Source organism: Streptococcus mitis (assembly GCF_005144795.1).
GTDB classification, from domain to species: Bacteria; Bacillota; Bacilli; order Lactobacillales; family Streptococcaceae; genus Streptococcus; species Streptococcus mitis_BB.
The window spans coordinates 1-57,671 of record NZ_SWFJ01000009.1; the positions used below are offsets into that span (position 1 = coordinate 1).

Genomic DNA, 57,671 nt, shown 5'->3' on the forward strand with positions numbered 1-57,671 from the left:
GTTTGAGTTCTCACTCATTTCTGTCACTGACAGATTTATTGTTTTTTCATTGTTCAGTACTACAACCTTAGTTGTAGTGCCCTGCACATTGGTTCGTCTTGTTCAGTTTTCAAAGGTCTTTGTCACTTGCTTCTCTCAAGTGACAACTATATTAGTATATCACAGCTGCTTTTTCTTGTCAACACTTTTTTGAAACTTTTTTAAAACTTTTTTTCAATCAGTATTTCATCCGCAACATACCATAGTCCGTACGGGATTCGAACCCGTGTTACCGCCGTGAAAAGGCGGTGTCTTAACCCCTTGACCAACGGACCAGAGTTATTTTCAACTCTTACTATTATACCCATTTTTCTAACTTTGTCAACTACTTTTTTTATCTTTTTCAAATTAATTAAAAAGAGCCAGAATTGTACTGGCCCTTCTATTGCTCTTTAAACTTAGAAGCACGTTCTTCTCCCCACCAATAGGGTATTAATTCTGCGACTTTCACTGTCTTTCTTGTATCATAGTCCATCATGAATTCTGCATCTTTATTTTCAGCATTAAGCTCTAAAAGGAATTCTCTGCAAGCGCCACAAGGCATACCCGAACTTCCACCATAAGGTGGTTTGTCTCGAAAGGCTAATACTTTCTTAACCTTAGTTTGTCCCGAGAATTGATACATATTGAAGAGGGCAGCCCGTTCTGCACAGAGATGGAACACACCACAGGTTCCCTCCATACAGAATCCTGTAAATATTTGTCCATCTTCTGCTGCTACTGCGGCAACGACATGATTAGCATAAACAAAATCAGATACTTCATGTGGATTATACAATTTCTGTGCTTCTTCGTACATCTTTTCCCAGATGTCCATTATTACATCCTTCTTATTTAGAGATTTCTTTTAACATATTTTCGATATGCTGAATTGATTTTTTACGTCCAAGCAAGAAAATTGTATCTGGTAATTCTGGTCCATGCATTTCACCTGAAACTGCGATACGAATAGGCATGAAAAGATTTTTCCCTTTAATACCTGTTTCTTTTTGAACAGCTTTGATTTGCGGGAAAATATTTTCTGTCACAAATTCATCATCTGTCATCGCTTCAAGTTTTGCTTTGAAGGCTTCAAGAACTGTTGGGACTGTTTCACCCGCCATGACTTCGCGCTCTGCTTCTGTCAATTCTGGGAAATCTGAGAAGAAAAGATCTGTCAATGGAATAATTTCATCTACTGATTTCATTTGTGGTTTATAGAGCTCAACTAGTTTTTCAGCTTTGTCAGTCAAACGTCCTGCTTCCTCTAAGAATGGTTTTGCCATTTCAAAGATAGTTTCTAGATCTGCATTCTTGATATAGTCATTGCTCATCCAGTCTAGTTTTTTCTGGTCAAAGGCTGCTGGAGACTTGCTGAGGCGGTTTTCATCGAAAAGTTTAATGAGTTCTTCACGAGAGAAGATTTCATCTTCGCCACCTGGGTTCCAACCAAGAAGAGCAATAAAGTTAAAGACTGCTTCTGAAAGGTAACCTTTCTTTCGGTAATCTTCGATAAATTGAAGTGTATTAGTATCACGTTTAGATAACTTCTTACCAGTCTCAGAGTTGATAATCAAGGTCATGTGACCAAACTCTGGAGCTTCCCAACCAAGGGCTTCATAGACCATAAGCTGTTTTGGTGTATTAGCAATGTGGTCATCTCCACGGATAACATGAGAGATTTGCATATCGTGGTCATCGATAACAACGGCAAAGTTGTAAGTTGGGTAACCATCTTTCTTTTGGATAACCCAGTCACCACCGATATTGCCACCTTCAAATTCGATATCGCCTTTAACCATATCATGCCACTTATAGATACCTGACTCATTGACAGCCAAGCGCACAGTTGGGATAATGCCTGCTGCTTCACGTTCTGAGATGTAAGCCGCTTTTTCCTCTTGACTCATACCAAGGTATTCGTTGATATATCGAGGCGTTTCACCAGCTGCTTCTTGGCGTTCGCGTTCAGTTGCTAATTCTTCTTCTGTAACGTAAGATTTGTAGGCCTTTCCTTCAGCTAATAATTGGTCGATGTATTTTTGATACAAGTCCAAACGCTCAGATTGGCGGTAATTTTCATGTGTTTCTGGGCTTTCATCCCAATCCATACCTAACCAACGAAGGTTTTCAAGCTGTGAACGTTCCCCATCCTCGACATGACGTTTACGGTCAGTATCTTCGATACGAATGATAAATGTTCCACCATGATGGCGTGCATACAAATAGTTAAACAATGCTGTACGGGCATTCCCGATGTGTAGTAGTCCTGTTGGACTTGGTGCGTAACGTACGCGGATATCTTTTGACATAGTTTCTCCTATAAAGTCTCTAGGCATCTGCCTTTTTGCTCTCTATATTATATCACAAGTCTTGGCTGAGTCCAATTTCTATGAATAAAGAGAGTAAAAAGAGTGGGCAAACCACTCTTTTCTTCTATTATTATAGACGTGCGTTAAGTTCTTTGCTTAATTCTTCAAATCCTGGTTTTCCAAGAAGGGCGAACATATTACGTTTGTAAGCTTCAACACCTGGTTGGTCAAATGGGTTGATAGCATTCAAGTAACCTGAAAGGGCGATAGCCAATTCGAAGAAGTAGATAGTGTAACCAAGAGTGAAGGCATCTTGCTCTGGAAGGGTCACGTACATGTTTGGTACGTCACCATCTGTGTGGGCAAGAAGAACACCATCAGTCGCTTTTTTATTTACAAAGTCAACGTCTTTTCCTTGAAGGTAACCAAGTCCATCAAGGTCTTCTTCTAAGCTAGGGATAATCACGTTTTTACGAGGTTTATCAACACGGACAACTGTTTCAAACATGATACGAGTTCCTTCTTGGATAAATTGACCAAGTGAGTGCAAGTCAGTTGAGAAGTTGGCTGAAGTTGGGTAGATACCTTTTTGGTCTTTCCCTTCTGATTCACCAGCCAATTGTTTCCACCATTCTGAGAAGTATTGAAGTGATGGCTCATAGTTTACCAAGATCTCAGTTGCATAGCCTTTACGGTAAAGAATGTTACGAACTGCTGCGTATTGGTAAGCTTCGTTTTCAGAGATTTTGTCTGAAGTGTAGTCTTTGCGAGCTGCATTCGCGCCTTCCATAAGGGCTTTGATGTCAGCTCCTGATGCTGCGATTGGAAGCAAACCAACAGCTGTTAATACAGAGAAGCGTCCACCGATGTCATCTGGAACAACAAATGTTTCCCAACCGTTAGCATCTGCTTCAACCTTAACAGCACCTTTTTGTCGGTCAGTTGTTGCATAGATACGTTTGTTGGCTTCTTCTTGACCGTATTTCTTAACCAAAAGTTCTTTGAAGACACGGAAAGCGATAGCTGGTTCAGTTGTTGTACCTGATTTAGAAATCACGTTTACTGAGAAGTCTTTGTCTGCAACATACTCCACCAAGTCAGCAAGGTAAGTAGATGAGATTGAGTTTCCTGCGTAAAGGATTTGTGGAGCTTTGCGTTCTTCTTTTGTTTGCAAGTTTGCAAAGTGGTGATTCAAGAAGTCGATTGCTGCTTTAGCACCAAGGTAAGATCCACCGATACCAATAACAACTAAAACATCACTGTCTGACTTGATTTGCTCAGCAGCTTTCAAGATGCGGTCAAATTCTTCGCGGTCATAGTTTTCAGGAAGATCCAACCATCCTAGGAAGTCGCTACCAGCACCAGTTCCTTTACGAATCATTTCGTCAGCAGCTGTAACTTGTGCTTGCATGTATTCCACTTCATGTGGTGCAACAAATTTGTCTAAAACTTTTGAATAATCAAATTTAATATGTGACATGTTATTCCTCCAATATTTCTTCTTTTCTATCATAACGCTTGCCTTCGTTTTTTTCAAGTTTTTTTGTCGAATTTCTCCAATTTTTATCAGAATTCAAACGTTTGCGTAAAAATCCCATATTCAAAAAATTGAAAAAATAAAAGAAAGAACGACTAGATACACCAGTCGTTACAGTTCATTCAATAAATACTCAAATAATTCTAAATTGCCATCTTCTTCATTAACCAGAAACTCTGGATGCCACTGCAAACCGATAATGTGGTGCTCATCTATAGACTCAATCGCTTCGATGGTTTGGTCTCTTGGATCAATAGCAGTTACACGGAAATTAGGTGCCAAATCTTTAATACTTTGACGATGGACCGAGTTAACCTGACTTTCTTTTCCAAACAGCTTGGCCACCACGCTTCCTTCTACTGTCTCAATAGAGTGAGATGTTCCGAAAGGTAGTCCTTGCCAGTGACCTTCAATTTCTTGATTGAGGGTTCCGCCAAAGGCAACATTGACAAGTTGGACACCGCGACAGATTGCCATAATTGGTTTATTCTGACGGAGCGCTTCTTTCAAGAGAGCCAGTTCAAACTCATCACGTACTAGGTTGTAATCATCACTCTCGATGGTCTTTTTCTCTCCATAAAACTGAGGATGGACATTTTGACCGCCTGTCAAGATAAGTTTATCTATCATTTCTACATAATCGCGTACAACTGACTCATCACCAACAGGAATAACTAAAGGGAGACCACCGACTTGACGAATACTCTCTGCGAATCTACAAGATACAGATGAATGAATGTTTTTGCCCTCTGCATCTACGGGACATAGATTTGCAGCAACTCCTACAACCGTTCTAGTCATGATGTCTCTCCTTTCGAATGTTAATACTCTTCGAAAATCTCTTCAAACCACGTCAGCGTCGCCTTATCGTATATATGTTACTGACTTCGTCAGTTCTATCTACAACCTCAAAGCAGTGCTTTGAGCAACCTACGGCTAGCTTCCTAGTTTGCTCTTTGATTTTCATTGAGTATAACGATAGTCCTATCTTATCACTCAAAACGTCTTTCGTCTAATATGTTTTTTTTAAGGTCGTGATAAATATTTTTTATGGATAAGAAAAAACTGCCCGCATAGGACAACTTTTTTCTTACTCAAAGACAAATTGATTGTAATAGAGTTCTGAGTAGAATCCACCTAGTTTTAAGAGTTCATGGTGATTACCACGTTCAATGACTTCTCCATCTTTGAGGACAATAATCTGGTCTGCATTGAGGATGGTCTTCAAACGATGGGCAATGACAAAACTGGTTCTGCCTGCTACAACCGCCTCCATGGCATGCTGAATCTTGCTTTCTGTCACCGTATCTACGTTTGAAGTTGCTTCATCGAGAATGAGAACTTCTGGATCTGTCATCAGGGTTCGAGCGATAGAAATCAATTGTTTCTGCCCTGTCGAGAAGATGCTCTGGTCATCATCTATAAGAGTATCGTATTTGTTAGGTAAGCTTTCGATATAGTCGTGAATGTGGGTTGCCTTGGCTGCTACCTCAACCATTTCTTGACTAGCATCTGGTACACCGAAACGGATATTGTCTCGAATCGTTCCGCTAAATAGGACCGAATCTTGCAAAACAATTCCCACCTTGCTTCTAAGACTATCTAAATCATAGTCACGAATGTCTTTGCCGTCAAAATAAATACCACCAGCATCAACATCATAAAAGCGATTGATAAGATTCATAATAGTCGTTTTCCCTGAACCTGTCGGACCAACAACCGCGGTCATCCGGCCTTTCGGAGCGGAAATGCTGACATCTTTCAAAATAGGTTTATCAGGCAAGTATGAAAAATCAATATGACTAATTTCAACACCTTCTTGTAACTTAGTGAAGATTGGAGCCTTTTCAGGTCGGATTTCTTCCTCTGCGTCAAACATTTCCTGAATCCGTTCAGCCCCCGTAAAGGCCAACTGAAGACTTCCCCAACTAGCCGCAACTTGGATAATAGGCTGATAGTACTGCTGTGAAAATTGGGCAAACATAACAATCAGACCTAGGGCTGTACTTGTTTCAATAGACTTATCATTCAAAAGTACAGCTGAACCAGCAAAGATAACGATGGCTGTGTTGACCAGACTCATCCCATTCATGACAGGGAAAAGAATTCCTGAGAACATTCTTCCTTTAAAGGTTGCCTTGCGCACGCGCTCATTTTGTTCAAGAAATCCTGCCATCATATCCTCTTGAATTCCTTGCACAATCACGGCTTTTTGGCCTGAGATACTCTCATCCATATAGGCGTTGAGCTTCCCTACCTCTTTCTGCTGGAGGTTGGTGTATTTGCGTGCCATTTTTACGATGAAAATCAACATAAGGAAGGCCACTGGTGTGCTGGCAATGGTGATGAGGGCCAGCGTCACATTTCTCGAAAACATGACAAGAATCAGACCAATGTATAAAACAATATTGCTCATGACCTGAACCAGACTTTCATTAAAGGCTTGGAGGATATTATCCAAATCACTGGTAAAACGAGACAGGATATCGCCATCTTGTCGACGGTCAAAAAAAGAAACCGTCAATCGGGCAAGCTTCCCAAAGAGGCCTTTTCGCATTTCGTTGGTCGACTCTGCAATCACGCGCGTCATGAGACACATGTATATCACACTGGAGATAAACAGAACCAAAACTAGCAGACCAAGATTGACCATGATTCCTGATAGACTTTGCCAGACAAGTTCTGGATTGCCATCTTGATAAGCTTGAACTAAATTAGCTAACTGCGTCACCGCTTGTCCAGAAAAGACCGGAAAGAGGGCTTGGGCAAGAGTTGATAGAACCAGCATCAAGATAACAACCACAAATGAGAACTTGTAGACCTTAAAATAATTCCAAAAAAATTGAACTGTCTTCATTTTACTCCTCCTTTCCCTTCTGTGTTTCGTAGATTTCACGGTAAACGGCATTGTTGGCAACCAAGTCTGCATGCGTACCTTGACCAATCAATCGTCCTTGATCTAGAACCAAAATTTTATCTGCATGGACAACCGAGCTAATCTTTTGCGCGATGATAATGGTTGTTGTTCCCTTCAAGTCCTTATTCAAGGCTTCTTGGACCAAGCGCTCTGACTTGGCATCCAAGGCTGAGGTCGAATCGTCAAAAATCAGAATACGCGGATTGCTGACAATCCCACGAGCAATCGACATCCTTTGCTTTTGCCCACCAGAGAAATTGGTCCCCCGTTCTTCAACTGGACTTTCAAAGCTTTTCTCCATACGATGAATGAATTCGCTAGCCTGAGCAATGTTGGCTGCACGCTCCATTTCAAATAGAGTAGCATCTCCCTTACCCTGTCTCAAGTTATCTGCAATCGTTCCACTAAAGAGAATGGCACGTTGGAGAACGATAGAGACAGCTTTACGCAGGGTTCCTTCACTCACTTCACGAATATCCTTACCTCCAATTTTGATAGCCCCTTCCTGTGGGTCAAAGAGACGTGGAATCAATTGAGCCAAGGTTGACTTTCCTGCACCAGTCGCTCCAACGACACCAACCATTTGACCAGGTTCAATAGTAAAGCTCACATCTTTCAGCATCGGTTCCTTGTCCATTGGATAGGTAAAGGTCACATTTTCAAAGCTAAGACTTCCGACCAACTCTTCATCCGGGACATCCTTAAAGGTCATGGCCGGCTCTGCGTCCAGAATTTCTCGAATACGACGCATGGAAATCATAGCACGACTGACAGAATTTCCTAAAAATCCAACCATAACAATAGTAAAGATAATCTGGCTTAGGTAATTAACAAAGGAAGCAATGGAGCCAACAACTGACGGATCCGACTGAACCATCCCCGCAACCAGCCAAATAGAGAGAAAAACCGCCCCATAACCAACTAGCATCATAAAAGGTTCTACTACTGAAAAGGCATAGCCGATGTAAAGATTTTGACCGAGAAGATCGTCTGAGACTTCCGTAAACTTCGCAAACTGCTCTTTTTCTTGGACAAAGGACTTGACCACGCGAACGCCACGCAGATTTTCCTTGGCAATGGCATTGATGCGCTCAAGAAGGGTTTGAAACTTGGCAAAACGAGGCCCCATCATTCCCATCATGACAGCAGTCAAACCAAAAATCAAGACTACCATGAGAACAATCACCCACCACAGAGAAGGTAAGGTTTGAACCGCCAGGATAAACGAACCGATGAACAAGAGTGGAAGTCTAAAAAGAATTTGGAAGGTCATCATGACGACGTTCTGAATCTGGTTGATATCATTTGTCATACGAACGACTAGATTTCCCGCATTAAATTGTTCAATATTGGCATAAGAAAAGGTTTGGATTTTACGGAATGCATCCTCTCGAAGGTCGGATGAAACTCCTTGGGCAATATAGGCTGCAAGGATAACATTGAGCCCACCAGCAACCAGACCGACCACGGCCATGCCAATCAACCAAGCTCCGATACTATAAATAGCTTCATATTTCCCAGCAAGGAGGGCGTCTAACACTTCCTGCAGGTAACGCGGTTGCAGAAGTGAACTAGCAACCATCAAGCCTGTCATCAGAAGCGAAGCTAAGGCCTGCCACTTGTAGGTTTTGATTTTCTGAATCAGCATACTTTCTCCTTAAAAAATAGACAAAAGGGAGCGACAATACGTCAGCTCCTTCTCATTCTGTTTGTGTGATGTTATTCTAGCAAAAAAGTGGGAACTTGTCAAAGAAGTCTCCTTGATACAAATTAGTGCGCTTTCATCTACAGTAATGCATGATAAAGGTTTTTTGATAAAGGTTTTTATGGTAAAATAGTAAAAAGAAGGTTATAAAGGAGGGGAATATGGAAAAACAAACCATCGCCGTCTTGGGGCCTGGTTCTTGGGGAACTGCCCTTTCACAAGTCTTAAATGACAATGGACACGAGGTACGTATTTGGGGAAATCTTCCCGAGCAAATCAATGAAATTAATACCTATCATACTAATAAGCACTACTTTAAAGATGTCGTTCTAGACGAAAATATCATTGCCTACACCGACTTAGCAGAGGCATTAAAAGATGTGGATGCGATTTTGTTTGTTGTCCCAACAAAAGTGACACGACTTGTTGCTCAGCAAGTTGCACAAACCTTGGACCATAAGGCGATCATCATGCACGCATCAAAGGGATTAGAGCCTGATAGCCATAAACGATTATCAACCATCCTTGAAGAAGAAATTCCTGAACATCTCCGCAGTGATATTGTCGTTGTTTCAGGTCCTAGTCATGCAGAAGAGACCATTGTGCGTGACCTAACTTTAATCACTGCTGCTTCAAAAGATTTACAAACAGCTCAATACGTTCAGGAGCTTTTTAGCAATCACTACTTCCGACTTTATACCAACACGGATGTTATCGGGGTCGAAACCGCTGGTGCTCTCAAAAATATTATTGCTGTCGGTGCCGGAGCTTTACATGGTTTGGGATTTGGTGACAATGCCAAGGCAGCCATCATCGCTCGAGGCTTGGCAGAAATTACCCGCCTAGGGGTAGCACTCGGGGCCAATCCATTGACCTATAGTGGCTTATCTGGTGTGGGAGATTTGATCGTAACTGGAACCTCTATCCACTCTCGTAACTGGAGAGCCGGAGATGCTCTTGGTCGTGGAGAATCCCTAGCTGATATCGAAGCCAACATGGGCATGGTGATTGAAGGAATTTCAACGACTCGAGCAGCCTATGAACTAGCACAAGAACTTGGAGTCTATATGCCAATTACACAGGCCATTTACCAAGTTATCTACCACGGAACCAATATCAAAGATGCCATTTATGACATCATGAACAATGAATTTAAAGCAGAAAATGAGTGGTCTTAACCCTCTAAAGAAAGGATTCTTATGACATCAAAAGTTAGAAAGGCAGTCATCCCTGCCGCTGGACTCGGGACTCGATTTTTACCAGCAACCAAAGCACTTGCTAAAGAAATGTTGCCAATTGTAGACAAACCAACTATCCAATTTATCGTAGAAGAAGCTCTTAAATCAGGTATTGAAGATATTCTGGTTGTTACTGGTAAATCAAAACGTTCTATTGAAGACCACTTTGACTCAAACTTTGAGCTTGAGTACAACCTCAAAGAAAAATGCAAACATGACTTGCTAAAATTGGTAGACGAAACAACTGGCATTCGCCTTCACTTTATCCGTCAAAGCCATCCTCGTGGTCTTGGAGATGCTGTCTTACAAGCCAAAGCTTTTGTAGGGAATGAGCCCTTTGTTGTCATGCTGGGTGACGACCTAATGGATATCACAGATGACAACGCTGTACCTTTGACAAAACAATTGATGAATGATTACGAGTCGACTCACGCATCAACAATTGCTGTTATGCCTGTCCCTCATGAAGAAGTTTCAGCATATGGAGTTATAGCTCCTCAGGGTGAAGGGATTAATGGTCTCTACAGTGTCGAAACTTTCGTTGAAAAACCAGCTCCAGAAGATGCTCCAAGTGATTTGGCAATCATCGGACGCTATCTGCTCACACCAGAAATTTTTGAAATCCTCGAAAATCAAGCTCCCGGTGCTGGAAATGAGATCCAGCTTACCGACGCTATTGATACGCTTAATAAAACACAACGTGTTTTCGCCCGCGAATTTACAGGAGCTCGTTACGACGTTGGCGATAAGTTTGGCTTTATGAAAACATCTATTGACTATGCCCTCAAGCACCCACAAGTCAAAGATGACTTGAAAGATTACCTCATCCAACTGGGAAAAGAATTGGCTGAGGGGGAATAGAATTAGTTTCCAGTTAATAAATTAAGTCTCCAGCAAGTTGACTCTGGAGACTTAATTATTTTACAAATTTACATACAATTTAAAGATTTATGAGATATGTCTCTAAATCTACCAACTCAACTTCGGTCCTTAATGATGGATTACAGATTTTCAATCAAAAATCGATTTGAAGTTTTAATGATATTTGCTATTTTGGGGACGTCTAAATCATCTGTATACAGAAAATGTTTTTCCTTCTCCTTATTTTTAGCTAGAAACTCACTTCTTGCTTGTATTGATAAGTTGCCCACTCTTTCAATTTCTTTTCGAGAGTCATCCCTATCTTTCAAGGTTTTTTCTTCGGCCATTAAGACACAATATTTTAGACCAATTTGTTTTTCTTTTAAGAAAGAAGCAATTTTCTTCAGTTGGTATTCAAAAATGACATACTCTATTACGACAGAGATGCCTCGAGTTATAAAATTATTGGTCAAGCTGATGATATTGTCCCAAAACAAATCCATGTAATAGCCCTCATCTTCCCAGGGAGCCACTATGCCACCTTTAATCATTAAGTAAATCAAATCCCCCTCTATAACTGCACTTTTATCAAAAGAATAAGCTAACTCTTTACTAACAGTACTTTTCCCAACGCCTGGGGGGCCTGAAATAATGTAAACACAATTTTCCAACTTTATACCTCTTTTATTCTAATAATTCTTCAATCAATTTCTAATATTATAACATTTTCTATTTTTAAAATATATAATAAGACTGATACAACACTATATTCTAGAAACTTACGATACAAAAGAAATAAAAAAGCACACCATTCTCAATTTTCTGCAAAAAAACTTATTTACAAATGACTTCTTCGCGATAGAATGGGCGCTCACTTTCTCAAATCATCTACATACAAAGCCTTATTTTAACTTGCTGTATTGTTTCGAATGGTTCCAAATCACATTAAAAGCTACTCATTTTTAAGTAGCTTTTTTCTTATTCAAGTTTACATATTAGTCGTCACAACCCCATTCCCTTGTAGAAAAGCAGAACTGCGAGTCCTACGAATAACACTACTGCTACCAGTCTCTGACTAGCGCTATACATCCGTTTCTCTCCTCTAACTGGAAAGATAACTGCTAGAAATGCTCCACCGACTGCACCTCCGATATGACCTGCTAGACTGATTCCTGGAATCAGAACACTTCCAATAATATTAACCACAAAAAGTGTCAGATAAGATTGACCCAACTGCTGAATATAAGAATTGCGGGTTGCATAGCGAAGAACAATAATTGCAGCAAATAGCCCATAGAGAGAAGTAGAAGCTCCTGCTGCTAAGGATTTGGGACTAAATACAAAAACAAAAAGATTGCCCATCATTCCAGATAAAAGATAGAGAAAGAAAAACTGCTTGGATCCGAAAATTTCCTCTACTTGCCTACCAAGATAATAGAGAGAAAGTATATTGACAATGAAATGCTCCCACCCAATATGAACAAAAATGGCAGAGAAGAGACGCCAAACTTGCTCGGGAAAGAGACGAATGGCAGGGCCATACATGGCTCCAAATCGAAATAGGGTATCTGCCCTGTCAAAGTTTCCGCCTGCAGTGACCAGCATTAGTAGAAACACCAAGGCCGTTACCAAAAGGAAGAAACTCGTCACAGGGTAACGTCTATCAAAGATTTCCTTCATCAATCAGAACCTCCTGAACAGGAATATCATGGTTTTCAGGGATAAAGTCCTGAACTTGATAATGATAAACCGTACTCAAAGTATGACCAGAAAAATGTTCCAGATAGCGGTCATAATAACCTCCGCCGTAGCCAATCCGATAGCCTTCCGTCGTAAAAGCCAAGCCAGGAACATGAATCAAATCAATCTGAGAGGCATCCACAACTTCCAAATTTCCCTGTGGTTCCAGTAAGCCAAAGGAAGTTTTGACCAGTTGTTGCGGATTATAGACTACAAAATCCATGCGCCCCTTGGGATAAGTTTTGGGTATCAGAACCTTCTTGCCGTCCTTCAGCGCCTGCTCAATCAGTTCCTGCGTTTGAAACTCATGAGGAAAAGAGAGGTAGGTTGCGATGACCTTGGCTTCTTGGTAAAAGGGGTGTTGTAAAAGTTGCTCGGTTAAAGCTTGGTCTATAAACTGTTTTTGCTGTCGAGGTAAAGCCTTCATTTCATGCAAGACTTGCTTGCGTAATTCCGATTTCATAGACAATCCCTCTACTCTGCTGCCTTCTTTTTCAGGAAACTAGAAACCGCATCCACACCAATGGCTAAGGCTTCTTCCTTAGGATTCATCTGAGGGTGATGAAGGGCGTAGGGACTATCAATACCTAGCCAGAACATAACGCCATCAACTTTTGAAAGGAGATAACCAAAGTCTTCACCTGTCATAGCAGGTTCGATATCAATCAACTCGATTCCGTCTTTCTCTTCAAAAAAGTCCATTAGTTCACGCGCCAAGGCTGGATGGTTCTCAACAGGCAGGTACCCCCCTTGTTTGAGTTCCACTTCGACTTCCATATCAAAGGCAGCTGCAACTCCTTCTGCAACTGTTTTGACCCTTTTTTGCACCAAGAGACTCATGTCCTGTGTCAAGGCCCGAATAGTTCCATGCAAAAAGGCTGTATCTGTGATAACATTGTTGGTTGTTCCAGCTTGGAAAAGACCAAAGGTCACCACTGCTCCCTCGATTGGGTTGACATTGCGGCTAACCACTGACTGTACTTGAGTTACAAAGTAACTAGCCGCCACCAAGGCATCATTAGCTTCATGAGGAAAGGCCGCGTGTCCTCCTTTGCCTTTGAAACGGATCTTCACCTCGCAAGTCCCTGCAAAGAGTGTATGAGTATTGGTCGCAATCTGACCAACCTTCAAATCTGGTCGAACATGAAGACCATAAAACTGGTCTGGCAACCAGTCTCCAAAAGCCCCATCCTCATACATGAGCATGCCACCAGCTTCATTTTCTTCAGCAGGTTGAAACAGAAAGAGCAGATTGTTCTTTGGTTGCTCCTTAAGGGCTCGCTCAAGACAGCCCAAAGCAATAGTCATGTGGAAATCATGGCCACAAGCGTGCATACGATCTTTGTGCTGAGAAGCGAAAGGAAGACCTGTTTGTTCGACGATAGGCAGGCCATCAATATCTGTTCTCCAACCAATGGTACGCTCTGGCTGACTTCCCTGCAAATAAACCAAAATCCCTGTCCGCCAAGTACGAACTTGAACAAAATCCTTGCCCGCAGTCAATTTCTCAATCACATCTAGCAGATAAGCCTGAGTCTTGAACTCCTCCAAGCCAATCTCTGGAATCTGGTGCAAATCTCGTCTAGTCTGAATCAAATCTAACATCTATCTATCCTCCGATATAGCAGAAAGAGGCTGGAAGAAGGGTTCCGCCTCTTTATTACTTTTACAATTATAAGGTACGAAGCGCATCCTCTAGCGCTGTTTTTTGTTGGGTTTGGGCATCAATCTCTTTGATGATACGAGCTGGAACACCTGCTACCACCACGTTTTCTGGGACATCTTGGGTAACAATAGCTCCTGCTGCGACAACTGAACCACTACCGATTTGGACCCCTTCGATAACCACTGCGTTGGCACCGATAAGAACATTGTCTCCAACACGGACTGGTTCTGCGCTAGCTGGCTCAATCACACCTGCCAAAACTGCACCTGCACCAACATGGCTGTTTTTCCCAACGATAGCACGGCCACCAAGGATAGCTCCCATATCAATCATAGTTCCTGCACCAATTTCAGCACCGATATTGATAACCGCTCCCATCATGATAACAGCATTGTCACCAATTTCAACTTGGTCACGGATAATAGCACCCGGCTCAATACGAGCATTGATAGCACGTTTATCTAGCAAAGGAACTGCGGAATTACGAGCATCTTGCTCAACAACATAGTCTTGATTTTCTACCAAACCATCGAGAAGCGGAGCCACGTCCTTCCAGTCTCCGAATAGAACATTTCCTAGTTTAACAACAGAGCTAGGTACAGCAGTTGCGAGTTGTCCCTCAAAGGTTACTTTCACACTGGTTTTCTTTTCGGCATTGGCGATAAATTGGATAATTTCTTGAGCGTTCATTTTTGTAGCAGTCATAGGCGCCTCCTAGTTCATTATAATGATACCTATTCTACCAAAAAAGGCCTCAAATTTGAAGCCTCAACTATTAAAATAACCCTCTTTAATTTCTCCCCTTAGCTTCTTCGACAGACAAGAAAATCATAGGAACAATAATCAACACCATAGACAAAGCTAGAAATCCATCCATAACTAGACCAAGAAAGAGAACGCTCAGTAAAGCTGAAGAAAGGGGTTCACTAGCACTCACCACTGATACAACCAAAGGAGATACAAGGGATACCGCCTTCATCGAAATAAAGAAAGCAAATGCAGTCCCGAATACAGCTATCGTTAAGCAAATCAACACACTCACAATATCTAACCGAAAAGTAACACGATAGACTGGATGGAGTAGGTTACTAAATAATCCCGCTATAATCATCCCCCAACCAACTGTCGGTATAAAGCCATATCGCTTGGCAAAAGATTGTGGCAAGATAACATTAAACATGACTCCAACTGCACTGAGCAAGCCAGTTATCAAAGCCAAGGGAGTCATAGACAGCTGCGATAAATCTCCTCTAGTAGCCATTAAAAACACACCCAGCATGGCAATCAAAACATATAGGATAGCACTAAGAGACGCCTTCTTTTTGTAAACCATTCGATTGTAAAATAGGATAAAAACTGGACTGATAAATTGTAAAATAGTCGCAGTTGTCGCATTTGAGTACTCAACGCATAGATAAAAGAAAAACTGCACAGAAAAAATCCCCAAAATAGCATAGGCTAAAAAGGGCAGGTAATTTTTCTTATCTCGCCAAATATCGACTAACTTCCTACGTAACTGAAAGGCTGATAGGATCAAAACAAGACTTCCTGCTACCAGTAAACGCATAGAAGTAATCCAGCCCGAAGATACTTTATAATGAGTAAAGAAATACTCTCCTAAAATCCCGCAAATCCCCCAGATTAAACCTGATAATAGTGAATAGATTGTCCCCTTAACAATCTTTTTCTGATATTGATTCATATATTTATTTTAACATGAAAATGAAAAAGAAAAAAGTAGCAAGGATAGAACATTTTTATCCTTGCTACTACTCTATATTATCGATTAGACCTAGAAGTTCCTGTTGATGATCTTGTTCCAGAGTTATTATTTACATTTGGTAATGTCAAACTAGGGAGATTTCCTAGAATACTCTTCCAAGCATTCTGATAGTCTGCATCGCTACCCCCAATCGCAAATCTGTAAGTAGTGACTGGTGCTCCTTCTTTTGTAGCCCAGTAACTTGTTACTGTAGACCCTGAAATATCAACTTCCTTTCCATTGATTGAGACCTTGCCCGGCTTTTGCCCTGTTGATTTTAGCACCTGTGATTTTGTGACACTAGAATCAAGATTAAAGCGCTCATTTCCCCAAATACCTGGTTCAGCTTGTTGAATAGCATTGACCAAATGAGCCATATAATTGGCATTTCGGTAGTGACCTGCACCTTTAGCAAGTGGTCGATTATCATCATGACCTAACCAACCTCCTAGAGTCAATCTAGGTGTCGAAAGCATGAGCCACATGTTCTCGTCTTCATTCGTTGTCCCCGTTTTTCCAATCCAATCTGCACTTGCTAGACTAGGATTAATAGACGATAAGTCTGACTGGAAACTAGAAGTAATACGAGATGAAATGACATCACGGAGTAAACTCTGCATAATAGTCGCTGTTGCCTTAGAATAAACCTGAACAGGTTGAGATTTATATTCATAAATCACTCGGCCATCAGGAGACTCTATCTTAGCAATCATGTGTTTCTGTTGATAAACACCATTGTTAGCTATGGTCTGATAACCGTTGGTATGCTGGGCAACTGTGACCTCAATTCCTCCACCCATAGGTAAACTTTCAATACCATATTCTGGAATTTCATAACCCATTTTTTCCATGTAGCCTTTCACATCAACACCCTTCTCTCGAAGCGTGCGGTAGGTCCAATAGGCCGGTATATTCCATGAATAATTAAGAGCTTCTCCAAGAGTCATCATAGCCGTACCAGGACTATTGACATACATAATCGGATTCCCGTTAGAGAAATTTGTCGGATAGTTGGACAAGATGCTTGCACTCCCCATCAGCCCCTGATCAATAGCGATACCATAGGCCAAGAGAGGTTTGGTTGTGGAAGCAGGAGATCGTTTGGTATCGATGGCGTGATTATTCTGATTTTCTTGATAATTTCGACCACCAACAAACCCAAGGATAGCTCCTGTTTTGTTATCCATCAAAACATTTCCCACTTCAGGCTGTCCTGTCGAGTCATCCACTAGTCGGCCATAACTAGCAACAGCATTCTGCATGGCTGTGTGGATATTTTTATTTATAGTTGTGGTAACTTTATACCCGCCATTTTCAATTTCTTTAGTTGCTAAATCACGATAAGCTTTCTGAATAGATTCATTTTTCAATTCTTGACTAGAAATATTATCTTGCTGAATCAAATAGTCATACATCCTATCTACAGCTTCGGCTAGAGTCGCAAAGTAAAGATAACCACGAGAAGCAGTACTCACACTACCAGATGGTAGGAAATCTTTTTTAAAATCATAATCCTTATATTGTTGATAATCTTCCTGGCTTAATGCACCTGTGCGATACATATTGTACAGCACGTCCTTGGCACGCTTGATTCCCAAAGCCATATCCTCATCACTCTTCATACTGCCGTCAGATTCATAAGGAGAATAACTAATAGGACTCTGGGGCAAACCTGCGATAAACGCAGCTTGTGGTACGCTCAATTTACTTGCTTCTACACCGAAAATTCCTTCTGCTGCTTGCTGGGCACCTGCAATGTTTTGCCCTTTATTATTTCTACCAAAAGGAGCGATATTGAGATAGGCTGTTAGAATCTCATCTTTCCCCATCACTCTTTCTAAAGCAAGTGCATCGACAATCTCTGTTGCCTTACGAGCCAATGTCGGAGCGTCTCCAACAACCTGCTGTTTGATGACCTGCTGCGTTAAGGTCGAACCTCCACTGGACGACCCCAGACCAACAAATGTTCCCAGAGTCGCACGAATAACAGCCTTAGGTACAACTCCATGGTGTTCGTTAAAATGTTCATCCTCTGTCGCAATGATAGCCCTCTTCAAGTTATCAGAGATAGCATCTGAGCCGACAGAAGTACGTAGCAAATCCCCCTCAATCGAAGCGATTGTACTACCGTCAGAATAAGTGATTTCTGATATGGAAGCAATATTCTTAACTTGCTTCAACAACTCCTCTGTTTGAGGGACCTTAGCCTTGTCAAACAAAGCAACTCCATAACCAATAGCTACACCAGCTCCAAAAAGCCCACCGATAAAACCTAGGATAAAAAGAGTATTAAAGGCTACTTTAATACCTCTCAAAATTTTCGCAAAAATAGATCCGACTCCAATCGGATGATTTACTGAACTAGACTTTTTATGTTTCTTACCCTCTTGTTTTTTCCTCAGGGTACCTTGTTGAAAAATGTTCAACATTTTTGTTTTTAATTCACTGATTCTTTCTTTCATGAATATCCTCGCTCTTTCTATTATACCATAAAAGGTAAACTTTCAATAAAATAGCCACTTTCTTCCCTATTCTACTAGGCTATTGCCCAAGTTTGTGATACAATAGGTAGAAACAATATTTTATAAAGGAGAAAAGACATATGCACATTTTTGATGAGCTAAAAGAGCGTGGTTTGATTTTTCAAACGACTGATGAAGAAGCTTTGCGTAAAGCCCTAGAAGAAGGTCAAGTTTCTTATTATACTGGCTATGATCCAACTGCTGACAGTCTTCACCTAGGCCACCTTGTCGCAATCTTGACAAGTCGTCGCTTACAGCTAGCAGGTCACAAACCTTATGCGCTCGTTGGCGGTGCTACAGGTCTCATCGGAGATCCGTCCTTCAAAGATGCTGAACGTAGTCTCCAAACAAAAGACACAGTAAATGGCTGGGTCAAGTCTATCCAAGGACAACTTTCTCGTTTTCTTGACTTTGAAAATGGCGAAAATAAAGCTGTCATGGTCAACAACTACGACTGGTTTGGCAGCATCAGCTTCATTGACTTCCTCCGTGATATCGGAAAATACTTCACGGTCAACTACATGATGAGTAAGGAATCTGTTAAAAAACGGATCGAAACAGGGATTTCTTACACTGAGTTTGCCTACCAAATCATGCAAGGGTACGACTTCTACGTCCTTAACCAAGATCACAACGTAACGCTACAAATCGGTGGTTCTGACCAGTGGGGAAATATGACAGCTGGTACAGAATTGCTTCGCCGTAAGGCTGACAAGACTGGCCACGTTATCACTGTTCCATTGATTACAGACGCAACTGGTAAGAAATTTGGTAAATCAGAAGGAAACGCAGTCTGGCTCAATCCTGAAAAGACTTCTCCATACGAAATGTACCAATTCTGGATGAACGTTATGGATGCAGACGCTGTTCGCTTCTTGAAGATCTTTACTTTCTTGTCACTTGAAGAGATTGAAGATATCCGTAAACAGTTTGAAGCGGCTCCACACGAACGCTTGGCTCAAAAAGTATTAGCTCGTGAAGTTGTTACACTTGTTCACGGCGAAGAAGCCTACAAAGAAGCCCTCAACATCACTGAGCAACTCTTTGCAGGAAACATCAAAAACCTTTCTGTTAAAGAACTCAAACAAGGACTTCGTGGAGTGCCAAACTACCAAGTTCAAGCAGACGAAAACCACAATATCGTGGAACTTCTCGTGTCTTCTGGTGTGGTGAACTCAAAACGTCAAGCCCGTGAAGATGTCCAAAACGGAGCTATCTACGTCAACGGCGACCGCATCCAAGACCTTGACTATGTCTTGAGTGACGCAGATAAGCTTGAAAACGAACTGACTGTTATCCGTCGTGGTAAGAAAAAATACTTTGTATTGACTTACTAAACTATTCAACATTTACTTATAAACAAAGGAGTTAACCTCGATAAAGGTAACTCCTTTTTGCTGTTAATAGTCCCCACCTATCCCTTAATAGACAGGCTACGCAGGACTATACGTAAGGTTGTTAGATTATGTAAGATAGAGAGGTTTGAAGGACTGAGCCAATTAAACAAGCCAAAGCCAATCAAACTACTATTTACGACAACGGTATCTTGAATATTCTTCTTGATGAGTGTTTGCAAAGATGATGATAGCCAATCCAACTCTTGGAAGAAATCCAAGCGATTATCTAACAATAAGATATCACTCATCTGCTTAGAAATATCTGCACTCTCATTCATCACCACACCGATATCTGATAGGGTTAGAGCAGCTGAGTCATTCAACCCATCTCCAACCATCAAAATGGTGTGACCTGCTTTCTGCAGTTTCTCTACTAACTCAAACTTCCCATCAGGTTTCAAGTCTGTATAGACCTGATCAAAGGGCAAATCTTTGACTAATTCCTCTGTCCTAACCAGGGTGTCCCCTGTTGCCAGAATCAATTTTTTCCCTTGAGTCTTAAGTTTCTCCAAGGCTGCTTTTGCTTCTTTTCTCAAAGGGGTATGGATGCAGAACATTCCAATCAATTCATTCTGATAAGCCAAGAATAAGAGATTGTAGTGACTCTTGTACTCTTCAATTAAAGCATTTTGTTCCGAACTGATATGAATCTGCTCATCCTGCATCAAGACATAATTCCCAATAAGAACTGGTTGGCCATCAATATGGGACTTAATTCCCTTGCTTGCAATATATTGAAGTTTCCCATGCATTTCCTCATGTTCAATTCCCTCTATCTCAGCTTGCTTGACAATGGCATTAGCAATAGGATGATAGATGTGTTCCTCAAGACAGGCACTGATTCTGAGAATATCTTCCTCACTATAGTCCCCAAAAGGTAACACCTTTTCAACTATAGGATAACTAGTTGTGATTGTTCCCGTCTTATCAAACAAGAAAGTATCAACTTCCAGGTATTTCTCCAGAACATCTCCATCCTTAATCACCATTTCACGATTCAACCCCTCCTTGATAGCTGTTAAATAAGCTACAGGAGTAGAGATTTTCAAAGCGCAGGAGAAATCGACCAATAGGAAAGAAATAGCCTTAGAAAAAGAACCTGTTAATAGGTAAGTCAGACCAGCCCCCAAGAAATTATATTTGACGACCTTATCCGCCATCTTGATGAAATAGCGTTGTTTCGTTTTCTTATTTTCTTCAGATTTCTTCATCAACTCAATCAGCTGTAAAATACGGCTGTTCATCTGATTATCGGTTACACGAATGCGCAACTCTCCAGTTTCTAATACTGTATTTGCACAAACCAAATCAGACTCTCTTTTTTCAACTGGAAAACTCTCTCCCGTCAAGGAACTTTCGTTGACCATACCTAAACCTGAAACTACTTGTCCATCAAACAGAATTTCATTTCCTTGAGATAGGACCAAGACATCTCCTATTTGAACATCGGAACTCTTGATACTAACGACCGTATCCCCCTGTACTAGAAATACATCGCTCTCTTTTGCAAGAAGGCTTTGTTCTAAATCTGTTGCAGTTTTTTTCAAGGACCACTGATCTAAATGATTCCCCAAATCAAGCATAAACATGATATTGCTAGCTGTCTTGGATTGGTTCATAAACAAGGACAATAAAATCGCCGAACAGTCCAAGACCTCCATCGTTAGTTCCTTACGCGCTAGTGTTTGATAGGCTTCTCTAATATAGCCAAAAGCCTGATAACAAGTCCATATATAGCGAATAGGATACGGCACAAAACTACGAAAAAGTATACGCTTAATCGCTGCACCTGAAACAATAGAATAAGCACTCTCTTCTCTACGAATGGGAAGAGTCATCAACTCAGAAACTCTCCCTTTATCAATTCTTTTTAAAAAGGCTTCTGCATTATCTAATACAGAAAAGCCTTCTTTTATACGTAGAGTAAAGTGCTGTTGATCCATGTAAAACTGGATAGACTCAATCCCCTTTTCATCTCTCGCCAAGGAACGAAGATAGTCTTGAATATCCAAGGTGAGTGAAAAAGAAGATGATAGTCGGATATGTTGGTATCCTCTATGTAGCACTTTAAAAGACATATTATTCTCCTATAAGGCTATCTAATTGCTCTTCTTTTTTCTCTTGCTCGTACAAATATTTGGCATCTTGCAAGACATCGTCTCCATGTTGTTTCACAACAGAAACAGATGCATCTAGCCCGTCTTTCAACTTGTAAGCCTTAGCCAAAGCTTTAGAATAACCTTTTTTAGCTTCCTTACTTGCTAAGATTTTCAAGCCAAGGGTACCAAATGCGACACCACCCAAAAAGAGTGATGATTTTTTCGCAACTTTTGCAACGGTTAATACTTCTTTTAACATACTTATTTCCTCCTTATCATTATTATATAGAAATTTAGATATAAAAGCAATTTTATTTTATAAATTGGAGAATTATACTCAATGAAAATCAAAGAGCAAACTAGGAAACTAGCCGCAGGCTGTACTTGAGTACGGCAAGGCGACGTTGACGTGGTTTGAATTTGATTTTCGAAGAGTATTAGTTTTATTTCTACTGAATCTCTCATCTACTTACTCCTAAAGTTGCTTTCACTTGCCTCTTTTGATACACTTAAACTATGAATACAAATCTCAAACCCAAACTTCAGCGCTTCGCTTCTGCGACTGCCTTTGCCTGTCCTATCTGCCAAGAAAATCTGACTCTGGTAGAGAGCAGTCTCAAATGTAACAATCGTCATTCTTTTGACCTGGCTAAATTTGGCTATGTCAATCTGGCACCTCAAATCAAACAATCTGCCAACTACGACAAGGAAAACTTTCAAAACCGCCAACAAATCCTAGAAGCCGGCTTTTATCAGGCTATTCTAGAGGTCGTTTCTGATTTACTTTCAAACTCAAAAAATGCCAAAACAATTTTAGATATCGGTTGTGGTGAAGGATTCTATTCTCGAAAACTCCAAGAAAGTCACCCTGAAAAAACCTTCTATGCCTTTGACATTTCAAAAGATTCCGTCCAAATCGCTGCCAAAAGCGAATCCAACTGGGCAGTCAATTGGTTCGTTGGCGACTTAGCTCGCCTTCCTATAAAAGACGCTAGCATGGATATCTTACTTGATATCTTTTCCCCTGCCAATTACGGAGAATTTCGTCGCGTTTTATCCAAAGACAGTATCTTGATAAAGGTTATTCCAACTAAAAATCACCTCAAGGAAATCCGTCAGAAGGTACAAGACCAGCTGACAAACAAGGATTATTCTAATCAAGATATTAAAAATCATTTCCAAGAACACTTTACCATCCTATCTAGTCAAACTGCCTCTCTGACTAAGAGTATCACAGCAGAGCAGCTCCAAGCCCTACTCAGCATGACGCCCCTTCTCTTTCATGTTGACCAGAGCAAGATTGACTGGAGCCAGCTGACAGAGATTACCATCGAAGCAGAAATTCTTGTTGGGAAAGCACTGTAATTGGCACATAAAAAGAAACCGCATTTCAAGAAGATATGCGGTTTTAAATTGCAATTTTTAAGCTATCTATCTGAAGAGAGTTGAAATTTAATAATTCTAAGCTCTAATCTTTATTTTCGATTCGAAATAACAAACTTATCAATGAATAGTAAATGATATAAGGCAAGTGTAATTCCAAATAAGCACCCATGATAAGAGATTTCTTGATGGGTAAGTGGAAAAAGAGTATCATTACCCATCAAGAGGCATGTCAAAATAACAAATACAATCCAAAATAAATCAGTCCATTTATATTTTGAAAAATATTTTTTCCACATAAAAACACCTTCTTTCCTACAATCATATTATAATACTTTATGTAAGCGAATACAAGAAAGATGAGGTAATCATCTACAAAGAAAGATGAGGTTGAAAGAGAGTGTTAAACCTTCAATTCGTCTATGATTTCTCTTCTTTTAAGACATGATTGACTCAAATCCACCTCATTCAAAAAAAGCGAATTTCAATCGAAATTCGCTTTTTACAAATCTTATTAGTATAAATTTGTATCTTAGTTCAAGTGCCAGATATCTTCGTTATACTGAGCGATTGTACGGTCAGATGAGAAGAATCCTGCTTTAGAAATGTTAACGATGACTTTATCCAACCATGCGTCACGGTCTTCGTAGTCAGCCAACATTTGCTCTTTGACTTTGATATAGTCTTCCAAGTCAAGGAGAGTCATGAACCAGTCTTTGTTGATCAATTCATTGTAAAGACGTTCCAAGCGTTCTTTGTTTCCAGCTGCAAGAACTGCATCGCTAACGATGAAGTCAACCAATGGTTTGATAGCTTGACGAGCGTAGAAGTCGCTTGATTTGTAAGCTGCTTTTGCGTAAAGGTCGATAACAGTTTCTGAATCTTCACCAAAGATGTAGATGTTTTCGTCTCCAACTAACTCAGCGATTTCCACGTTAGCACCGTCCATAGTACCAAGAGTCAAAGCTCCGTTCAACATGAATTTCATGTTACCAGTACCTGAAGCTTCTTTTGAAGCAAGTGAGATTTGTTCTGAGATATCACATGCTGGGATAAGGAAGCTTGCTGCAGTAACGTTGTAGTTTTCAACCATAACTACTTGCAAGTGTGGAGCTACTGCTGGATCGTTAGCAATAACTTCTGACATGCAAAGGATCAAGTGGATGATGTCTTGAGCGATTGTGTAGGCTGGAGCTGCTTTACCACCAAAGAAGATTGTGATTGGGCGAGCAGGGATGTTACCAGCTTTGATGTCAAGGTATTTGTGGATTACATACAAAGCGTTCATTTGTTGGCGTTTGTACTCGTGAAGACGTTTGATTTGGATATCAAAGATAGAGTTTGTATTGATTTCCACACCTTGGTGTTCTTTCAAGTGACGAGCCAATTTACGTTTGTTGTGAGCCTTGATACTTTCCAATTTTTCTTTGACAGCTGCTTTGTCTTCGTAAGACAAGAGTTTTTCAAGCTCATCTGCTTCATGGTGCCAACCTTCTCCAATAATCTCATCCAAGTAGTGAGAAAGTCTTGGGTTAGCATGCATGAGCCAACGACGGAAAGTAATACCGTTTGTTTTGTTGTTGAATTTTTCTGGGTAAAGGTCGTAGAAGGCTTTCAACTCAGAATTTTTCAAGATTTCAGTGTGGAGTGCCGCTACCCCGTTAACGCTGTATCCGTAGTGGATATCCATGTGAGCCATGTGAACACGTCCACTCTCATCGATAATTTGAACAGCTGGATCTTTGTATTCCGCTTTCACACGACGATCCAATTCTTCGATGATTGGTACCAAGTGAGGAACCACTTCTTGCAAGAATTCAAGAGGCCATTTTTCAAGGGCTTCAGCAAGGATTGTGTGGTTAGTGTAGGCAGTCATGCTACGAACGATTGAGATTGCTTCGTCAAGCTCGATACCACGTGCGGTCAAAAGACGAATCAATTCAGGGATAACCATTGATGGGTGAGTATCGTTGATTTGTACAACTGCGTAGTCAGCAAGGTCATGCAAGTTGCTTCCTTTTTCGATTGCTTCGTCGATGATCAATTGCGCACCATTTGAAACCATGAAGTATTGTTGGAAAATACGGAGCAATTCACCTTGACGGTCACTATCGTCTGGGTAAAGGAAGAGAGTCAAGTTGTGAGCGATGTCTGTCTTATCAAAGTTAATACCATCTTTAATGATAGAAGAATCAACTGAATCCAAGTCAAACAAACGCAAGCGGTTTTTAGTTGCTGTTTCATAACCAGTAACATCAATATCGTAAAGAGTTGATGTCAAAGTAAAGTCTGCAAATGGCACTTGGTAGCTACGGCTTGAGCGAACCAACCAGTTTTGCTCTGTCAACCATGCATTTGGAATTGTTTCTTGTTGGTTGTTTTTAAGAACTTGTTGGAAAAGGCCAAAGTGGTAGTTAAGACCAACACCGTCACCGTTCAAACCAAGAGTCGCAATTGAGTCGATAAAGCAGGCAGCCAAACGTCCCAAACCACCATTACCAAGAGATGGTTCCAATTCAACTTCTTCTACTTCGATTAGGTCTTTACCTGCAGCTGCAAGTTCTTTTTTAACATCGTCGTAAAGACCAAGGTTGATCAAGTTGTTTGACAAGAGTTTACCAATCAAGAACTCAGCTGAGATGTAGTAAACTTTCTTTTTACCAGTGTTAACTGGTTTTTTGCTGCTTGCAAGCTTGCTGTAGTTAAGAAGAGCAAGGTAAAGCTCTTCATTGCTACATTCTGCAATAGTTTTATTGTAACGATTTTGTACAAATTCTTGTAGTGATAACATGTTTAGGGTGTCTCCTGATATTGTATTATTTCTTTAATTCTACCAAATTTTCGTTGATTCGGCGATAGATTGTTGTCAAGTCAAGCAAGCCTTCCTCGACAGCTGGTGTCAATTGATCTTCAGTCATACGCCAAGACCAGTTTCCACCAAGGGTAGATGGGAAGTTCATACGAGCTGTCTCATCCAATTCTAACAAATCTTGCATAGTTGCAATTGCCATGAAGCTAACTGATGAAAAGACTGTACGAAGCATAGCGTGTGGCACTGTTTCGTATTCTTTACGGTTAGTATAGCGAGTCATGTACTCACGAGTCGCATCATCGATCTCGTTACGGTACCAACCAAGGACCGTATTGTTATCGTGTGTTCCTGTGTACATAACTGAGTTAGCAGGTGCCAAGTGTGGGCTATCGATGCTTTCGTCTTCTGGGTTGAAGGCAAATTGAAGAATCTTCATTCCTGGGAAGCCAGTACGTTCACGCAACTCGATAACTTCATCAGTCATGAATCCAAGATCTTCAGCGATGATATTTAACTCACCAAGTTCTTCCTTAACGGCTGCAAAGAGCTTGTAGCCAGGACCTTTGACCCACTCACCAGGTGCTGCTGTATCGGAACCAGCAGGGATTTCCCAGTAAGATTCGAAACCACGGAAGTGGTCGATACGAACGATATCGTAGATTTTGAAGCTTTCACGCAAGCGTTCAATCCACCATTTGTAGCCATCTTTGTCCATTGCTTCCCAGTCATAGATTGGGTTACCCCAAAGCTGACCAGTTGCAGAAAACTCATCTGGTGGGCATCCTGCGATGCAAGTTGCCTTACCGTTGACATCTGTCTTGAAGAGATGTGGATTTGCCCACATATCGCTTGAATCTTCCGCTACGTAGATTGGCATGTCCCCAACGATTTCGATGTGGTTGTCGTTAGCGTAGGCTTTCAATTTCAACCATTGTTGGAAGAAGAAGTATTGAGTCACACGGTGGTAAACCAACTTGTCTGCCAATTGCTCACGGTAGCTTTCAAGTGCTGAAGCTTTACGAGCACGAACATCTGCATCTGGCCATTCAGTCCAAGCAAGATTGTCAAAATTCTCTTTAATAGCCATATACTCTGCAAAGAGTTCAAGCCATGATTGGTTGTCTTGAGCAAATTTCTCAAAATCTTTAACATCTCCTACTTCCAAGAAACGTTTTACCGCTTTTTCTAAAAGAGGACGACGTGCATAGTAGATTTTCGCATAATCAACTTCAGACGCATCGCTACCAAAGTCAACCTCTTCAAGGTCACTTGCTTGCAACAAGCCTTGTTCTATCAAGATATCTAAATCGATAAAATGAGTGTTCCCCGCGAAGGCTGAGAAAGATTGGTAAGGAGAGTCTCCGTAACTAGTTGTTCCTAATGGAAGGATTTGCCAGTAACGTTGTTTTGTGCGAACCAAAAAATCAACGAAGTCGTAAGCACTTTTACCAAATGATCCGATTCCGTATGCCCCTGGAAGAGAAGAAATGTGCATCAACACACCACTTTGACGTTTTTTCATAATAAGCACCTCATGTGTTTATAGTTAGATATTACATTTTTACGAACGCAAACGTTTGCGTTACTATCAGTATATCGCATTTTTTTGATAAATGCAAGCGGTTTTAAAAAACTTTTTTGATTATTTTTTAAAAAGTTTTTCTTCTTACCCGTATATATATACTTTCAGAAAGCAAACAAAATAGGAATAAGGGTTTCACTTATCTTATTAAGCAAAAATAAAGTGAGAATCCTCTCTGCTTTCCATTTGTAAATTAGGCAATCGTTTTCTCAACTCTTTTTAAAATTCAAAACAAAAGCTATTTTTGAATTTTCTACTATTATATGACAATGAAGCGTTTACTTTTTTCACAATTTTTTTAAAAATTTTTACCAAAAACACTTGCAACCGCTTTCTGATTGTGTTATACTAGACCCATAAAGGAAAACGTTTGCGTTTCCTCATTATAAAATTTGTTATTCTTTAGGAGGAATACACTATGTCATCTAAATTCATGAAGAGCGCTGCTGTGCTTGGAACTGCTACACTTGCAAGCTTGCTTTTGGTAGCTTGCGGAAGCAAAACTGCTGATAAGCCTGCTGCTTCTGGTTCATCTGAAGCGAAAGAACTCACTCTTTACGTTGAAGACCAATACAAAGCTTTCGCTGAATCAGCTGCAAAAGCTTACGAAAAAGAAGCTGGCGTAAAAGTTACCATCAAAACAGGAGACCAAATGGGTGGGCTTGACAAACTTTCTCTAGACAACCAATCAGGTCAAGCTGCTGACGTTATGATGGCTCCATACGACCGTGTAGGTAGCCTTGGTACTGACGGACAACTTTCAGAAGTGAAATTGAGCGACGGTGCTAAAACAGATGATAAAACTAAATCTCTTGTAACAGCTGCTGACGGTAAAGTTTACGGTGCTCCTGCTGTTATCGAGTCACTTGTTATGTACTACAACAAAGACTTGGTAAAAGAAGCTCCAAAAACTTTTGCTGACTTAGAAAACCTTGCTAAAGATAGCAAATATGCCTTTGCTGGAGAAGATGGAAAAACTTCTGCTTTCCTAGCTGACTGGACAAACTTCTACTATGCATATGGACTTCTTGCTGGTAACGGTGCTTACGTATTCGGACAAAACGGTAAAGACGCTAAAGACATTGGTCTTGCAAACGACGGTTCTATCGCAGGTATCAACTACGCTAAATCTTGGTATGAAAAATGGCCTAAAGGTATGCAAGATACTGAAGGTGCTGGCAACTTAATCCAAACTCAATTCCAAGAAGGTAAAACAGCTGCTATCATCGACGGACCTTGGAAAGCTCAAGCCTTTAAAGATGCTAAAGTAAACTACGGTGTTGCAACTATCCCAACTCTTCCAAATGGAAAAGAATATGCTGCATTCGGTGGTGGTAAAGCTTGGATCATCCCATCAAGCACTAAGAACCTTGAAGGCGCTCAAAAATTTGTAGACTTCCTTGTTTCAACAGAAGAACAAAAAGCCTTCTACGACACTACAAACGAAATCCCAGCTAACACTGAAGCTCGTACATATGCTGAAGGTAAAAACGATGAGTTGACAACAGCTGTTATCAAACAGTTCAAGAACGCTCAACCAATGCCAAACATCTCTCAAATGTCTGCAGTTTGGGATCCAGCGAAAACTATGCTCTTTGATGCTGTAAGTGGTAAGAAAGATGCGAAAACAGCTGCTAACGACGCTGTAACATTGATCAAAGAAACAATCAAACAAAAATTTGGTGAATAAAAAATTTGTTCAAGGGGGGTGGAAATCAAATCCCCCTTTGAATTTATCAATCAAAAAACATATATAGTTTAGGTTTTAGTTAGAAACCAGTATTCTATGAAAGGAGTTATTATGGAAAAGCAACAACCTAGTAAAGCAGCCCTGCTGTCTATCATTCCTGGGTTAGGACAGATTTACAATAAACAAAAAGCCAAAGGTTTTATCTTCCTTGGTGTAACCATCGTATTCGTCCTTTACTTCCTAGCACTTGCAGCCCCTGAATTGAGTAATCTCATCACTCTTGGTGACAAACCAGGTCGTGATAATTCCCTCTTTATGCTGATTCGTGGTGCCTTCCATTTAATCTTTGTAGTTGTTTATGTACTCTTTTATTTCGCAAATATCAAAGATGCACATACAACTGCCAAACACATTAACAATGGCATACCAGTACCACTTACGCTAAAAGATATGATCAAAGGAATCTATGAAAATGGCTTCCCTTATCTCTTGATCATTCCATCTTATATTGCCATGACTTTTGCGATCATCTTCCCAGTTATCGTAACCTTGATGATTGCCTTTACCAACTACGACTTCCAGCACTTGCCACCAAACAAATTGTTGGACTGGGTTGGTTTGACCAACTTTACAAACATCTGGAGCTTGAGCACCTTCCGTTCTGCCTTTGGTGCCGTTCTTTCTTGGACTATCATCTGGGCTTTGGCTGCCTCAACTTTACAGATCGTCATCGGTATCTTCACAGCTATCATTGCTAACCAACCATTTATCAAAGGAAAACGTATCTTTGGTGTTATTTTCCTTCTTCCTTGGGCTGTTCCAGCCTTCATCACTATCTTAACATTCTCAAACATGTTTAACGATAGTGTAGGAGCTATCAACACTCAAGTATTGCCAATCTTAGCTAAATTCCTTCCTTTCCTTGATGGTGTCCTTATTCCTTGGAAAACAGACCCAACTTGGACTAAGATTGCCTTGATTATGATGCAAGGTTGGCTTGGATTCCCATATATCTACGTTTTGACTTTAGGTATCTTGCAATCTATTCCTAACGACCTTTACGAAGCAGCTTATATTGACGGTGCCAATGCTTGGCAAAAATTCCGCAACATCACTTTCCCAATGATCTTGGCCGTTGCGGCACCTACTTTGATTAGCCAATACACCTTCAACTTTAACAACTTCTCTATCATGTACCTCTTCAATGGTGGAGGACCTGGTAGTGTCGGAGGTGGAGCTGGTTCAACCGATATCTTGATCTCATGGATCTACCGTTTGACAACAGGTACATCTCCTCAATACTCAATGGCGGCAGCTGTTACCTTGATTATCTCTATCATTGTCATCTCAATCTCTATGATCGCATTCAAGAAACTACACGCATTTGATATGGAGGACGTCTAAGATGAATAACTCAATTAAACTCAAACGTAGACTGACTCAAACCCTTACTTACCTCTACTTGATTGGCCTATCAATCGTGATTATCTATCCACTTTTGATTACCATCATGTCAGCCTTCAAGGCAGGTAACGTCGCAGCCTTTAAACTCGATACTAACATCGACTTCAATTTTGATAACTTTAAAGGACTCTTTACTGAAACCCTATACGGTACTTGGTATCTAAATACCTTGATTATCGCCTTGATTACCATGGCGGTTCAAACAAGTATCATCGTACTGGCTGGTTATGCCTACAGCCGTTACAACTTCTTGGCTCGTAAACAAAGTTTGGTCTTCTTCTTGATCATCCAAATGGTTCCAACCATGGCCGCTTTGACAGCCTTCTTCGTTATGGCGCTTATGTTGAACGCCCTTAACCACAGCTGGTTCCTCATCTTCCTCTACGTTGGTGGTGGTATCCCGATGAATGCTTGGCTCATGAAAGGATACTTCGATACAGTGCCAATGTCTCTAGACGAATCTGCAAAACTAGACGGTGCAGGACACTTCCGCCGCTTCTGGCAAATTGTTCTTCCACTTGTTCGCCCAATGGTTGCCGTACAAGCTCTCTGGGCCTTCATGGGACCTTTTGGGGACTACATCCTCTCTAGTTTCTTGCTTCGTGAGAAAGAATACTTTACTGTTGCCGTAGGACTCCAAACCTTCGTCAGCAATGTGAAAAACTTGAAGATTGCCTACTTCTCAGCAGGTGCTATCCTCATTGCCCTTCCAATCTGTATTCTCTTCTTCTTCCTACAAAAGAACTTTGTTTCAGGACTTACAAGTGGTGGCGACAAGGGATAATTTATCCCCGCCACCCTTTTTCATTTTAAAACTTGTTACTGTAAAACTATCCTTGTAGCAAGCAATTTATCTCCTAGACTTGAAATAAAGCACATTTCTCTATATAATACTCATATAGAAAACACCTTTTAGAAAGATACCTATGCTTCCATATCCATTTTCCTATTTTTCAAGTATTTGGGGATTTCGTAAGCCCCTGTCCAAACGTTTCGGACTCAACTGGTTCCAACTTCTCTTTACCAGTATCTTCCTTATCAGCTTATCTATGGTACCTATTGCCATCCAAAACAGCTCGCAGGAGACTTATCCGCTAGAAACCTTTATCGATAATGTCTATGAACCATTGACAGATAAGGTTGTACAGGATCTCTCTGAACACGCTACAATTGTTGATGGCAAATTAACTTATACTGGAACATCTAGTCAAGCGCCTTCTATTGTGATCGGTCCAAGTCAAAGCAAGGAATTACCTAAGGACTTGCAACTGCATTTCGATACGAATGAGCTAGTCATCAGCAAGGAAAGTAAAGAGCTGACCCGTATCTCTTACCGAGCGATTGAGACTGAGAGTTTCAAAAGTAAAGACAGCTTGACCCAAGCCATTTCTAAAGACTGGTATCAGCAAAATCGTGTCTATATCAGTCTCTTCCTAGTTCTCGGTGCGAGCTTCCTCTTTGGTTTGAATTTCTTTATTGTCTCTCTAGGAGCGAGTCTTCTCCTTTATATCACTAAGAAATCACGCCTCTTTTCATTTAGGACCTTTAAAGAGTGCTACCATTTTATCTTGAACTGTTTAGGATTACCTACTCTGATTACGCTTATTTTGGGACTATTTGGCCAAAATATGACAACTCTCATTACTGTACAAAACATTCTTTTTGTTCTGTATCTGGTCACTATCTTTTATAAAACGCATTTCCGTGATCCAGATTACCATAAATAGGAGATTTTTATGCCCGTTACGATTAAAGACGTGGCCAAGGCTGCTGGTGTTTCGCCTTCAACCGTAACCCGTGTTATTCAAAACAAATCAACCATTAGCGACGAAACAAAAAAACGTGTTCGCAAGGCTATGAAGGAGCTCAATTACCACCCCAACCTCAACGCTCGTAGTTTGGTAAGCAGTTATACCCAAGTTATCGGCTTGGTCCTTCCTGACGACTCAGACGCCTTCTATCAAAATCCTTTCTTCCCATCTGTCCTCCGTGGTATCGCCCAAGTCGCATCTGAAAACCACTATGCAATTCAGATTGCAACAGGTAAAGATGAAAAAGAGCGCCTTAAAGCGATCTCACAGATGGTTTACGGCAAACGTGTAGATGGTTTGATTTTCCTCTATGCCCAAGAAGAGGACCCTTTGGTTAAGTTAGTAGCAGATGAGCAATTTCCTTTCCTTATCTTAGGTAAATCTCTATCTCCCTTCATTCCACTTGTCGATAATGACAATGTCCAAGCTGGTTTTGATGCGACAGAGTATTTCATCAAAAAAGGATGCAAGCGAATTGCCTTTATCGGAGGTACTAAGCGACTCTTCGTAACACAAGACCGTCTGACAGGTTACGAGCTAGCTCTAAAACAATACCAACTTCCTCTCGATACTAATCTGACTTACTTTGCTAATGAATTTCTTGAAGATAATGGTTATCGCTTTAGTAGACTTCTCTTCAAACACGATCCAAATATTGACGCTATTATTACCATTGATAGTCTCCTTGCTGCAGGGGTCTGTGATTACATCGCAAAACACCAACTGGATGCCCCTGTCCTCAGCTTCGACTCAGTCAATCCCAAGCTCAACTTGGCGGCCTATGTTGATATCAATAGCTTGGAACTTGGTCGTGTTTCCTTTGAAACTATTCTCCAGATCATCAATGATGCTAAAAGTAATAAACAAATTTGTTACCGTCAGTTAATTGCCCACAAAATTATCGAAAAATAAAAACCAGCTCGCGCTGGTTTTTTTGGCCACTAATTATCTGTTTCAACGAACCGTCCCAAAATATGAACATTCTCCGATACAGAAACAAAGGCGCTTGGATCCACCTGTTTCATAATCTGTTTAAATTCATTAAACTCTGCACGTGTAATGACAGTGATTAAAACTGCCTTTCTTTCGTGATTATAGGTTCCTTCTGCATCGTGGATCATGGTTGCTCCGCGGTGCAATTTTTTATGGATTTTTTCAATTACCTTCTCTGGATGATTGGTCACAATCATGGCCTGCATGCGTTTTTGCTTGGTAAAGACAGCGTCTGTGACACGGCTAGAGACAAAGATGGTAATCATAGAGTAGAGAGCGTATTTCCAACCAAAGGTCAAACCTGCTATCAGCATGATGGTCCCATTTACCAAGAAAGAAATACTACCAACATTCTTACCCGTTTTCTTGCGAATGGTCAAACTGACGATATCCGTCCCACCACTGGAGATATTGTTTCGAAGAGCAAAACCAATCCCCAAGCCCATGACAACGCCCCCAAAGAGGGCATTGATAATAGGATCCTCCGTCAAGGTCGCCACAGGGACAAACTGGATAAAGAAGGAACTCATAGATACCGTGATAAAGGTAAAAATAGTGAACTTATGGCCAATCTGATACCAGGCCAAGACCATCAATGGAAAATTAATAGCGTAGAAGGTCAGCGAAATTGGAATATGAAAACCAAACCAGTGATTACTCAGGGCAGAGATAATCTGTGCCAGACCTGTCGCACCACTCGAATACACATGCCCTGGTTGGAAAAAGAAATTGACCGCTACTGCTGATAAAAAACCATAGACCAGAGAGGCCGAAATCTTCTCATCATATTTTTCCCGAGAGATGCTTTGTAAGACACGTAAAATTTTTATCTGATGAGCAAAGCGGCGCAGATAATAGCGCCACCGCTTAATTCGTTTTGCTTGTTTCATCTTCTTCTACTTGTAAGCTGAGTTCCTCTAGTTGTTTGAGAGCTACTGTTGAAGGAGCTTGTGTCATTGGGTCAGTTGCCTTATTGTTCTTAGGAAAGGCAATGACTTCACGAATATTTTCTTCTCCTGCTAAAAGCATGACAAATCGGTCAAGCCCGATAGCCAAACCACCGTGTGGTGGGAAACCATAGTCCATTGCTTCAAGAAGGAAGCCAAACTGGTCATTTGCTTCTTCAGCTGAGAAACCAAGAGCCTTGAACATGCGTTCTTGAAGGTCTTTTTGGTTGATACGAAGGCTACCACCACCAAGCTCATAACCGTTCAAGACGATATCGTAAGCAATGGCACGAACCTTAGCCAAATCACCTTCTAATTCGTGAGCAGTTTCTTCCTGTGGAAGCGTGAATGGATGGTGGGCGCTCATGTAGCGACCTTCTTCTTCAGACCATTCAAACATTGGCCAGTCAACTACCCAAAGGAAGTTAAATTTATCGTTATCAATCAAGCCAAGCTCTTTGGCAATACGTCCACGAAGGGCACCGAGCGTTGCATTAGCCACTTCAAGCGTATCTGCCACAAAGAGAACCAAGTCCTTATCTTCAAGCGTAAGTGCTGCTGTCAATTCTGCTTGAATGCTAGTCAAGAACTTAGCAACTGGTCCGTTTAATTCTCCATCAACAACCTTGACCCAAGCAAGACCTTTGGCACCGTACTGTTTGGCCACTTCAGTCATCTTGTCAATGTCCTTACGGGAATAGTTGTCCGCAGCGCCTTTAACTACAATTGCTTTTACAGCAGGTGCTTCTGAAAAGACTTTAAAGTCTACACCTTTGACCACTGCTGTCAAATCCTGAAGCAACATGTCAAAACGAGTATCTGGCTTGTCAGAACCGTAAAGAGCCATCGCATCATCGTATTTCATACGAGGGAATGGAAGAGTTACCTCAATTCCTTTAGTTTCTTTCATCACGCGCGCAATCAAGCCTTCTGTGATATCTTGGATTTCTTGCTCAGTAAGGAAAGACGTTTCCAAGTCGACCTGAGTGAACTCAGGCTGGCGGTCTCCACGCAAATCCTCATCACGGAAACATTTAACGATTTGGTAATAACGGTCAAAACCAGCATTCATCAAGAGCTGTTTCGTGATTTGTGGACTTTGAGGAAGCGCGTAAAAATGCCCTTTATTGACACGAGATGGTACCAAATAGTCACGCGCCCCTTCAGGCGTTGACTTAGAAAGGAATGGTGTCTCCACATCGATAAACTCCAACTCATCCAAGTAGTTGCGGATAGAGTGGGTCACTTTAGCACGAAGTTTAAGATTTTCCAACATTTCTGGACGACGAAGGTCAAGGTAACGGTAACGCAAACGCGTATCGTCATTAGCCTCAATACCATCCTTAATCTCAAATGGTGTTGTCTTAGCTGTATTCAGCACTGTCAGAGCTGTCACGTTTAACTCAACTGTACCAGTTGGCAACTTATCATTTGCTTGCTCACGCGCAGCGACCTGTCCAGTCACCTCGATAACAAATTCACTACGAAGGCTTTCAGCTGTTGTCATAACCTCTGCAGATACTTTTTCAGGGTTGATAACCAACTGCATGATTCCTTCACGGTCACGAAGATCGATAAAGATCAAACCACCAAGGTCACGACGACGACCAACCCATCCTTTCAAGGTTATTTCTTGTCCGATGTGTTCCTCACGAACACGACCAGCATACATACTACGTTTCATTGTTTCTCTCCTCTTTTATTCTGTTACTATTTTACCATAAAAGCGCAGGCTCTTCATGAAAATCATCAGAAAAGTTTGTCAGTCTTTAAAAATCAGGTAAAGTCCCTAAAAATTAGCGCCCATACAAAAATCCGATGAACTTCATCGGACTCTTTTATTTTGAATTGTTGCCTGCTTTACGCTTTTCAGCGATTTCAGCTGCCTTTCGAGGCAAGACGATTTCCGTCGTATAAGCTGTCCCAAAGCGCAAGACACCTGCAATAGGGGCAAAGACAACTGCTAGATAGTTGTAGAAGAAATCACCCTTAAAGGCATAAGCTAGCGCCCCAATGATGAAAAATAGAACAACTGCTTGAATCACTGCTAATAAAATTACTCGTTTCATGTGACCTCCTGACTCTATTATAGCATGAGTATCATCAAAAAGCCGATTAAATTATTCAAAGCGTGGAGAGAAATACTGTAGACCAGACCTTTTCTGCTAATATAAGCCAAGCCCAAACTAAAACCAAGGCTAAAATAGACAAAAAATTGTTGCACATCACCTGGGAAATGACCTAAGGTAAACAAAACACTAGATACCAGAAGGAAAAGCAGAGTTTGTTTACTATTGTCCTGCTTAGGAAAGAGATAGCGCGCTAACATCCCTCTAAAGATAAGTTCTTCCGTCAGAGGAGCAAAAATAACGACCGCAAAGAATGAGAAAAGTGGTTGAGACAAGGTCAAGTCTATCGCTATTTGCTGATTTACTGAAGGATCATTTGGCAAGAAAAACTGGACAACCAGAGATAAGAACCAAACCAAGGCAGGAAGCCAAATAAATCGGTTGAAGCCACTCTTCTCAATACGAACAGGACCTTTCTGATACCATTTGTAAATGCCGTACACATAAACTCCAGCCAAGGCCACATAGAGCAAGGTCACAGCATAGGGTGAAGCGCCTAAGGCAAGCGAAGTAGTCGCGAGCCCCTGAATGAAGCCATAGATGAATAAAAAGGATAGAATGGCTAGAAGAAACCAGCCAAGGTTTTTAAGTAATTTCATAAAGTTCTCCTATTTGAAATAGCGTTTTACCATAGGTAACTGCATCACATTGATATAAACATGGATTGCTCCGACAAGCAAGAAGGCTAGTAGCTGAATCTCTCCTGTCAATAAAGAAAAGATATCAATCAGAACGTAGAGACCTGGCAAGACATACTGATTTAATTGGAATAAAATCCGAAAACTCTGTTCCAAATTAGCCTTGCGCTCCCCTTCATCATAAGAATCGAAATGCTCTAAGATATCCTTTGGTGTAGAGAAAAATACCAAATCAAACTGACGAACAATCGCAATGGTCTTAAAAAGATATTTTTGAACACTGAAAATCAGCACTAATGCCAAAAAAGAAAGAGGTAAGGTTATATGGCTTCCATTTAGTACAACCATTTCACTTGCTGAGATGAAAAGAGCTAATAAAATCGCTACACTTGCAATATTAAAAGCAATGGTTCCAAACTCGAGATTCCGATACATTTGCACATAATAGGTTTCATTCAGATCATCATCCATTTCCTCTTGATACAAGGAATGAAATTTTCTGCTTTTCTTTAAGAAATTGAATGTCAAAAGTATGCTAATGAAACCTAACAGTAAACAAATAGCTGATATCCAGGGTATCAAGATTTTTACATCTAACATAATTCCGTGGGATTCGGCAACAGCCTTAAACATCCCTACAAAAATGCCCAAGAAAAATCCCAAGACAACAACCATTAAAAACAACAATCCACGTTTCTTTTTCTTTTCCATATTCATTCTCCTTATTCACTTGCTAGATTTTTGGATTTCTTTTCAATCCAGTCAATTACTGGTATGAGGGCAAAATAGGCCCAAATAAATTGGTCACTCTGATAGGGACTAAACCAGCCTAAGTCTATCCCAATTAATAGAAATATGCTGACTAATAGAGCTGCGACAACTACATAATAAACCACTTTATACTTGTTCATCACTCGTCCTCCTCCAAGCGAAATACCGATTCGACTGTTTCGTTGAAAATCTGAGATATTTTCAAGGCAATCACAACGGACGGGGTGTATTCGTCCCGTTCTAATAGGCTGATAGTCTGTCTGGAAACCTCTGCTAGCTTGGCTAGGTCGGTTTGATTGAGGCCATCGCGAGCCCGCAGCTCTTTTAGACGATTTTTTAGTTGCATGTTACACACCTACTTTCCTTCAAATTCAACGGTTTGGATATCCTCAATGCGTTGTAGTTTGAATTTTTCTTTCCCCTCTTTATCAACACTACGTAGTTTGACCCATTCCTCATCAACATCCACAACTTCCCATAAAGATGTTCCAAACACTTGTCCAACGATTGTTGGATTTTTCCCAATTAATTCTTGCAATAATCTTGACATTTCTATATTTCCTTTCTCTTTTCGCTCAAGCTTTTTGATTTTATTCTCTAGTTTCTTGATTTTTTTAGAATTATTAGAATAAAAGAAAATCATAAATAGTATAAATACTACCCACATCATAGCTCCTTTCTGCTTTCTATTTCTTAACTTGCTTACATTGTAACACATCTTTTTCTTTTTGACAAGCATATTTGTCAAAAAGTTTATGATTTTTGTCATTTTGCAAAAGAAAAAGGTCAGGAGTAGGTTCCTGACCAGTTTTTCTACTATTAAAATCCTAATTTTTCAAAGATTTCTGAGAAGTTTTGACTGATTGTCTCAAGTGACACTTGCACTTCTTCTCGGGTTTGGTTGTTCTTAACCGTTACTTGTCCGCTTTCGACTTCGCTCTCTCCTAGGGTGATGAGGGTCTTAGCCGCAAAGACATCGGCTGACTTGAACTGAGCTTTGAGCTTACGGTTGAGGTAATCACGCTCTGCTTTGAAACCTTGTTGGCGAAGGGCTTGTACCAACTCCAAGGCCTTGACATTTGCCCCTTCTCCCAAGACTGTGATATAGACATCTAGGGCGTTTTCGATAGGGAGGGCCACACCTTGCTTTTCAAGAATGAGAAGCAGACGCTCTACACCAAGTCCAAAACCAAAGCCAGCAGTCTCAGGGCCACCAAAGTAGGCAACCAAACCATCGTAACGACCACCCGCACAGACTGTCAAGTCATTGCCCTCAATCTCTGTGATAAACTCGAAAATGGTGTGGTTGTAGTAGTCCAGACCACGCACCATATTGGTATCGATGATATAGTCTACTCCAAGATTTTCCAACATCTGACGCACAGCATCAAAGTGTGCTTGGCTTTCTTCATCAAGGAAATCCAAGATAGACGGTGCATTCTCTACAGCCACCTTGTCTTCTTTTTCCTTAGAGTCCAAGACACGAAGAGGATTTTCCTCCAAACGACGTTGGCTATCCTTAGACAAGGTCTCCTTGAGCGGTGTCAAATAGTCAATCAAGGCTTGACGGTAGGCCGCACGACTCTCAGGATTCCCAAGAGTGTTAAGATGTAATTTGACACCTTGGATACCGATTTCTTTCAAGAAATGGGCCGCCATCGCGATTGTTTCCACATCGGTAGCTGGATTGCTAGATCCAAAACACTCAACACCAATCTGGTGGAACTGGCGCAAACGCCCTGCCTGTGGACGCTCATAACGGAACATAGGGCCCATGTAGTAGAACTTACTTGGCTTTTGCACTTCTGGAGCGAAAAGTTTATTTTCCACATAGGAACGGACAACTGGCGCTGTTCCTTCTGGACGGAGGGTAATATGACGGTCACCCTTGTCATAGAAATCGTACATTTCCTTGGTTACGATATCCGTTGTGTCTCCGACAGAGCGACTGATAACCTCGTAGTGCTCAAAAATAGGCGTGCGCACTTCTGCATAGTTATAGCGCTTGAAAATCTCACGGGCAAAGCCCTCAACGTACTGCCATTTGACAGATTCAGCAGGTAAAATATCCTGCGTTCCTTTTGGTTTTTGTAATTTCATAGGGAATCCTCTTTAAATTTAATAGTCTTATTTTACCATAAATAGAGGGATTAAAACAGTGAGAAAAAATTTAGGATTTAGATATCATTTTTGAGATTAATAACTGTCAAAAGAATAGCCAGGAAGGAAAGACCAACAAATAGCATCCAAGTCAACTGTATATTCCATACGGCTACTAGTGAGAAACAAGCTGTTCCCACAGGTATGGATAAGGTAAACAATAAACCTAAAAAATTACTGGTACGAGCTAGAACTTCTGGAGCTAGATTTTTCATGAGCATGGCACTAATCTTTGGTTGAACTTTACCAGACATATACAGAGTTAAAAATAGAAATAGCAAACCAAGCACGACTTGATTGAATACATTAGCCAGACCAACTAGACTAAGTCCTACGGTCACCCACATCATCAATCTAGGCAAGGACTGCTTCCCAAAATAATCATTGCCCGTAAGGCTACTGATGATGACTGCTACTACAGCACCGACTTGACTGATAAATAACGCCTCTGTGTAAGAAAAATTCAAGAGAGAATGGCTCAAAAAGAAGATATTGTAGATGCCCCCTAAGGAACCACCCAAGGCATTAATCAGCAAGACAGCAAAGATCATGAATCCAAAGTTTTTCTGTCCACCTTTAAGAAAAACAAGGCGTAAATTTCGGTAAATTGTTAGGAACTGGTCTTTGATAGAAAGCTTCTCATTTTTTAGTGATTCACCATCAGCAGATGACATTGACAGGCTTAATTTGCTTTTTCCTAAAAAGAGAACAAAGGCTGATACTAGGAAAAAGCAGGCATTGATTCCCGCAACGAGGGAAAAATTGTTGACTGATAGACCTAAGAGCCACACTCCGAAAGCTTGACCACCAATGGCTGAAATATAGGTGATAAACTGTGAAAAAGCATAAGCCTCCATTAGATCATCTTCAGCTACTTTTTCCTTAATAAGAGGCATGCGCAGGCCACCAGCAAAATCACTGATAACATCACTAATGACATTGATTAAACACAGGCTAGAAAAGGCAAAGAGACTAGCTTGCTGGACAACTAAAGCTGCTAGAAAAAATAAAACCGCCTGAAACAAACCGCTATAGACCATCCATTTGACCTTGTCCCTCGTGTAATCTGCCCGAATCCCTACAAAAACTGTAAAGAGAGTCGGAAGAATCATGACAATATTCGCCATAGCAACAGCAAAGGAGGCTTGTGACAAGGTCGATGCATAGACGATAAATACCAGGTTAAAAATTGAAGCACCAAAAGCATTGAAGAAGCGTGACAAAGTCAAGAGTCGATAAGCTTGATTTCTAAACAATAGTTTCATAGGTAATCTCCCTTCTTGTTCGAAGTTTTATGTGAAGTATGACTATAGTATAGCACTTAGAAATTTTAGAGGAAAAACTTTTGAATATATGCAACAAATAAAATGAGCAAAAAGAAACAATAGAATTTCTCCAATGACACGAGAGAGCCCAACAGTTCTATCGCTTAAAATTTTAAATTATTTTCTTGGTTTGCAGATATTCAACAATCGGTCGTTTTTCTATAGTATTCGGCAGATTTATTACAGCCAAGCATCTCAAAAATATGGACAGCATCTTCCATCTTTTTCTGTCCTTCCTTAACTCTACCTTGCTTGCTATCAAGGAGACCTTCTGCCCACAAATAGACAATTCGGAAATAGGTTTCATTTTCATTGTAGAAATGCTCTTCGATAACACGTTTAAAATAAGAGGCATTGGTAAATTCTTCACACTCAATGCTGGCTAAAAAGCCATTCAATAGTATAGTGTGAAACAGATTTCGATTACCAGACATTTCCATTAGAAAATCAGATTTACGTACCATTTCTCGTACATATCTAGTGAAAAGAGAAACAGATAGAAAGGCAGAACTGACTGAAAATAAATTTAGTTCATAGATTCCCCAAATCTCAGTAGAAAACAAGTAGTCATGAAGGACTTTCCCCTCCTCTGCCGTTAACTCTACCGTATCATCCATGCTCTTCATATATGACTTGATAATAATGGCATTTAGAATATGTTTCTGTTTGTTGTGAGAATGGGCATGCTTTTGATACTCCTTGCGATACAGGTCTTCGAGAGGTGCTATATTCTTTATATCCAAGACATTTATGATTTCTTTTCTCAACTCAGAATCTGTATCATACTGAAAACCTCTCGCCAGAAAGAGAACTTCCTCCACACTGGCAGATATATTTTCTAGGGCAAATAGAAACTTTTCCACTGAAAGCTCACTCTGACCAGTTTCAAATCGGGACAACATAGACGGCGAAAATTGTCCCCCAGTTGCTTGTCTCAGTGAGATATTTCTTGACTCTCGTAATTGTCTAAAGACTTTTCCAATCTGCTCCATAGACTTCCCCTTAATTCTGCATTTTCTTTATGTTATCATATTTTTTCAGAAAATTCATCAAAAACTTGCCAAATTGTCAGAATTATGAGAAAATAGAGGATATTTATCACGTGGAGGGACTGCTATGAGAGACGATATCAAAATCAATGACCGTGCTTTGGCCTTACAAGACCAAATTATCGAAAAACTAGAGAAGGTTTTTGATACAGATGTGGAATTGGATGTTTACAATCTAGGGTTGATTTATGAAATCAATCTGGACGAAACAGGACTCTGCAAGATTGTTATGACCTTCACCGATACTGCCTGCGATTGTGCCGAAAGCCTGCCTATCGAAATCGTGGCAGGACTGAAACAAATCGAGGGTATCGAAGATGTCAAGGTTGAAGTTACCTGGTCACCTGCTTGGAAAATCACACGAATCAGTCGCTATGGCCGTATTGCCCTTGGACTACCACCTCGTTAAGCAGGTCAATTACTTTTGAAGATGAAAAAAGCAAGCCAAAGTTGGCTTGCTTTTTGATACTCAATGAAAATCAAAGAGCAAACTAGGAAACTAGCCGCAGGTTGCTCAAAACAGTGTTTTGAGGTTGTAGATAGAACTGACGAAGTCAGTAACCATACCTACGGCAAGGCGACGTTGACGTGGTTTGAAGAGATTTTCGAAGAGTATGAGTTTATTTTTTACCTGACTTGTCCATATTCCAGAAGTCTGTCACGGCTCCGCGTGAAGCAGATGATACGATGTGAGCGTATTTACCGAGGACACCACGACTGTAAAGTGGTGGCAAGGTTGTTTCTGCCTTGCGTTTTTCAAGTTCTTCTTCGGATACGGCCATGGAAATTTCTTTGGTATCTTGGTCAACCGTAACGATATCGCCTGTACGAAGGTAGGCAATTGGTCCACCATCCTGAGCTTCAGGGGCGATATGTCCAACAACCAGACCATAAGTACCACCAGAGAAACGTCCATCTGTCAAGAGGGCAACCTTGTCTCCTTGACCTTTACCAACGATCATGGATGAAAGTGACAACATCTCAGGCATACCAGGACCACCCTTAGGTCCAACGAAACGCACAACGACTACATCGCCATCAACAATTTCATCTGTCAGAACGGCCTGAATAGCATCTTCTTCTGAGTCAAAGACCTTAGCTGGACCAACGTGACGACGTACTTTCACACCTGATACCTTGGCAACCGCACCGTCAGGGGCAAGGTTCCCGTTCAAGATGATAAGCGGACCGTCCGCACGTTTTGGATTTTCAAGTGGCATGATAACTTTTTGACCTGGTGTAAGGTCTGCAAAGTCAGCCAAGTTCTCAGCGACAGTCTTACCAGTACATGTGATACGGTCCCCGTGAAGGAAACCATTTGCCAACAAGTACTTCATAACCGCAGGGACACCACCGACTTCATAGAGGTCTTGGAAGACATACTGACCAGATGGTTTCAAGTCGGCCAAGTGAGGCACACGTTCTTGGATCGTATTGAAGTCCTCAAGTGACAAGTCAACATTGGCAGCATGGGCAATGGCAAGCAAGTGAAGAGTGGCATTTGTAGAACCACCGAGAGCCATGGTTACAGTGATAGCATCTTCAAAGGCTTCACGAGTCAAGATATCTGATGGCTTGAGACCAAGCTCCAACATCTTAACAACAGCACGTCCTGCTGCTTCAATGTCTTCTTTCTTGTCAGCTGATTCAGCTGGGTGAGATGAAGACCCTGGCAAACTCATACCGAGAACTTCGATAGCTGTCGCCATGGTATTAGCAGTATACATACCACCACAGCCACCAGGGCCAGGGCAGGCATTACATTCAAGACGTTTCACATCCTCAGCTGTCATGTCACCGTGGTTCCATTTTCCGATTCCCTCAAAGACAGAAACCAAGTCGATGTCTTTGCCATCAAGATTTCCCGGTGCAATGGTTCCACCATAGGCGAAAATAGCTGGGATATCCATATTAGCAATGGCAATCATAGAACCAGGCATGTTCTTATCACAGCCACCGATAGCGACAAAGGCATCAACGTTGTGACCACCCATCGCCGCCTCGATAGAGTCCGCGATGATATCACGAGATGTTAGGGAAAAACGCATACCAGGCGTTCCCATAGCAATCCCGTCCGCTACAGTAATAGTTCCAAACTGCACAGGCCAAGCACCTGCCGATTTGACACCTTCTTTAGCCAATTTCCCAAAATCATGCAAGTGAATGTTACATGGTGTATTTTCCGCCCAAGTCGAAATCACTCCCACAATCGGTGTTTCAAAGTCCTTATCTGTCATACCAGTCGCACGAAGCATAGCACGGTTTGGTGATTTTACCATACTGTCATAAATGCTACTGCGGTGACGTTTATCTAATTCAGTCATTTGTTCCCTCCCATTTCAGTTTTTACTATTATAGCACATTTTAAAAGCAATGAACAGAAGAAAATTCTTGAATTTTCAGAAAATTTTGATTAATTAGATTGAATGGCTTCTATTTTTTTCATCTTTTTTTGTCAAGTAACTTTACTTTACAAAAAAAATGTGTTATCCTAGTATGGTTGATGAAAATCAGTAGATTGAATCGAATATAAATACCTAAAGGAGAAATCAAAATGGCAGTACCTGCACGTCGCACTTCAAAAGCGAAGAAAAACAAACGTCGTACACACTACAAAGTAACAGCTCCATCTGTAAACTTTGACGAAACTACTGGAGATTACTCACGTTCTCACCGTGTATCACTTAAAGGATACTACAAAGGACGTAAAATCGCTAAAGCTGCATCAGCTGAATAATAGAAGGGAGATACCATGCGCGTAAATATTACACTTGAACACAAAGAATCTGGTGAACGCTTGTACCTTACTTCTAAAAACAAACGTAACACTCCAGACCGTCTTCAATTGAAGAAATACTCACCAAAACTTCGCAAACACGTTGTGTTCACCGAAGTTAAGTAAGCATTCAATACGAATCAATACAGAAGAAAAACGCATTCAAGCGTTTTTTTCTTTTGTTAATTTCCGTACATCGCAATAAAAATCAACCGAATGACTACATTTTTGACTATATTTTTTGTGAAATAAATTAGATGTTCGGATATATAGAATACGCTCTAGTCATATTGTCTAGAGAGTTTTTGTATTTTATAATCTATTCAATCTTTGGTTTCCAATTATCAATTTTCAACGAATCACCATGTAAATCATAAGCAATTGAGATTAATGTGATTTTTGAAGCAATATTCTCTATCTTCATAATTCATTTTATCTTATTATTAAATCTTCTATTTTTATCAAGATTGATATTTCAATTTCAACATGGTTCATATTGATTTTTAAATCTCTTTTTGTTTATTATCAAAAACTTTTTTTGAATCAATGATTTTTTGGTAAAAACCATATTCAATCTCTGTAAAGTGACAGAATACTTCAGCACACTCAATTAGAATAGGATTTAGTTCTTTCCTAGGAGCCAAGCCAACTGAAAGTCTAATTCGAAAATCTCCATCAGATTGATCTGTCCAAAAAGCCTGATGAAATGCTATTTCTGATAAATGAACATAACCAGATGATTTATTGTAAATTTCTTCAATCTCAGGATAATACTCTGACATCCTTTTCTTAAGATTGGTATCAGTCATCCTTCTGTTTTGATTATCTTTCAAATTTCTAATACTTTTACCACTTAAAGTCTCTTTAATAAATAATCTTCTGTTTTCTGATATAAAAGCCGCGAAGACTCTCATAAGGTTATCAAGTTGTGTTCGTACTAAGATTCCTGCACAAGTCAGATTTCTCGTTCTTAATAAGTCTATTATTCCATCAATAAATTGAATTCGTCTGTTAAGTGCAGAAATAAAAAAAATATCATCTTCAGTAAAATTTTCACCAATAATATCTGCAGCTATTGACTTTGATTCTTCACGATATTCTCTTAATTTATTAAAATATGTCTCTATTTCATTGAAATATTCATCATTTGTCATTACATTTCCTCCTAATCTACCTTTCTAATATGGACTCAATCATTGGTTCAATCCCATTTTCAATCAAGTTATCTATATTATGCTGAGCAGAAAAGCGCCCAACTTCATAAGCCACATAGTGTAAAATCTGAGCAGCCACTTCATTGACATTGAAGGAAAATTGTCCCTTTAAAATTCTATAAGAAAGAGTGGCGAAAGGATCTGCATCTTCAAATCGCTTCAAATATTGCTCGTAGTTAGAATGAATCGTCTGAATGATATAAATCGCGTGCGTATCATCTAACTTCATAAAGACCATTAAGCTTTCAATAAAAACATCACTTTTTTTGATGCATGCTTGACATAACTCTCTTGCTGGCATTTCATAAATATAGTTTTCTATGTCATCATCAAAAATACCGTGATTAATTTTTTCCCATATTATTTTCTTAAATGTTTCGTCGCTTCTAATGCTCAACCATGCATTTAATGCCTTCAACATTTCGGTAGCATCTTGATACCTATAATCAGGTTCTAAATTCGTAGCTTTTTCACTAACAGAACGAAGTGAATGAGAAAAAATATTAGGATTCTTAGTCATAACAAAATTAATAATACGTCCCAGTGAATACACATCGCTTCGTTTATCAGCATCTTTTAAAAGTGTTAATTGCTCTGGCGCGCAATAAAAGAGTTGACCAAAGGAAGTTGTGTCCATTGTTTGATGAGATGTCAGAGTATTTAGGTTTTTTCCTAATCCAAAATCAGCAATCTTAATTATCCCATTCACGAAGAAAACATTGGTTGGACTTAAGTCTCTATGCAGAACATCTCTTTGGTGGACAAGAGACATAGTATAAAGTATTTGACGCAATATATTGAGCTTAGAGTCCTCTGTCAGCTCACTTGCTTCAATATAATCAGCCAATGTATAATCAGCTTTTTCCATTGTGTAGGAGTAACTTCCACTATCAAAATCATACACTCTGATAACATTTTCAATATCAGAACAAGATTTGGTTATTTCATACTCTCTCTTAAATCTACTTCTCAAAGCCTCACGTCTAACAGATTCCTCATTTAACTTTTTTAACACCAATCCTGTAGATTTTTGGAAATAAATATCAGCGAAGCCCCCTTTCCCAATCTCAACTAAATCTGCATCAATTTCCACTAAATAAAACTCATTCCCCTTTTTTGAGATTTTTAAAGAATAAACAGAACAAATTTTATCTAATTCATTTATTATTTTCTGCTGCTGCTCTAAAGCATCCACTTCGCTTATCTGACGCTCTGTTAAAAGATATTGTTTGCTGAGTATAAGGTTGAAAAATGAATTGATAATGCCTCTAGATGAAAAGTCCAACAGCTTGTCATTCACATATATCCATCTTGTAGGAAAACCCTGACCATAACTATCTTGAGTATGGAAATGGGTATTGAAAAAAGAAACTAGCTGAGGCCCTGATTTATAAGTAAACAGCTCTGTCTCATCTCCACAGAATATCATTGCTAGTCTTTTGTAAAAATCTGGATTGATCAATAACTCGTCCTCCTTATAGATGATAATTCTTTAATTTAATAAATGTAGGCAGTAACATACAATCTACTTTCTCAATTAAACAGAGGCTGTCGTCAAGAATAGAAAAAATATAAAATCTATCTTGAAATATAGTTACAAAATAGGTATCAAATCCCTTCGCTTTTAAACTTCTGTATTCAAATAGTGAGTGGAAATCATAATTTAACGCGCTTACAATAATATCATCCGAATTATCTATCTCGAGTATATCAATCAGCTCAAACGAATATGGAAAAAATAATAAAAGGTTTTTCTGTTTTTCAAGCATTTTCAACACTTTTATGATATCTCTTTCAATATCATACTTTCTAATATTTAAAAAGTTTTCCCCTAATCGAGTGAGCTCTGATATATCTCTTGTTCGGAATGCAACATGAATCTGAGTAGCTTTTACTTCACCGAATTTCTTTTTACTTTCATGAATACCAATTATACCATCGCCATAATTGCTAATGCCCGGAGAAAACAAATGACTAGCTTGTAATCTAGTGCTAGATGATAATAATTTAAAGTCTATTTCATAATTTTTCGATATTGCATCACATTGACCATTATTTTCATTTAACGGTTTAGAGAAAGGAGATTGCCCTGTATCTTTAAAATGAGATGACTTATTAAGTAGCTCTAGTAAATAGTTCTCATAATTACAATCGGGCTCTCCATCAACAAAATTTTTAATAATAGTAGCTGGTGGTAACAATTTGAATTTTATACGTGGGTCAATATTAGGGTTTAAATTTTCTTCCATAAAAATTCCTCCAGTTTATTATAACATTAACATCTTAAAATTTTTACACTTAATACACTTACAACAAATAATTTCTTTGTTCACTAGCTTATGCTACCACCTACCCTTTAGTAACAACTATGGATACCTTATGTATTAGAGTATTTTGTACTATTATGGTATAATAAAATACAAACATCTTTACCTTTCATTTATATAATTAAAAAGGAATAATTATGCCTGAAACAAATAAATATCAGTACTGTATAAGCAACAATGAAATACTTGAACTTCACGTACTAGAAGAGGAATTCTATAGAAACAAACAAGCAACAAGAGACAGATACAGAGGTCAACTACTATGTCCTGGGTGTAAACAAGTACGATTATCTATAAAAGAGAATAGTAATGGAATTTACCTTGCTGCTTACCCCAACTCTGTTCATACAGAAAATTGTGAGTACTTACTTAAACCTGCTGCTAGAAGAGAATTAAGAGTATTCTATGATCAAATCGCTCCTGACAGAGCTGAACAAATGTTAGAACGTATTTTAGATGATAGAATAATTGTGGTAAATCTACCTCAAAATCAAAATCCTAATGATGATGTTGAGGTTGATGAAGGTGATGATGAAAATTACGAATTGACAAATGAAAATGGTATTAGAAAATACTTGCCTCGAAGATCATTACAGTTAAGAAAAATGGAAGAATCTGACCATCTTGTAATGTATTATGGAGAATGCAGATTGTTTCTAGTGCAAGATAAGTGGAACAACTTCTACCTAAGAATTTTTCGAAATGATGAAACTAGGTATTATCTATGTAGTTTAAAAATTCCAAAAATTGTTTTCAATCATTTATCGGATGAATTAAACTTTATTCCTTGCGAGCAAGATTTCGATGTAAATAATTCTAAGGAAAAATCTGTTCCTGCTAGAATAGCTTTTATCTCTGAAATCGAAAAAAAATTATCGTATTTTAATGGGAAAATAATTCATTCTAAGCTATTAAAAGTAATTCAACTATAAATTAAACTTCTTCATACAATCCTGTAGCAACTATTCTTATAGTGACCTGCACCCCAAAAGTTAGATTTTTTCTGTCTAACTTTTGGGGTGTAGGTCATTTCAAGCGTTTTTTCTTTTGGTTAATTATCTTATATTTCAATTCAAACTCTACTTATCCTACAATCTTTTTTGTAAAACTGATTTGAATCAGGTAATTTTAGCACTTTGCTGCACTTTACTTAACCGATATCATCATTTTTCACCTGTATTATACATGATGTGTAATACAGCAAAATCCAAAAATATCTCGTACAATTTATACGAGATGTTTTCATTCTTCCCCTACTCTCTAAATCTCATTCAATTTTTCGAGATAGGCGGTTAATTCTGCTTGGGCTTCTGGTGTTGTGCCTACTAGCTGGCGGCGCATGTGTGCGAGTCTGGCTTCGACTTCTCCAATCTCTTTATCAATCTCTGCGAGCTGGTCTGCGAGGTCTGCTAGGGGAACAACGGGTTCTTCCTCAAAGGTATCGACATAGCGTGGAATGTTGAGGTTGTAGTCGTTTTCGACAATCTCTTCAAAGCTGGCTAGATGGGCAAATTTCTCGACATTCTCACGTTTTTGATAGGTCTCCAAAATCTTGGCAATATGGTCTTCGGTCATATTGTTTTGATTTTTCCCTTTTTCAAACTCTTTTGAGGCATCGATAAAGAAGACATCCTTGTTAGTGCGATTCTTTTTAAGGATAATAATGGTTGTCGGGATAGAGGTGTTGTAGAAGATATTTGCTGGCAAGCCGATAACTGTATCAATAGCGCCTTCTTCTAGCAGGTGCTGGCGAATCTTTTGTTCGGCTGCTCCTCGGAAAAGGACTCCGTGAGGAAGAACAATGGCCATGACTCCATTATGCTTGAGGTGGTAAAAACCGTGAAGAAGGAAGGCAAAATCTGCTTTGGACTTAGGTGCAAGAACTCCATAGCTTGAAAAGCGAGGATCTTGCAGGAAGCCACTATCTGCTGACCACTTCAGTGAATAAGGTGGGTTCATCAAAACCCCATCAAAGTCTGTCGGCTCGGTAGTTGGCCAATCTTCGTCTAGAGTGTCGTGGTTGCTGAGGTGATAGTTCTCAATCGCAACCCCATGAAGCATCATATTCATGCGAGCAAGGTTGAATGTCGAAGTAATCAACTCTTGACCGTAGTAAGAAATCGTCGAAGATTCCTTACTATAGCGCTTGGCATTGAGCAAGAGGGAACCAGAACCCATGGTCGGGTCGTAAACCGACATGCCCTTTTGATGCTCCCGCCCTGCAAAGACAATCTGAGTCATAAGGTGAGAAACTGCTTGAGGTGTATAGAACTCACCAGCCTTTTTCCCAGAATCGCTGGCAAATTGACCAATCAGGTACTCATAAGCATCACCCAAGATATCACCAGCATGACCAGAGACATTGAGGTCGTTGAGCTGTTTCATAACCTCAGAGATGGTCTTGTTTTGCTTTTGTGGCGTGTTACCTAGCTTTTTCGCATAGAGGTCAATATCTTCGAAGAGATTTTCAAATTTTTCATTTGCCTGCTCGATATCACGGAAACTTTGGGCTAGGGATTCTAGCTGAAAGGTTCCTTCGTGAATAGACTGAACCAGCTTGGTAAAGGTTAGAGAAGGATCAATCACATAGCCCAGATCGTCATTTAAGACCTCGATGAGGTCTTCACTGACATCTGTATCCGCAAAGTTTTCCTCGTAGAGAAGCTGGGCTTGCTGGAAGGACTCAAAGGTCTCGTCCAAGTTATCACAGACGGCTTGGAGGATGTTGTCGGATAGGTACTTGTAGAAAATCAAGCCCAAGAGATAGGACTTGTATTCATTGGCTTCCATCTGGCCACGCAGGATATCTGCCGCATTCCAGAGGGATTGGTAGAGTTGTCTTGATAAATCTGTTTGTGACATAGGGTCTCCTATCAATGTATGTTGTTAGTAGTATTCCATGTTTTAAAATATTTTTCTTTTTTATATTTTCCTTAAATAGTGCGGACGGGAGGTAAAATTATCCAGTGGATGATTTTAGAAATCCAAGGAATTTCATCCCTAATTTTTGAGCCCAGAGTCTCAAAAATCCCGTCCTATACAATAACTTTGTTATTGTATAGGATATCACTATGGCGGAAAATATCCTCTAAAAGCTCACTTCGTTCGCGCTCATTTTACAATAAACTCTTTAAAAACGAATTACTGGGCTTTTTACGGTCTTTGTATCTTAGATAAACATTTTTCTGAGTAGGGTTTGTTTGTTTTCTTTGAGCTGGTTGACTTTTTCCTCTTGCTTGGCAATAGCCTTATCTAGGTCTTGGAAGAAATAACCGATGGCTTCTTGTTCAGGGAGAGAGGGGACATGAATAGACATATCCATGACTTTTGTTTTTGAGATATTAAATCTTGAAATTCCTTGAGCTAATAACATAAACTCTTTTCTTACACTAAAAGAGCGTAATACAAAAGCTAGGTAGTACAGGTCAAATATACCTTTTTGGGGACGATAGCCAAAACAAAAACTATTCAGATACACATTATCTTCCGTTCCCATCCAAACTGAACTCAAACCAACATCTTCAGGTGTTTCTGATGAAGTCGTAAATAATACATCTCCATACTGCACCCTTCTCTGTTTATCATCTATCTCAATACTGTCTAATCCGTATAAATCTGTTAACGGATTATTGAACACGTTCACATAAGTTATAAATTTTCCTTCCCCATGTCCAAAGTCTTCTTTAGTTTTACCCGATAATCCTGTATAAGTTTCTCCAACTTCCCCCAACTTCACTTCCTTCCATTCATCTTCAAATCCTGCGAAGCGAAGGGCTGGTTTGGTTTGTCCTTTGGCTGGGAAGAGGAGTTTGAGGTAGGTTTTCTTCTGCTCCTTGAGTACCTCTAACTTACGCTGTTGAAGACTAATAAGTTGGTCAATATCTTGGAAGAAAGAACCGATGGCAGTTTGTTCGGGGAGGGAGGGGAAAATGACATCACCTTTTAAAACATTTTCATCAGTGACTTTCATGTCATTTTTTGCTCCTTTATTAACTAATGGTTTCAAATATTTATTTAATCGTAAATTGTCATCAAAATAATACTCCACAAATATTCCATTTGAACCATTATTAACTTTATAAATAGCATACAATGTGGAAACAATTCCATTTTTACCATGGTTAGTTTTTATAATCCCATACGGATTAGCTTTTAAAGGACTCTTTGTATAAACAACATCTCCAGTTTCTACAATACCATACGGTAAGACAGAAGCACCTGCAAATGACCTACCTTGAAACTTAATCTGATTAACAATCCCATAATCACCCGAAACAGATAAAACATCACTTTTATCATACTCACCATCTACATTTCTATTTTTTGAAACAGTAAGGTAAGCCCCCAACTTTTTCTGCTCCCAAGATTCAGTATATCCCGCAAAGCGATAACTTGGTTGTTTTGTCATATTACTCCCTTTCTATTACTCCATTTTCCTATTTCTACACTTTTGATTTTCTTTTTTGATTTCTATTCTTCCATTTTGCCTATTTTGAAACAATAGATAGGCTGATTTGACAAGATAAAGTTAAACACCTAGCAAATAAGAAAAGTCAAATCGGTATTTTATCTCCCCCTTAAGGGTAAGATATCCTCTGAAATCATGCGCATATAGTCCTCTTTGAGGGCTTTTTTGTATTTGAGTTTTGGTAGTGCCTTGTCTCCGTGGGCCTCCTTATAGGCCAGATAGTCCTGAGAGTCTGTGATGGCTTTTTCACCATTTTGCTTATCTCGTCCGATACGGTAGTTGTCCACTACGAACTGAAGTTCATCCTCTCCTATCTGCCAATAATCTGCCGTTTCACGAATCTTTTTCTGAGTTGTTAGCTCAATCATCTCATCCAACTTATGGATGATAGACTGTCCCTGATAGCTCTTGGCATCTGCTTGGACATTCTGCCAGAGTTTGGAGATGAGGCTGGATAACTTGGGATTGGATTTGTTCAAATCTTCGATATAGTTATCTACCAGACTCTTTTCCTTTTTACCAATGAGGTTTTCCCGATTTTCAATCAAGGCTTGGATGAGAGAGAGGATATAGTGATAGTTTATCTCGTCGGTGCGGATGGATTCGAGCTCATACTCGATATCCAGTAGGACACCTTCATCTTCTTGGTCTTCTTTTCTGCGTCTACGGAGCTCTTCGATGACATTTTGATATTGGCCGGCAAAGTTCTCGATGTCTTCTAGGCTGAGGCCAATCTCTCTGAGGATGACTTTCTCATCGTAGTCCGAATAGACTTGTATAGAGGATAGGAGCTTGTCAAATTCTTGGAAGGCCTTGGCAAAGCGTTTTAATTCTGCATCTGTCGCTGTATCCAAATCAGGCACCTGCTCTGGACTTGGAGCGATGGCTAGTAGTTGATGAACCTTCTCCAGAAACTTGCCCTTCTCCTCCTGCCATTCTGGGGCTAAGACACTGGTTTCGCCACCATTTGAGTAAAGGCTCAGAGCTTCATCCACCTTTTCTTTAAAGCGGTCAGGCGTTTGGAAGGTGACGATTTGGCCGAATTTCTTGCCTTCATCAAAGAGGCGATTGGTTCGTGAAAAGGCCTGAATGATATGCTGGGGTTTCATAGGCTGACGGTCCATGAACAGGGTCGATAGGCAAGGGGCATCAAAGCCTGTCAGCAAGCGGTCCACCACAATAACCAGGTCCAGCTGTTCTTCACGGAAGGCAAAACGTTCTTTCTTACGAGCCAAGCGGTCGTTGAGGTCACTATTGTAAGAAGCAATGGTGGCTAGGCTAAAGTGGGTACCAAACATGGCATTGTAGTCTTCTAAACTCTCCTCCATGTAGTCTTGGTTGACATAGGAGTCTGCTTCATTTTCTGTCACAGAATAGGTAATAGCAACCTTAGGAAAGTCTGGCAAGACCTTTTTAACATTTTCCGATATGCTTAGAGACTTTTCTCCATTTTTGACTTGCTTAATCAGGTTATAATAGGCCTGCGCACGGGCAATGCTTTTGACGGTCAAAATGGCTTCATAGGTTTTTCCTACTCCATTTTGGAAGCCGAGTTTGCGTCTTGAGCGATTGAGAATGGCATCTAAAACGGCAAGCATATGGCCTTCGTCATCATAACGCTCCTCGTCAATCTCATCTTCTGCCCAACCAGGCATGGTTGTCTGATACTCTACATTAAAGCCAAGAACCGCCTTGTCATGGATGGCTTCTTTGACGGTATATTGGTGGAGGCAGTCACCGTACTGCTCTTCGGTCGTCTGAGCAAGGTCTCCTTTTTGTTCACGCTTATTTTCTGTAAAGATAGGAGTCCCTGTAAAACCATACCAGAGAGAATTTGTAAAGAAGTGCTCTAGGTGGCGCTGGCGTTCAGGAGTCACTGCGCGATGGCATTCATCGACGACAAAGGCTAGTTTGAGTTGTTTGATACGATTGTAAATCTTTTGGTGACGTCCTTCATCAAACTGGCGAATCATGGCATTGATTTTCTGGATGGTCGTCACAACGACACGACGGTCATCAGAAGCCAGATTTTTAACCAATTCCTGTGTATCATCGGTCTCGTCGATATCGATCATGTCGTTCTCTGCGTAAGATTGAAAAGAACTAGTCGTCTGCTGGTCGAGGTCTGTCCTATCAATCACAAAGATTGTCTTTTCGATGGATGGAATCTGAAGCAGATTGCGCGAAACCTTATAAGAGGTCAGGGTCTTTCCTGAACCAGTCGTATGCCAAATATAGCCTGACTGACGCTTGCGACTTGCTTCACGGATGGCCTCAATAGCATGAACCTGATAGGGGCGCAATAAAATCAAGGCCTTCTTGTCATCATCGATGACAGAATACTGCATGACCATCTCATGGGCTCTCGGTATGGACAAGACAGACTCAGCAAAGTCAAAAAGTTGAGGTTGGGGTCTATTTTCACTATCGACCCACTTGGTCAAGAAGCGCTCATTTAGCTTGTTGGCTTTGGCAGCTGCGATGTAGCGGGTGTCTGTGACATTAGAGACGACAAACATCTGAAGACTTGAAAAAATACCTCTGAACTGTCCTTCTTGGTCGTATTTCTTAATCTGACGGAAGGCATCCATGTAAGGATGAGAACGGCTTTTTAGTTCAATCTGAATCATAGGCAGACCATTGATCAGCAAAGTCACATCCCCACGACGCTGGCGAATCCCTTCTCCGCCTGTGATGACTTGGTTGACAACCTCATAGCTGGATTTACCACCAGCGACATTGTTTCTCCACAAGACTTCCAAGCGAATGGTGCCTAAACTAGCATCTTCACGTTGAACCTGCACCTTGGCAATGCCATTTTCCCCTGCTATCCACTTGGCTGCTTCGTAGAAGTTGACGAAATTGAGTTGGTTTTTGATTTGATTTTTCTCTGAATTTGTAAGGGGATGGTCTTGCAAAATGCGGACATTATTGGCTTCCAGCTTGGTAAAAAAGTTTCCCCATAGGAGGTCTTCTGTATTTAACTCAGGTCGATACACCCATTGACTTTCTCCCTTTGTCAGCTGGTTGATCAAGTCTCGCTCGATAGCCAATTCCTGTTTGGTTTTGGCTTTGCCTGCTACAGGGATAGCTGTCTCGTCTTTAGGAGAGAGTCTCTGACTGATATGGAAATCCTGCAAGGCTGCTTGATTGAGATGTTGCAATTTTTTGAGAAGTTCTTGCTCCGTCCCTTTTATGGCTTGATAGGCTGCTGTCAAATCTTTATCTGCATCTAGGTAGTGATGCGGGTTCTTCTTTATTTTGATATAGCCCTGCACCAAATCTTCTAAACGTCTCAGCTGAATAGCAAGCTGGTTCTGGAGTTCCTGAGAATTGCTTCCAGATGCTTCTTTCTGGTTGATAGCTTCTAGGTATTCTACAATGGCAGTATAACTAGCCTGCAACTCAGGTGCTGAAACGATGAGCTCTTGTTCTAATTCTTTTGATAAGGTATAAGCCATGTTCATACCCCATTTCTAAAACGCAAAAAGCCTACCAAAAAGATTGGTAGGTTTTGAAAATGGGTATGAAAACGCGAGTTTATATATATATATATATATGCAAGCTAGTTATTTGCTTAAATCTGAAAACCATAGGGACTCTTCCTTTTCATTCATCCAAGGAGTTGATAAGATTGAAAAACAACGCCTTTACTTCCTTCTATTGTATCATAAAAGACTAGTAGTGAAAAGGTTTTCTAGGGCATTCTATCTGAATCTAGCAAGAATTCCCTGACCTTCAAACTTCTACTAATACTCTTCGAAAATCAAATTCAAACCACGTCAGCGTCGCCTTACCGTACTCAAGTACAGCCTGTAGCTTCCTAGTTTTCTCTTTGATTTTCATTGAGTATAAAACAAGCAAAATCCCTTGCAAGCTATACTTACAAGGGACTTGTGTATTATTCTTGTACTTCTTTCTGGGCGGCCTTGCCTTGTTCTAGAAGAGCTTGGACGATTTTCTCATCGCGTAGTTTGACAGAATCGTTGATCATTTCTGCGGACTTGACGATGGTTGTTTCTAGTTGAGCACGTTTCTGACGACCCAATTCAATAGCTGCGACGATACCTTGGTTTTGAGCGACCAGACTTTCAGCCAGTTTTGTAACAGACTCAACAGCGACTGTCGGGCTTTGAGCAATTCTCTCCATCTGCGGAATCACTTCCTTGCTGGTCTCAGCTAGCATCTGAAGGGCAGCATTATTGGCATTGACAATGGCATCTGCCACGACACCTGATTTCATTGATTGTTGCAAAATACCCAGTTGAGCAATAGAAAGCTTCATTGTTGGAATCGTATTGCGACGAAGCATGCCCAATTTTTGGCGCATATCAGATGATACCTTCACAAGATTGCGC

At 40.2% G+C, this 57,671-nt stretch carries 50 protein-coding genes and 1 tRNA gene (1 of these 51 running past the window's edge); 13 read left to right on the forward strand and 38 right to left on the reverse strand.

Going from position 1 to position 57,671, the window contains the following annotated elements:
• Positions 1-242: 242 nt before the first annotated feature.
• The 7 genes from FBF73_RS07065 to patA all read right to left on the reverse strand — a co-directional run bounded on the left by FBF73_RS07065 (position 243) and on the right by patA (position 8,432).
• Positions 243-314 (reverse strand) — tRNA-Glu (locus FBF73_RS07065).
• Between the two features lie 107 nt (positions 315-421).
• Positions 422-856, reverse strand: coding sequence for a cytidine deaminase family protein (locus tag FBF73_RS07070; protein WP_136937353.1), 435 nt, complete (start codon positions 854-856; stop codon positions 422-424).
• A 13-nt stretch (positions 857-869) separates the two neighbouring features.
• Positions 870-2,330 (reverse strand): glutamate--tRNA ligase, encoded by a 1,461-nt coding sequence (gltX, locus tag FBF73_RS07075; RefSeq protein ID WP_136937354.1) that lies wholly within the window; start codon positions 2,328-2,330, stop codon positions 870-872.
• Between the two features lie 130 nt (positions 2,331-2,460).
• Positions 2,461-3,810, reverse strand: a complete 1,350-nt coding sequence (locus FBF73_RS07080; RefSeq protein WP_136937355.1) for a glucose-6-phosphate isomerase — start codon at positions 3,808-3,810, stop codon at positions 2,461-2,463.
• 168 nt (positions 3,811-3,978) lie between these two features.
• Positions 3,979-4,668, reverse strand: a complete 690-nt coding sequence (locus tag FBF73_RS07090; RefSeq protein WP_136937356.1) for a gamma-glutamyl-gamma-aminobutyrate hydrolase family protein — start codon at positions 4,666-4,668, stop codon at positions 3,979-3,981.
• A 289-nt stretch (positions 4,669-4,957) separates the two neighbouring features.
• The gene (patB, locus tag FBF73_RS07095) at positions 4,958-6,724 is read right to left on the reverse strand and encodes a multidrug efflux ABC transporter subunit PatB (RefSeq protein ID WP_124788376.1); all 1,767 of its coding nucleotides are present in this window, start codon (positions 6,722-6,724) and stop codon (positions 4,958-4,960) included.
• Position 6,725: 1 nt separating this feature from the next.
• Positions 6,726-8,432, reverse strand: coding sequence for a multidrug efflux ABC transporter subunit PatA (patA, locus tag FBF73_RS07100; RefSeq protein ID WP_136937357.1), 1,707 nt, complete (start codon positions 8,430-8,432; stop codon positions 6,726-6,728).
• 218 nt (positions 8,433-8,650) lie between these two features.
• On the opposite strand from patA, the gene FBF73_RS07105 reads away from it, so the two are divergent.
• Both FBF73_RS07105 and galU read left to right on the forward strand, forming a co-directional pair.
• On the forward strand, positions 8,651-9,667 hold the full coding sequence (locus FBF73_RS07105; protein WP_050253633.1) for an NAD(P)H-dependent glycerol-3-phosphate dehydrogenase: 1,017 nt from the start codon (positions 8,651-8,653) through the stop codon (positions 9,665-9,667).
• 21 nt (positions 9,668-9,688) lie between these two features.
• Positions 9,689-10,588, forward strand: coding sequence for a UTP--glucose-1-phosphate uridylyltransferase GalU (galU, locus tag FBF73_RS07110; RefSeq protein ID WP_136937358.1), 900 nt, complete (start codon positions 9,689-9,691; stop codon positions 10,586-10,588).
• A 140-nt stretch (positions 10,589-10,728) separates the two neighbouring features.
• Here the strand turns inward: galU and FBF73_RS07115 are convergent, their stop codons facing one another.
• From FBF73_RS07115 to pbp1b, 7 genes are all read right to left on the reverse strand, one after another.
• Positions 10,729-11,259, reverse strand: a complete 531-nt coding sequence (locus FBF73_RS07115) for an ATPase AAA (RefSeq protein ID WP_042749927.1) — start codon at positions 11,257-11,259, stop codon at positions 10,729-10,731.
• A 331-nt stretch (positions 11,260-11,590) separates the two neighbouring features.
• The gene (locus FBF73_RS07120; RefSeq protein WP_136937359.1) at positions 11,591-12,268 is read right to left on the reverse strand and encodes a rhomboid family intramembrane serine protease; all 678 of its coding nucleotides are present in this window, start codon (positions 12,266-12,268) and stop codon (positions 11,591-11,593) included.
• Entirely contained in the window at positions 12,252-12,791 is a 540-nt protein-coding gene (locus FBF73_RS07125) for a 5-formyltetrahydrofolate cyclo-ligase (protein ID WP_136937360.1), read from the reverse strand. Before FBF73_RS07125 ends, FBF73_RS07120 begins: the two co-directional genes overlap by 17 nt.
• A gap of 11 nt (positions 12,792-12,802) precedes the next feature.
• Positions 12,803-13,933: an N-acetyldiaminopimelate deacetylase gene (locus FBF73_RS07130; protein ID WP_136937361.1), complete on the reverse strand. Its 1,131-nt coding sequence runs from the start codon at positions 13,931-13,933 to the stop codon at positions 12,803-12,805.
• A 67-nt stretch (positions 13,934-14,000) separates the two neighbouring features.
• Entirely contained in the window at positions 14,001-14,699 is a 699-nt protein-coding gene (gene dapD, locus FBF73_RS07135) for a 2,3,4,5-tetrahydropyridine-2,6-dicarboxylate N-acetyltransferase (protein ID WP_000127460.1), read from the reverse strand.
• A gap of 85 nt (positions 14,700-14,784) precedes the next feature.
• A complete protein-coding gene (locus FBF73_RS07140; RefSeq protein WP_136937362.1) occupies positions 14,785-15,696 on the reverse strand; it encodes a DMT family transporter in 912 nt (303 codons plus the stop codon).
• Positions 15,697-15,773: 77 nt separating this feature from the next.
• Positions 15,774-18,218 carry a penicillin-binding protein PBP1B gene (gene pbp1b, locus FBF73_RS07145; RefSeq protein WP_136937363.1) on the reverse strand — a complete coding sequence of 815 codons (2,445 nt, stop codon included), beginning with the start codon at positions 18,216-18,218 and terminating at the stop codon, positions 15,774-15,776.
• A 140-nt stretch (positions 18,219-18,358) separates the two neighbouring features.
• On the opposite strand from pbp1b, the gene tyrS reads away from it, so the two are divergent.
• Entirely contained in the window at positions 18,359-19,615 is a 1,257-nt protein-coding gene (tyrS, locus tag FBF73_RS07150) for a tyrosine--tRNA ligase (RefSeq protein ID WP_136937364.1), read from the forward strand.
• A gap of 77 nt (positions 19,616-19,692) precedes the next feature.
• On the opposite strand, the gene FBF73_RS07155 is transcribed toward tyrS, so the two are convergent.
• Both FBF73_RS07155 and FBF73_RS07160 read right to left on the reverse strand, forming a co-directional pair.
• Positions 19,693-21,753, reverse strand: coding sequence for a heavy metal translocating P-type ATPase (locus FBF73_RS07155; RefSeq protein WP_136937365.1), 2,061 nt, complete (start codon positions 21,751-21,753; stop codon positions 19,693-19,695).
• Between the two features lies 1 nt (position 21,754).
• On the reverse strand, positions 21,755-22,033 hold the full coding sequence (locus tag FBF73_RS07160) for a DUF6110 family protein (protein WP_000910910.1): 279 nt from the start codon (positions 22,031-22,033) through the stop codon (positions 21,755-21,757).
• Positions 22,034-22,290: 257 nt separating this feature from the next.
• On the opposite strand from FBF73_RS07160, the gene FBF73_RS07170 reads away from it, so the two are divergent.
• Positions 22,291-23,139, forward strand: a complete 849-nt coding sequence (locus FBF73_RS07170) for a putative RNA methyltransferase (RefSeq protein WP_136937366.1) — start codon at positions 22,291-22,293, stop codon at positions 23,137-23,139.
• A 110-nt stretch (positions 23,140-23,249) separates the two neighbouring features.
• Here the strand turns inward: FBF73_RS07170 and FBF73_RS10135 are convergent, their stop codons facing one another.
• From FBF73_RS10135 to malQ, 3 genes are all read right to left on the reverse strand, one after another.
• Positions 23,250-23,456 carry a hypothetical protein gene (locus tag FBF73_RS10135; protein ID WP_136937367.1) on the reverse strand — a complete coding sequence of 69 codons (207 nt, stop codon included), beginning with the start codon at positions 23,454-23,456 and terminating at the stop codon, positions 23,250-23,252.
• Between the two features lie 233 nt (positions 23,457-23,689).
• Complete coding sequence (gene glgP / locus FBF73_RS07180) at positions 23,690-25,948, reverse strand: glycogen/starch/alpha-glucan family phosphorylase (protein WP_136937368.1); 2,259 nt, start codon at positions 25,946-25,948, stop codon at positions 23,690-23,692.
• Positions 25,949-25,973: 25 nt separating this feature from the next.
• Positions 25,974-27,491 (reverse strand): 4-alpha-glucanotransferase, encoded by a 1,518-nt coding sequence (gene malQ / locus FBF73_RS07185; RefSeq protein WP_136937369.1) that lies wholly within the window; start codon positions 27,489-27,491, stop codon positions 25,974-25,976.
• A gap of 478 nt (positions 27,492-27,969) precedes the next feature.
• Here malQ and FBF73_RS07190 point away from each other — a divergent pair, with 478 nt between their 5' ends.
• The 5 genes from FBF73_RS07190 to FBF73_RS07210 all read left to right on the forward strand — a co-directional run bounded on the left by FBF73_RS07190 (position 27,970) and on the right by FBF73_RS07210 (position 33,428).
• Positions 27,970-29,241, forward strand: coding sequence for an extracellular solute-binding protein (locus FBF73_RS07190; RefSeq protein ID WP_136937370.1), 1,272 nt, complete (start codon positions 27,970-27,972; stop codon positions 29,239-29,241).
• Positions 29,242-29,352: 111 nt separating this feature from the next.
• A complete protein-coding gene (locus tag FBF73_RS07195) occupies positions 29,353-30,645 on the forward strand; it encodes a sugar ABC transporter permease (protein ID WP_169435194.1) in 1,293 nt (430 codons plus the stop codon).
• A gap of 1 nt (position 30,646) precedes the next feature.
• Complete coding sequence (locus tag FBF73_RS07200) at positions 30,647-31,489, forward strand: sugar ABC transporter permease (protein WP_033675775.1); 843 nt, start codon at positions 30,647-30,649, stop codon at positions 31,487-31,489.
• A 142-nt stretch (positions 31,490-31,631) separates the two neighbouring features.
• Complete coding sequence (locus FBF73_RS07205) at positions 31,632-32,432, forward strand: DUF1189 domain-containing protein (protein ID WP_136937372.1); 801 nt, start codon at positions 31,632-31,634, stop codon at positions 32,430-32,432.
• Between the two features lie 9 nt (positions 32,433-32,441).
• Positions 32,442-33,428, forward strand: a complete 987-nt coding sequence (locus tag FBF73_RS07210; RefSeq protein ID WP_136937373.1) for a LacI family DNA-binding transcriptional regulator — start codon at positions 32,442-32,444, stop codon at positions 33,426-33,428.
• Between the two features lie 29 nt (positions 33,429-33,457).
• Here the strand turns inward: FBF73_RS07210 and FBF73_RS07215 are convergent, their stop codons facing one another.
• The 11 genes from FBF73_RS07215 to FBF73_RS07265 all read right to left on the reverse strand — a co-directional run bounded on the left by FBF73_RS07215 (position 33,458) and on the right by FBF73_RS07265 (position 42,471).
• Positions 33,458-34,399 (reverse strand): YitT family protein, encoded by a 942-nt coding sequence (locus FBF73_RS07215; RefSeq protein ID WP_136937374.1) that lies wholly within the window; start codon positions 34,397-34,399, stop codon positions 33,458-33,460.
• Positions 34,377-36,140 (reverse strand): aspartate--tRNA ligase, encoded by a 1,764-nt coding sequence (aspS, locus tag FBF73_RS07220; protein ID WP_136937375.1) that lies wholly within the window; start codon positions 36,138-36,140, stop codon positions 34,377-34,379. Before aspS ends, FBF73_RS07215 begins: the two co-directional genes overlap by 23 nt.
• A gap of 154 nt (positions 36,141-36,294) precedes the next feature.
• Positions 36,295-36,525, reverse strand: coding sequence for a hypothetical protein (locus FBF73_RS07225; RefSeq protein ID WP_000832185.1), 231 nt, complete (start codon positions 36,523-36,525; stop codon positions 36,295-36,297).
• Positions 36,526-36,542: 17 nt separating this feature from the next.
• Positions 36,543-37,184: a CPBP family intramembrane glutamic endopeptidase gene (locus FBF73_RS07230; protein WP_136937376.1), complete on the reverse strand. Its 642-nt coding sequence runs from the start codon at positions 37,182-37,184 to the stop codon at positions 36,543-36,545.
• A 9-nt stretch (positions 37,185-37,193) separates the two neighbouring features.
• Positions 37,194-37,934, reverse strand: coding sequence for a DUF3169 family protein (locus FBF73_RS07235; RefSeq protein WP_136937377.1), 741 nt, complete (start codon positions 37,932-37,934; stop codon positions 37,194-37,196).
• A gap of 11 nt (positions 37,935-37,945) precedes the next feature.
• On the reverse strand, positions 37,946-38,134 hold the full coding sequence (locus FBF73_RS07240; RefSeq protein WP_001046148.1) for a hypothetical protein: 189 nt from the start codon (positions 38,132-38,134) through the stop codon (positions 37,946-37,948).
• A complete protein-coding gene (locus FBF73_RS07245) occupies positions 38,134-38,340 on the reverse strand; it encodes a helix-turn-helix transcriptional regulator (protein WP_136937426.1) in 207 nt (68 codons plus the stop codon). Before FBF73_RS07245 ends, FBF73_RS07240 begins: the two co-directional genes overlap by 1 nt.
• Positions 38,341-38,349: 9 nt before the next feature.
• On the reverse strand, positions 38,350-38,814 hold the full coding sequence (locus FBF73_RS07250) for a hypothetical protein (protein WP_136937378.1): 465 nt from the start codon (positions 38,812-38,814) through the stop codon (positions 38,350-38,352).
• Positions 38,814-40,094, reverse strand: a complete 1,281-nt coding sequence (gene hisS / locus FBF73_RS07255) for a histidine--tRNA ligase (protein ID WP_136937379.1) — start codon at positions 40,092-40,094, stop codon at positions 38,814-38,816. Before hisS ends, FBF73_RS07250 begins: the two co-directional genes overlap by 1 nt.
• Positions 40,095-40,171: 77 nt before the next feature.
• The gene (locus tag FBF73_RS07260) at positions 40,172-41,419 is read right to left on the reverse strand and encodes an MFS transporter (RefSeq protein WP_136937380.1); all 1,248 of its coding nucleotides are present in this window, start codon (positions 41,417-41,419) and stop codon (positions 40,172-40,174) included.
• A 200-nt stretch (positions 41,420-41,619) separates the two neighbouring features.
• Entirely contained in the window at positions 41,620-42,471 is an 852-nt protein-coding gene (locus FBF73_RS07265; RefSeq protein WP_136937381.1) for a helix-turn-helix domain-containing protein, read from the reverse strand.
• Between the two features lie 124 nt (positions 42,472-42,595).
• On the opposite strand from FBF73_RS07265, the gene FBF73_RS07275 reads away from it, so the two are divergent.
• The gene (locus FBF73_RS07275; RefSeq protein WP_001204052.1) at positions 42,596-42,937 is read left to right on the forward strand and encodes a metal-sulfur cluster assembly factor; all 342 of its coding nucleotides are present in this window, start codon (positions 42,596-42,598) and stop codon (positions 42,935-42,937) included.
• Positions 42,938-43,148: 211 nt separating this feature from the next.
• Here the strand turns inward: FBF73_RS07275 and ilvD are convergent, their stop codons facing one another.
• Positions 43,149-44,852 carry a dihydroxy-acid dehydratase gene (ilvD, locus tag FBF73_RS07280; protein ID WP_000137343.1) on the reverse strand — a complete coding sequence of 568 codons (1,704 nt, stop codon included), beginning with the start codon at positions 44,850-44,852 and terminating at the stop codon, positions 43,149-43,151.
• Between the two features lie 230 nt (positions 44,853-45,082).
• Between ilvD and rpmF the strand changes: the two genes are divergently transcribed.
• The gene (rpmF, locus tag FBF73_RS07285; RefSeq protein ID WP_000290417.1) at positions 45,083-45,265 is read left to right on the forward strand and encodes a 50S ribosomal protein L32; all 183 of its coding nucleotides are present in this window, start codon (positions 45,083-45,085) and stop codon (positions 45,263-45,265) included.
• Positions 45,266-45,280: 15 nt separating this feature from the next.
• Entirely contained in the window at positions 45,281-45,430 is a 150-nt protein-coding gene (gene rpmG, locus FBF73_RS07290) for a 50S ribosomal protein L33 (RefSeq protein WP_001265622.1), read from the forward strand.
• 377 nt (positions 45,431-45,807) lie between these two features.
• On the opposite strand, the gene FBF73_RS07295 is transcribed toward rpmG, so the two are convergent.
• The 3 genes from FBF73_RS07295 to FBF73_RS07305 are packed head-to-tail and all read right to left on the reverse strand — an operon-like array spanning position 45,808 to position 48,767.
• Positions 45,808-46,458, reverse strand: a complete 651-nt coding sequence (locus tag FBF73_RS07295) for a hypothetical protein (protein WP_136937382.1) — start codon at positions 46,456-46,458, stop codon at positions 45,808-45,810.
• Between the two features lie 16 nt (positions 46,459-46,474).
• Positions 46,475-47,980 carry a serine/threonine-protein kinase gene (locus FBF73_RS07300; RefSeq protein ID WP_136937383.1) on the reverse strand — a complete coding sequence of 502 codons (1,506 nt, stop codon included), beginning with the start codon at positions 47,978-47,980 and terminating at the stop codon, positions 46,475-46,477.
• Between the two features lie 13 nt (positions 47,981-47,993).
• A complete protein-coding gene (locus FBF73_RS07305; protein ID WP_124788409.1) occupies positions 47,994-48,767 on the reverse strand; it encodes a hypothetical protein in 774 nt (257 codons plus the stop codon).
• A 215-nt stretch (positions 48,768-48,982) separates the two neighbouring features.
• On the opposite strand from FBF73_RS07305, the gene FBF73_RS07310 reads away from it, so the two are divergent.
• A complete protein-coding gene (locus FBF73_RS07310; protein ID WP_124788410.1) occupies positions 48,983-49,777 on the forward strand; it encodes a hypothetical protein in 795 nt (264 codons plus the stop codon).
• Positions 49,778-50,105: 328 nt separating this feature from the next.
• Here FBF73_RS07310 and FBF73_RS07315 read toward each other — a convergent pair whose 3' ends face one another.
• From FBF73_RS07315 to FBF73_RS07335, 4 genes are all read right to left on the reverse strand, one after another.
• Positions 50,106-51,707, reverse strand: coding sequence for a type I restriction-modification system subunit M (locus FBF73_RS07315; protein ID WP_136937384.1), 1,602 nt, complete (start codon positions 51,705-51,707; stop codon positions 50,106-50,108).
• A gap of 307 nt (positions 51,708-52,014) precedes the next feature.
• Positions 52,015-53,253, reverse strand: coding sequence for a restriction endonuclease subunit S (locus FBF73_RS10000; RefSeq protein ID WP_169435195.1), 1,239 nt, complete (start codon positions 53,251-53,253; stop codon positions 52,015-52,017).
• A 158-nt stretch (positions 53,254-53,411) separates the two neighbouring features.
• Positions 53,412-56,780: a type I restriction endonuclease subunit R gene (locus FBF73_RS07325; protein ID WP_240798246.1), complete on the reverse strand. Its 3,369-nt coding sequence runs from the start codon at positions 56,778-56,780 to the stop codon at positions 53,412-53,414.
• A 434-nt stretch (positions 56,781-57,214) separates the two neighbouring features.
• Positions 57,215-57,671 carry the final stretch of a toxic anion resistance protein gene (locus FBF73_RS07335; RefSeq protein WP_136937385.1) on the reverse strand. It continues 791 nt past the right edge of the window, so 457 of the gene's 1,248 nt are visible here — the last part of the coding sequence; the start codon falls outside the window, past its right edge — the gene reads right to left on this strand; its stop codon occupies positions 57,215-57,217.

Excerpts from the sequence above, each read along its gene's own strand:
- rpmG (WP_001265622.1), top strand. The coding sequence starts at position 45,281 with ATGCGCGTAAATATTACACTTGAACACAAAGAATCTGGTGAACGCTTG.
- FBF73_RS07140 (WP_136937362.1), bottom strand. The coding sequence starts at position 15,696 with ATGAATCAATATCAGAAAAAGATTGTTAAGGGGACAATCTATTCACTA.
- FBF73_RS07325 (WP_240798246.1), bottom strand. The coding sequence starts at position 56,780 with ATGAACATGGCTTATACCTTATCAAAAGAATTAGAACAAGAGCTCATC.
- patB (WP_124788376.1), bottom strand. The coding sequence starts at position 6,724 with ATGAAGACAGTTCAATTTTTTTGGAATTATTTTAAGGTCTACAAGTTC.
- FBF73_RS07080 (WP_136937355.1), bottom strand. The coding sequence starts at position 3,810 with ATGTCACATATTAAATTTGATTATTCAAAAGTTTTAGACAAATTTGTT.
- FBF73_RS07210 (WP_136937373.1), top strand. The coding sequence starts at position 32,442 with ATGCCCGTTACGATTAAAGACGTGGCCAAGGCTGCTGGTGTTTCGCCT.
- gltX (WP_136937354.1), bottom strand. The coding sequence starts at position 2,330 with ATGTCAAAAGATATCCGCGTACGTTACGCACCAAGTCCAACAGGACTA.
- FBF73_RS07170 (WP_136937366.1), top strand. The coding sequence starts at position 22,291 with ATGAATACAAATCTCAAACCCAAACTTCAGCGCTTCGCTTCTGCGACT.
- ilvD (WP_000137343.1), bottom strand. The coding sequence starts at position 44,852 with ATGACTGAATTAGATAAACGTCACCGCAGTAGCATTTATGACAGTATG.
- aspS (WP_136937375.1), bottom strand. The coding sequence starts at position 36,140 with ATGAAACGTAGTATGTATGCTGGTCGTGTTCGTGAGGAACACATCGGA.
- FBF73_RS07275 (WP_001204052.1), top strand. The coding sequence starts at position 42,596 with ATGAGAGACGATATCAAAATCAATGACCGTGCTTTGGCCTTACAAGAC.
- pbp1b (WP_136937363.1), bottom strand. The coding sequence starts at position 18,218 with ATGAAAGAAAGAATCAGTGAATTAAAAACAAAAATGTTGAACATTTTT.
- FBF73_RS07240 (WP_001046148.1), bottom strand. The coding sequence starts at position 38,134 with ATGAACAAGTATAAAGTGGTTTATTATGTAGTTGTCGCAGCTCTATTA.
- galU (WP_136937358.1), top strand. The coding sequence starts at position 9,689 with ATGACATCAAAAGTTAGAAAGGCAGTCATCCCTGCCGCTGGACTCGGG.
- FBF73_RS07225 (WP_000832185.1), bottom strand. The coding sequence starts at position 36,525 with ATGAAACGAGTAATTTTATTAGCAGTGATTCAAGCAGTTGTTCTATTT.
- FBF73_RS07215 (WP_136937374.1), bottom strand. The coding sequence starts at position 34,399 with ATGAAACAAGCAAAACGAATTAAGCGGTGGCGCTATTATCTGCGCCGC.
- FBF73_RS07195 (WP_169435194.1), top strand. The coding sequence starts at position 29,353 with ATGGAAAAGCAACAACCTAGTAAAGCAGCCCTGCTGTCTATCATTCCT.
- FBF73_RS07315 (WP_136937384.1), bottom strand. The coding sequence starts at position 51,707 with ATGTCACAAACAGATTTATCAAGACAACTCTACCAATCCCTCTGGAAT.
- rpmF (WP_000290417.1), top strand. The coding sequence starts at position 45,083 with ATGGCAGTACCTGCACGTCGCACTTCAAAAGCGAAGAAAAACAAACGT.
- FBF73_RS07295 (WP_136937382.1), bottom strand. The coding sequence starts at position 46,458 with ATGACAAATGATGAATATTTCAATGAAATAGAGACATATTTTAATAAA.
- FBF73_RS07200 (WP_033675775.1), top strand. The coding sequence starts at position 30,647 with ATGAATAACTCAATTAAACTCAAACGTAGACTGACTCAAACCCTTACT.
- FBF73_RS07090 (WP_136937356.1), bottom strand. The coding sequence starts at position 4,668 with ATGACTAGAACGGTTGTAGGAGTTGCTGCAAATCTATGTCCCGTAGAT.
- FBF73_RS07120 (WP_136937359.1), bottom strand. The coding sequence starts at position 12,268 with ATGAAGGAAATCTTTGATAGACGTTACCCTGTGACGAGTTTCTTCCTT.
- FBF73_RS07105 (WP_050253633.1), top strand. The coding sequence starts at position 8,651 with ATGGAAAAACAAACCATCGCCGTCTTGGGGCCTGGTTCTTGGGGAACT.
- FBF73_RS07205 (WP_136937372.1), top strand. The coding sequence starts at position 31,632 with ATGCTTCCATATCCATTTTCCTATTTTTCAAGTATTTGGGGATTTCGT.
- FBF73_RS07230 (WP_136937376.1), bottom strand. The coding sequence starts at position 37,184 with ATGAAATTACTTAAAAACCTTGGCTGGTTTCTTCTAGCCATTCTATCC.
- FBF73_RS07070 (WP_136937353.1), bottom strand. The coding sequence starts at position 856 with ATGGACATCTGGGAAAAGATGTACGAAGAAGCACAGAAATTGTATAAT.
- FBF73_RS07245 (WP_136937426.1), bottom strand. The coding sequence starts at position 38,340 with ATGCAACTAAAAAATCGTCTAAAAGAGCTGCGGGCTCGCGATGGCCTC.
- malQ (WP_136937369.1), bottom strand. The coding sequence starts at position 27,491 with ATGAAAAAACGTCAAAGTGGTGTGTTGATGCACATTTCTTCTCTTCCA.
- FBF73_RS10135 (WP_136937367.1), bottom strand. The coding sequence starts at position 23,456 with ATGTGGAAAAAATATTTTTCAAAATATAAATGGACTGATTTATTTTGG.
- glgP (WP_136937368.1), bottom strand. The coding sequence starts at position 25,948 with ATGTTATCACTACAAGAATTTGTACAAAATCGTTACAATAAAACTATT.
- tyrS (WP_136937364.1), top strand. The coding sequence starts at position 18,359 with ATGCACATTTTTGATGAGCTAAAAGAGCGTGGTTTGATTTTTCAAACG.
- FBF73_RS07265 (WP_136937381.1), bottom strand. The coding sequence starts at position 42,471 with ATGGAGCAGATTGGAAAAGTCTTTAGACAATTACGAGAGTCAAGAAAT.
- FBF73_RS07155 (WP_136937365.1), bottom strand. The coding sequence starts at position 21,753 with ATGTCTTTTAAAGTGCTACATAGAGGATACCAACATATCCGACTATCA.
- FBF73_RS07235 (WP_136937377.1), bottom strand. The coding sequence starts at position 37,934 with ATGGAAAAGAAAAAGAAACGTGGATTGTTGTTTTTAATGGTTGTTGTC.
- FBF73_RS07130 (WP_136937361.1), bottom strand. The coding sequence starts at position 13,933 with ATGTTAGATTTGATTCAGACTAGACGAGATTTGCACCAGATTCCAGAG.
- dapD (WP_000127460.1), bottom strand. The coding sequence starts at position 14,699 with ATGACTGCTACAAAAATGAACGCTCAAGAAATTATCCAATTTATCGCC.
- FBF73_RS07190 (WP_136937370.1), top strand. The coding sequence starts at position 27,970 with ATGTCATCTAAATTCATGAAGAGCGCTGCTGTGCTTGGAACTGCTACA.
- FBF73_RS07310 (WP_124788410.1), top strand. The coding sequence starts at position 48,983 with ATGCCTGAAACAAATAAATATCAGTACTGTATAAGCAACAATGAAATA.
- hisS (WP_136937379.1), bottom strand. The coding sequence starts at position 40,094 with ATGAAATTACAAAAACCAAAAGGAACGCAGGATATTTTACCTGCTGAA.
- patA (WP_136937357.1), bottom strand. The coding sequence starts at position 8,432 with ATGCTGATTCAGAAAATCAAAACCTACAAGTGGCAGGCCTTAGCTTCG.
- FBF73_RS07160 (WP_000910910.1), bottom strand. The coding sequence starts at position 22,033 with ATGTTAAAAGAAGTATTAACCGTTGCAAAAGTTGCGAAAAAATCATCA.
- FBF73_RS10000 (WP_169435195.1), bottom strand. The coding sequence starts at position 53,253 with ATGACAAAACAACCAAGTTATCGCTTTGCGGGATATACTGAATCTTGG.
- FBF73_RS07260 (WP_136937380.1), bottom strand. The coding sequence starts at position 41,419 with ATGAAACTATTGTTTAGAAATCAAGCTTATCGACTCTTGACTTTGTCA.
- FBF73_RS07125 (WP_136937360.1), bottom strand. The coding sequence starts at position 12,791 with ATGAAATCGGAATTACGCAAGCAAGTCTTGCATGAAATGAAGGCTTTA.
- FBF73_RS07305 (WP_124788409.1), bottom strand. The coding sequence starts at position 48,767 with ATGGAAGAAAATTTAAACCCTAATATTGACCCACGTATAAAATTCAAA.